At 36.7% G+C, this 57,671-nt stretch carries 34 protein-coding genes and 1 rRNA gene (1 of these 35 running past the window's edge); 13 read left to right on the top strand and 22 right to left on the bottom strand.

The window, feature by feature from the left end:
• The 3 genes from poxB to AOM43_RS05925 all read right to left on the bottom strand — a co-directional run.
• A protein-coding gene (poxB, locus tag AOM43_RS05935) for a ubiquinone-dependent pyruvate dehydrogenase (protein ID WP_059359440.1) crosses the window boundary here: on the bottom strand, window positions 1-1,377 show its 5' portion. It extends 348 nt beyond the left edge of the window; only the first 1,377 of its 1,725 coding nucleotides appear in the window; the start codon lies at window positions 1,375-1,377; the stop codon falls past the left edge of the window.
• 159 nt (window positions 1,378-1,536) lie between these two features.
• Complete coding sequence (locus tag AOM43_RS05930; protein ID WP_006341782.1) at window positions 1,537-2,535, bottom strand: BON domain-containing protein; 999 nt, start codon at window positions 2,533-2,535, stop codon at window positions 1,537-1,539.
• A 187-nt stretch (window positions 2,536-2,722) separates the two neighbouring features.
• Window positions 2,723-5,095, bottom strand: coding sequence for a glycoside hydrolase family 15 protein (locus AOM43_RS05925; protein ID WP_006341783.1), 2,373 nt, complete (start codon window positions 5,093-5,095; stop codon window positions 2,723-2,725).
• 150 nt (window positions 5,096-5,245) lie between these two features.
• Between AOM43_RS05925 and AOM43_RS05920 the strand changes: the two genes are divergently transcribed.
• Together AOM43_RS05920 and tdh are read left to right on the top strand one after the other, a co-directional pair.
• Complete coding sequence (locus tag AOM43_RS05920) at window positions 5,246-6,433, top strand: glycine C-acetyltransferase (protein WP_006341784.1); 1,188 nt, start codon at window positions 5,246-5,248, stop codon at window positions 6,431-6,433.
• Window positions 6,434-6,546: 113 nt separating this feature from the next.
• On the top strand, window positions 6,547-7,572 hold the full coding sequence (tdh, locus tag AOM43_RS05915; RefSeq protein WP_006341785.1) for an L-threonine 3-dehydrogenase: 1,026 nt from the start codon (window positions 6,547-6,549) through the stop codon (window positions 7,570-7,572).
• Window positions 7,573-7,620: 48 nt separating this feature from the next.
• Here the strand turns inward: tdh and AOM43_RS05910 are convergent, their stop codons facing one another.
• The 7 genes from AOM43_RS05910 to AOM43_RS05880 all read right to left on the bottom strand — a co-directional run bounded on the left by AOM43_RS05910 (window position 7,621) and on the right by AOM43_RS05880 (window position 30,630).
• Window positions 7,621-14,928 (bottom strand): hypothetical protein, encoded by a 7,308-nt coding sequence (locus AOM43_RS05910; protein ID WP_059359438.1) that lies wholly within the window; start codon window positions 14,926-14,928, stop codon window positions 7,621-7,623.
• A 412-nt stretch (window positions 14,929-15,340) separates the two neighbouring features.
• Window positions 15,341-15,571 (bottom strand): hypothetical protein, encoded by a 231-nt coding sequence (locus tag AOM43_RS05905; protein ID WP_059359436.1) that lies wholly within the window; start codon window positions 15,569-15,571, stop codon window positions 15,341-15,343.
• Window positions 15,572-15,648: 77 nt separating this feature from the next.
• The gene (locus AOM43_RS05900) at window positions 15,649-22,560 is read right to left on the bottom strand and encodes a hypothetical protein (RefSeq protein ID WP_059359434.1); all 6,912 of its coding nucleotides are present in this window, start codon (window positions 22,558-22,560) and stop codon (window positions 15,649-15,651) included.
• A gap of 144 nt (window positions 22,561-22,704) precedes the next feature.
• A complete protein-coding gene (locus AOM43_RS05895) occupies window positions 22,705-29,361 on the bottom strand; it encodes a hypothetical protein (protein ID WP_059359432.1) in 6,657 nt (2,218 codons plus the stop codon).
• Between the two features lie 222 nt (window positions 29,362-29,583).
• On the bottom strand, window positions 29,584-29,772 hold the full coding sequence (locus AOM43_RS05890) for a hypothetical protein (protein WP_006341789.1): 189 nt from the start codon (window positions 29,770-29,772) through the stop codon (window positions 29,584-29,586).
• Window positions 29,773-29,890: 118 nt separating this feature from the next.
• Window positions 29,891-30,088, bottom strand: a complete 198-nt coding sequence (locus tag AOM43_RS05885; RefSeq protein ID WP_006341790.1) for a hypothetical protein — start codon at window positions 30,086-30,088, stop codon at window positions 29,891-29,893.
• A complete protein-coding gene (locus tag AOM43_RS05880; RefSeq protein ID WP_006341791.1) occupies window positions 30,085-30,630 on the bottom strand; it encodes a methylated-DNA--[protein]-cysteine S-methyltransferase in 546 nt (181 codons plus the stop codon). The genes AOM43_RS05885 and AOM43_RS05880 overlap by 4 nt, the downstream gene beginning before the upstream one ends.
• A 64-nt stretch (window positions 30,631-30,694) precedes the next feature.
• Here AOM43_RS05880 and AOM43_RS05875 point away from each other — a divergent pair, with 64 nt between their 5' ends.
• Window positions 30,695-31,249, top strand: coding sequence for a hypothetical protein (locus tag AOM43_RS05875; RefSeq protein ID WP_006341792.1), 555 nt, complete (start codon window positions 30,695-30,697; stop codon window positions 31,247-31,249).
• Between the two features lie 31 nt (window positions 31,250-31,280).
• On the opposite strand, the gene AOM43_RS05870 is transcribed toward AOM43_RS05875, so the two are convergent.
• From AOM43_RS05870 to AOM43_RS05850, 5 genes are all read right to left on the bottom strand, one after another.
• Entirely contained in the window at window positions 31,281-32,249 is a 969-nt protein-coding gene (locus AOM43_RS05870; RefSeq protein WP_006341793.1) for a toxin-antitoxin system YwqK family antitoxin, read from the bottom strand.
• Between the two features lie 26 nt (window positions 32,250-32,275).
• The gene (gene pheT, locus AOM43_RS05865) at window positions 32,276-34,678 is read right to left on the bottom strand and encodes a phenylalanine--tRNA ligase subunit beta (protein WP_006341794.1); all 2,403 of its coding nucleotides are present in this window, start codon (window positions 34,676-34,678) and stop codon (window positions 32,276-32,278) included.
• A gap of 129 nt (window positions 34,679-34,807) precedes the next feature.
• On the bottom strand, window positions 34,808-35,338 hold the full coding sequence (locus AOM43_RS05860) for a hypothetical protein (protein WP_006341795.1): 531 nt from the start codon (window positions 35,336-35,338) through the stop codon (window positions 34,808-34,810).
• Between the two features lie 157 nt (window positions 35,339-35,495).
• On the bottom strand, window positions 35,496-35,696 hold the full coding sequence (locus tag AOM43_RS05855) for a dodecin family protein (protein WP_006341796.1): 201 nt from the start codon (window positions 35,694-35,696) through the stop codon (window positions 35,496-35,498).
• A 56-nt stretch (window positions 35,697-35,752) separates the two neighbouring features.
• The gene (locus AOM43_RS05850; protein WP_059359430.1) at window positions 35,753-36,259 is read right to left on the bottom strand and encodes a Dps family protein; all 507 of its coding nucleotides are present in this window, start codon (window positions 36,257-36,259) and stop codon (window positions 35,753-35,755) included.
• A gap of 140 nt (window positions 36,260-36,399) precedes the next feature.
• Here AOM43_RS05850 and AOM43_RS05845 point away from each other — a divergent pair, with 140 nt between their 5' ends.
• The 10 genes from AOM43_RS05845 (at window position 36,400) to AOM43_RS05800 (ending at window position 50,095) form a co-directional block, all read left to right on the top strand.
• Window positions 36,400-37,398 carry a hypothetical protein gene (locus AOM43_RS05845; RefSeq protein ID WP_006341798.1) on the top strand — a complete coding sequence of 333 codons (999 nt, stop codon included), beginning with the start codon at window positions 36,400-36,402 and terminating at the stop codon, window positions 37,396-37,398.
• A gap of 93 nt (window positions 37,399-37,491) precedes the next feature.
• Window positions 37,492-39,093: a malate synthase A gene (gene aceB / locus AOM43_RS05840; RefSeq protein ID WP_059359428.1), complete on the top strand. Its 1,602-nt coding sequence runs from the start codon at window positions 37,492-37,494 to the stop codon at window positions 39,091-39,093.
• 9 nt (window positions 39,094-39,102) lie between these two features.
• On the top strand, window positions 39,103-40,386 hold the full coding sequence (gene aceA / locus AOM43_RS05835; protein ID WP_006341800.1) for an isocitrate lyase: 1,284 nt from the start codon (window positions 39,103-39,105) through the stop codon (window positions 40,384-40,386).
• Between the two features lie 339 nt (window positions 40,387-40,725).
• Window positions 40,726-41,157, top strand: a complete 432-nt coding sequence (gene ndk, locus AOM43_RS05830; RefSeq protein WP_006341801.1) for a nucleoside-diphosphate kinase — start codon at window positions 40,726-40,728, stop codon at window positions 41,155-41,157.
• A 12-nt stretch (window positions 41,158-41,169) separates the two neighbouring features.
• Complete coding sequence (locus tag AOM43_RS05825; protein ID WP_059359426.1) at window positions 41,170-41,736, top strand: anthranilate synthase component II; 567 nt, start codon at window positions 41,170-41,172, stop codon at window positions 41,734-41,736.
• Between the two features lie 9 nt (window positions 41,737-41,745).
• Window positions 41,746-42,231, top strand: coding sequence for a nucleoside-diphosphate kinase (ndk, locus tag AOM43_RS05820; protein WP_006341803.1), 486 nt, complete (start codon window positions 41,746-41,748; stop codon window positions 42,229-42,231).
• Window positions 42,232-42,556: 325 nt separating this feature from the next.
• The gene (locus tag AOM43_RS05815) at window positions 42,557-44,104 is read left to right on the top strand and encodes a hypothetical protein (protein WP_059359424.1); all 1,548 of its coding nucleotides are present in this window, start codon (window positions 42,557-42,559) and stop codon (window positions 44,102-44,104) included.
• Between the two features lie 205 nt (window positions 44,105-44,309).
• A complete protein-coding gene (locus AOM43_RS05810; RefSeq protein WP_059359422.1) occupies window positions 44,310-46,364 on the top strand; it encodes a methyl-accepting chemotaxis protein in 2,055 nt (684 codons plus the stop codon).
• A complete protein-coding gene (locus AOM43_RS05805; RefSeq protein WP_226987419.1) occupies window positions 46,351-48,387 on the top strand; it encodes a methyl-accepting chemotaxis protein in 2,037 nt (678 codons plus the stop codon). The genes AOM43_RS05810 and AOM43_RS05805 overlap by 14 nt, the downstream gene beginning before the upstream one ends.
• Before the next feature lie 388 nt (window positions 48,388-48,775).
• Window positions 48,776-50,095 carry a coiled-coil domain-containing protein gene (locus AOM43_RS05800; RefSeq protein WP_226987418.1) on the top strand — a complete coding sequence of 440 codons (1,320 nt, stop codon included), beginning with the start codon at window positions 48,776-48,778 and terminating at the stop codon, window positions 50,093-50,095.
• 38 nt (window positions 50,096-50,133) lie between these two features.
• Here the strand turns inward: AOM43_RS05800 and AOM43_RS05795 are convergent, their stop codons facing one another.
• The 7 genes from AOM43_RS05795 to rrf all read right to left on the bottom strand — a co-directional run bounded on the left by AOM43_RS05795 (window position 50,134) and on the right by rrf (window position 57,260).
• Entirely contained in the window at window positions 50,134-51,555 is a 1,422-nt protein-coding gene (locus tag AOM43_RS05795) for a protein-tyrosine phosphatase family protein (protein WP_013924792.1), read from the bottom strand.
• A 97-nt stretch (window positions 51,556-51,652) separates the two neighbouring features.
• Entirely contained in the window at window positions 51,653-52,078 is a 426-nt protein-coding gene (locus AOM43_RS05790; RefSeq protein WP_006341810.1) for a SufE family protein, read from the bottom strand.
• Window positions 52,079-52,156: 78 nt separating this feature from the next.
• The gene (locus AOM43_RS05785; RefSeq protein WP_006341811.1) at window positions 52,157-53,623 is read right to left on the bottom strand and encodes a S10 family peptidase; all 1,467 of its coding nucleotides are present in this window, start codon (window positions 53,621-53,623) and stop codon (window positions 52,157-52,159) included.
• Window positions 53,624-53,690: 67 nt separating this feature from the next.
• On the bottom strand, window positions 53,691-54,827 hold the full coding sequence (locus tag AOM43_RS05780; protein ID WP_059359414.1) for a hypothetical protein: 1,137 nt from the start codon (window positions 54,825-54,827) through the stop codon (window positions 53,691-53,693).
• A 246-nt stretch (window positions 54,828-55,073) separates the two neighbouring features.
• Complete coding sequence (locus AOM43_RS05775; RefSeq protein ID WP_006341813.1) at window positions 55,074-55,355, bottom strand: DUF167 domain-containing protein; 282 nt, start codon at window positions 55,353-55,355, stop codon at window positions 55,074-55,076.
• 115 nt (window positions 55,356-55,470) lie between these two features.
• Window positions 55,471-57,015 (bottom strand): hypothetical protein, encoded by a 1,545-nt coding sequence (locus AOM43_RS05770; RefSeq protein ID WP_059359412.1) that lies wholly within the window; start codon window positions 57,013-57,015, stop codon window positions 55,471-55,473.
• A 130-nt stretch (window positions 57,016-57,145) separates the two neighbouring features.
• Window positions 57,146-57,260, bottom strand: a 5S ribosomal RNA gene (gene rrf / locus AOM43_RS05765).
• Window positions 57,261-57,671: the final 411 nt, after the last annotated feature.

Raw genomic sequence — 57,671 nt, 5'->3', positions numbered from 1 at the left:
AAAAACGACCACTTTGACGGGAATAGAATGTTGTTTAAGCGTGAGAAGGTCCCCCATCAACATGGAAATACCTCCATCACCTGACAGTGTGACGACTTGCCTGTCGGGATAAAGCAATTGAGCTCCAATGGCTTGTGGCAGAGCATTTGCCATGGAACCATGCTTAAAAGATCCTAAAAGTCTTCTTTTACCATTCATTTTTAAATAGCGTGCAGCCCAAATTGTAGGGGTTCCTACATCACAAGTAAAAATTGCATCCTCCGACGCAAAATCGCTAATTAATTTTGCTACGTATTGTGGATGGATCGGGCTGCCCGCTAGAGAGGGTTTAGCTAATTCATCTAAGTCTAGGCGCGCCTTTTTATAGTTTTCTAGAGATGTATTAAGAAATGTTTGGTCGTGTTTATGGTCTATTTTATCGATTAAATGAGATAGCGTCGTTTTAACATCTCCGATAATCGCATAATCAACATGTGTGCGGCGTCCAATATTTTCCGCACGAATATCGACTTGAATCACGGTGGCATGGATCGGATAAAACTGCCTGTAGGGAAAGTCTGTTCCCAGCAAAATCAAGGTATCGCAATCCATAAGCGCATGATAGCCTGAAGAAAATCCCAGGAGACCCGTGAGACCCACATCAAACGGATTATCATATTCGATGTGATCTTTTCCCCTTAAAGTAAAGGCTATGGGAGCCTTTAGACGCTCTGCCAGATGTAAGAGCTCCGCATGGGCTCCGGCACAACCAATGCCTCCAAAAATTGTGACTTTTTGGGATTTATTTAAAACTTTTGCAATTTCATCCAAATTTCTATCTAAATGTTTCGCTTCTACAAGATCAGAAGGAAAAAATTTGCGCAGTTTTGGCGTTTGAACTTTTTTCCAAGAAATATCTCCTGGGATAATTAAAACGGCCACGTCATTTGTTGCAATGGCAGTTTGGATAGCAATTTCTAACAACCGAGGAATTTGCTCAGGTTGTGTGACGACTTCACAATATCGACTACATTCGAGAAACAACCTTTCCGGATGTGTCTCTTGGAAGTAATCGCCCCCCATTTCTGACGTGGGAATCTGTGCGGCAATCGCGAGTACAGGGACATTATTGCGATGGCAATCGTATAACCCATTAATTAAATGCATATTTCCTGGCCCACAACTTCCCGCACAAACAGTCAATGCCCCACTAAGCTGAGCTTCTGTACCAGCAGCAAACGCTGCGACCTCTTCGTGACGAGTGGAAATCCATTCAATGTGACCTTTTTTTCTGATGGTATCGGTAAAAGCGTTTAAAGAATCTCCAGTTATTCCGTAGATTCTTTTAACTCCAGTGGCAACTAGAATATCAAGGATGCATTCGGCAACTGTGGGCATAGCTTATCTCCTAAATTAAGTATTGACGATTTCGCCTCCATTGGGGATATAAAAATTGTCCAATTCTGTGTGAACCATACCAAAAAAACACAAGGAGAAATTCATATTTCCCTGACGGGAAAGCCTCGCAAGGCCTTCCCTATGATCGAATTCTGAGGATTAATATCTGCTTTCAATTCTTAAATTGCTCTTTACAGATTTGACTCCTTCCACTTTTTGAACTTCATTAATCAAATCTTGCTTGTCGCTTTCACTTCCGACTGTTCCATCCAATGTCACAACACCATTTGATGTGTTTAAGGAGACATCTTTATAACTATCCCAGAGCCATCCTTTACTCACATTGTCACGAATTTTTTTGTTGAGCTGCTGATCTTCTGATGTAGCGGCTCTATCTTGAAGAAATTGTCTTTCTTCATGTCCTCTTGCATGAGATTCTTCAACATTGACATGGCTTGTTAAACTTTTCACGCCGTCGATATCACGGATTTCTTTTTCCACTTTATCTTTATCAGCTTGTGATTTTACGACACCCTGTATAATCACAGCACCATTATTGACTTGTACACTTACTCGATCATAACCTCTTGAAAACCAACCTGAGCTAATTTTTTCTCTAATTCTTCTAGCTAACTCCTGATCCCCGCTTGTTTCTGAATAAGTTGCACTAGAAGAACCTGAATAAGGATCTTTTGCATTGGAATAAGAAGAACCGCTTGGATTATAGTAAGAAGAACTATTTGGATTTACATCCCTTTGGCTTGAATAATTTGAGAATGAGTCATTGGAACCCGAAGATGATGATCCCGGATTTGAGGAAGATCCTCCTGACGATGATGACCCTGGACTAGAATCCGAATCACGTGAGCTCGACGATCCTGGGTTGGAAGACGAATCACGTGAGCCAGACGATCCAGAATTCGAATCTCTCGAACCCGAAGACCCAGGATTCGAGTATGAATCCTTAGATGAAGACCCTGAGTAAGAATCGCGTGCAGAGCCTGGATTTGAGCTTGGATTTGAATAGTTAGAGCTTGGATTTGAAGAGGAACTGTTATCATAAGAAAAGGCACTCAGAGAAGGGGCAACACTTAAGCCAAGTGCAATTGTTAGATAACTCACATATTTTTTTTTGTTTAAAAATGTTCGTTTAAACATATTTCCTCCTTTTGGATACTTGAGCTAGAAAATTCTAGCAATTTGTAATGGAAATGAAATGAAAAAATGATGAGATATAATTATTGAAAGGCTTAATATCTTTTATATTATAAATCTAATATAATATTCAAATAATTAATTTAATGATAAATGCACAACACTTAGAATTAACGAATTATAAAAACAACTAAATCCTTACTATCTCATAATTCTTTCCTTCCCAACGATTACTATCTTTCCAAAAGAACGTAAAAACAATGTTATTTTTAAAATCGATATCCACATAGGACACCCCTAGGTTACTCATTTGTGAACTCTGCTCTTGATAGCTTACCCATTCATCCTCTGTCCAACGCACAATCATTGGAGCATCTGTCTGGATTCTTAATGTCTTTTCTTGTTGCATAGCTGTGACAGGAAAGTCAAAACGCCAAATGGTATGGGTAGATGCCTGCTTTTGCTCAATATATCGATGAAATGTTTGTGGGGGCATTGTGAAAATTCGATTCTCCTTAATGGATCGCAAGAGAGAAATATATTCTCCATGTGCCCAAACAAGCGGTTTTGCGGCACCAGTTGAGTGGCCATTGAATAAAAATTTTTCCGGAATGGTTTCAACATCCCAGACTTGCTCAGGAAGCATCCCCCCTTCACCTGCAAATGCACGCATCACACGCAATAAACGTATTGCTTCGTCTCGATCCCCTTTGGCCAGTTCATAATGCGCACGCTCACCTACTAATAAGGGCCATCCTCTTCCAATTCCTGTCCCATCATAGGGAGTGCCATCTTCTTTTTCTCCATAGCCATCTTCGTTATACCGATGCCAAACGGGACCTTTAGATGTTTCTGTCCTCAGCAGGGCATCAATCGCCTTTACTGTATTTAAAATCCGTGGATCATTGGCAGATCTTAGCCCAAATCTAACCAAAGCCAACGCATCGACGCCTACAATGTCATCGTAATTTGCAAGACTTTCCTCAACGGGACGATTGCGAATCACCACTTGTTTATTTTCTGGAAGAGATTGTAAATAATAGCTTATGGGAGCCAAGTGTACGTAATAGCCTTCTATCCCAAGTGCTTCTGCCAATGACGTATTTTTGGCATAGAGCCAATCCTCAATTTTATCATTCCAATCATCGGCTGTTTTTCGCAAATAGTCGGCTTCTTCGCTCCTTCCTTTTTGCTCAAAAAAATCGGCTGCAGCCAAAAGAGCTGCAATTGCTGTGGCGATGCTATACGGTGAAAATCCCCCATCCTCCTCCCACCTCCCTTGCTCAGTTCCAGGGCCATTCTTCACAATAAATTTAGCTGCAACTTCCACCATTTCAAATGGATCTATCCCAATAAGAGCGTCGGCTCGTTTTAATTGGTCCGCCAATAAAATAGGTAAAGCTGTTTCATCCAGCTGGAATCCTTTCCAATAAGGCGTACCATCTTCCCACATACATTGTAGCCAATGCCCGTCCCTTTCTTGTGTGCACATCAGAAAAAGCAAGGCTTGCTTTGCACTTTCTAAATCACCTGCCGATAGAAAAGCTAAAGCTGTTTGGACTTGATCGCGCGGCCAAATGAGATGGTAGCCCCCAATGTCGTTATCTCCTCGATAAACACCCCACGGAATAGACAAACTTGCAATGACACTTCCTGAAAAATGCTTACCAGCATGAATCTTCAAAACAGCTGTACTGATTCTGTATAGGCTTCCACCTTCTGTATCAACAGTGCTTAAATCTATAAAGCATTTTTGTACCTGCCTCCATCCATTCATGTACTCTTTTAAAGGAAAATTAAAATCTTGAAATAGAGAAGCTCTGATTTGCAATCCCGCTTCTTCAATTTGATTCGCAAAACCCAAGGCAATCACAAATTTTCCTTGGCAGGCTTGTAAATCGATTTCGCCAACTAAACTAATATTGCCATTTTGAGCCGTGGTGTAGCACTGTGTCAGCCTTTTATTTTCAGAGAGATCTTGCCAAGCATCGCTAATTCCTACAAAACCGCATGACATTTGAATAAAAGGAGAAGAGCTAGCACATGCAAGGACAGTCCCCGCTCTTTCTGCAAATAAAGAGGGTGTGCATTTGTAGTGACCAGTCCGTGCGTAGTTTCCCATTCCTGCATTACGAATATGAGGTGCGATTAAGGCATAAAGATGGTAATCGGCAAATGTCCCTATTAAAGGATAAAACGTGACTTCTTGCAACAAGACATTGCGATGTGGATCTGCGATGATTTTTTTTTCGATTCGATAACGCCCTTCATAGCATGTATTGGTCAATAGATAAGCAGGAATGCCATCTTCCAACAGTTGATATTCATGCACGGCATGTCTTTTTTCTTCAGAGAAAAAAGTGGCACCATCTGTGACGATAAATCCAAAATCTCGGATGTTTGCGACATCGATTCGCGGAAAATAGACTTCATTTAAAATTCCATGCGAAATTGTAAACCAAACATTACTATCCCCCGAGGCTGCTGTTCCTACTCCTATCTTGGCACTTGAAGTCCAACGAGGTAAAATTCCTGGTTCTCCCGGGGCAATTGCATCCATCATCTTCGCTCTCCATGAATAGAATTTATTTTATATCTATCACTTTGGACGAAATTAATCTAGGTGGTTAAAACTTAAAAATAAATTTTGAGTTGCGCTTATAATATTCAAAGGTTTTTAATAAGAGCTTTTAAATCCACATTAGGTATGTAAATGCAAAAAAACTATCTCGATCATTTAGATGCTCAACTTTCTCATTTAAAAACTAACGGACTTTATAAAGAAGAAAGAGAAATCACATCTCCTCAGCAAGCCCATATTACAATTAAGAATGGAGGCGAAGTCCTTAATTTCTGCTCAAATAACTATTTAGGGCTTGCTAATCATCCCGATGTCATTCAAGCAGCTCGACAAAGCTTTGAACATTATGGCTTTGGCCTCTCCTCTGTCCGATTTATTTGCGGAACACAAACCATTCACAAAGAGCTTGAAAAGCAAATTTCTCACTTTTTGGGAATGGAAGATACGATTTTGTATTCCTCTTGCTTCGATGCCAATGGAGGGCTTTTTGAAACGCTTCTAGGCCCGGAAGATGCTGTGATTAGCGATGCTTTAAATCATGCGAGCATTATTGATGGAATCCGTCTTTGTAAAGCACAACGTTATCGTTATCAAAATAATGATATGCAAGACCTTGAAAATAAATTGAAAGAAGCACAGGGAGCACGCTTTCGCTTAATAGCCACCGATGGTGTTTTTTCCATGGATGGAATTATTGCAAACCTTAAGGCCATTTGTGATCTCGCTGATGAATACCAAGCTCTCGTGATGGTGGATGATTCACACGCCGTGGGATTTGTGGGTAAAAATGGTCGTGGATCACATGAGCACTGCGATGTGATGGGACGAGTGGATATTATCACAGGTACTTTAGGCAAAGCACTGGGTGGAGCTTCAGGGGGTTATACTTCCGGCAAAAAACCCATTATTGATTGGCTCCGACAAAGATCGCGCCCTTACTTATTTTCCAACACACTTTCTCCAACCATTACAAGCGCCTCTTTAAAAGTTTTGGAGCTCCTACAATCCGCTTCTCTCTTAATTGATAAAGTGAATAAAAATAGCCGCTACTTTAGAGAAAAAATGACTCAGCTAGGTTTTAATCTTGTGCCTGGTCATCACCCGATTATTCCAGTTATGCTTGGGGACGCCAAGCTGGCGCAAGAATTTGCAAGTCAAATGCTTCAACATGGAATTTATGTGATTGGATTTTGTTATCCTGTGGTTCCGGAAGGAAAAGCGCGCATCCGAACACAAATGTCCGCAGCACATAGCCTGGAGGACTTAGATCGCGCTATTGAAGCTTTTGCGCAAGTAGGAAGGCATTTAAAAGTTATTTGATTGATTATTTTCAATTCGTTACTTGCGTTATTTCTTGTTTTTTAAAAATAATCATTCTATACTTCTTGTTAAAACTAAATGTGTTATGACTAAACAAGGACAATCTACTTATGATGAAAGCCTTAGTTAAAAAAGAGCCAAAAGAAGGCATTTGGCTAGAAAAGGTTCCTATTCCAAAAATAGAACCCAATGAAGTCTTAATTAAAGTTCGCAAAACAGCCATTTGCGGAACAGACGTTCATATTTATAAATGGGACACATGGTCTCAGAATCGCGTACCAGTTCCCTTAGTGATTGGACATGAATTTGTTGGAGACATTGTCGAAGTTGGCAGTCGAGTAAAAGATTTTAAAGTAGGTCAACGCGTCAGTGCCGAAGGGCATTTAACTTGTGGGCATTGCAGAGCATGCAAAAAAGGACAAAAACACCTATGCTTTCACACCGTTGGCCTTGGATATGATTGCCAAGGATGCTTTGCTGAATTTGTTAAAATTCCTGAAGAAAACGTTTTTGTTGTCCCTGCGAGTGTTTCTGATGATATTGCAGCCATTTTTGATCCCTATGGAAATGCGGTTCACACGGCCTTATCTTTTGACTTAGTCGGAGAGGATGTACTCATCACAGGTGCCGGTCCGATTGGAATTATGGGTGCAGCTATTGCGCGAAAAGCTGGAGCTAGACAAGTTGTTGTAACAGATATCAATCCTTTTCGCCTTGAGCTCGCTCAGAAAATGGGGGCGACAGTCGCCGTCAATATCGGGAAGGAATCGTTAACTGACGTCATGAAACGTGAAGGCATCATCGATGGATTTACCGTAGGAATGGAAATGTCTGGAAACACCGCAGCTTTTAATTCGCTAGTGGATTCTATGCAGCATGGCGGAAAAATTGCATTGTTGGGTATTCTACCCCCGGAAACGCATATTAATTGGAACAATGTGATCTTCAAAATGTTGACTCTCAAGGGCATTTATGGAAGAGAGATTTTTTCTACGTGGTTCAAAATGACTGCGTTAATTGAAAGTGGACTTGATCTAAACCCGATCATCACACACCAATTCTCTTATGAAGACTACCAAGCAGGCTTTGACGCCATGATTTCCACCCATTCAGGGAAAGTCATTTTAAATTGGGACTAAGTTCTAGATCATGAGATCCCAAATTGGGATCTCATTTTACTTTTCTGACTATTCTTTTTTCCCATTTATTGATTTCAAATCTTCTTCCCACATATTTCTAAATATACTCACTTTTTTAGAATAAACCTCTTTGTTTTCAATTAAAGAGGTATCAATATCCGTGATGAAGTTCTTAAAAAAATCATAAAACTCCACAATTTTTTTAGTCATCATTTGTGATTTACGAATGTGTAAAATCAAATCAAAAAAATTCATGAACAAAATTTCGTAAGCTTGCCTTCCTTCCGCACTTTTAGACCAAGGAATACCTTTATTGAGAAAAACATTAAATAAGTCAAAATACGCCCCAAAAGCGTCTTTTTCTAGACCATTCTGATAAGCATTCTTGAAAGTTTTGCTGTAGGCTATCACACATTCATATCCCCCATATTGACTCCAAGCATCTTCACCTTCAATGGCAAGCAGTCCGATCATCTTTTTCACTAGGTGTACTTGAATTTTAGGACTAAAAAAAACGATATTTGCAGTCAGAAGAATCCAGTTTTTCAAAAGCTGCATCTGCAAAGGGATAAATGATGACTCCTCTTTTTTAATCTCTTCTTGGCAAGAATTTGTCAAAAAATATTCTCGCAATTCCTCATTTATAAGATAAGTCGAGGCTACCTTCTTTAGCCAAAAGTCTAATTCAACAGTTTTTAATCTTTGATCTTCTCTGGAAAACTCCCCTCCGATGTCATTAAAAAGTAATTTTACGAGAAATTCAACGCGTATAAACATGTCTTCGCTTTTTTCAAAATGCAATACAGGTTCGAAATATTTTTTTAGTTGTTCTTCACATATTTTCTTACTAAAAAATCCTCTAAAAAGATTTAGCAAAATTAAATAGTACATGAAATGGCCATCTATTTTTAAATCTAAATAATCAAAAGTTAATGTAAACACCTTTAAAGCTAAATTTTTCTGTATCGTAATTTTACGAGTATCATTTAGCAATAATTGGAAAATATGCTCTTGTTTATCTGTTTTAATATCTGAAATCAGAAGGGGATTTATCACAAATTTTTCTATTTTCAGAAAACACAAAATGGATTCGAATTGATTCACAAAGATAACAGGGTTTTGATGAAAAAAAACTTTCTGATAGCGTCTAAAAAGAATCAAGCCTTCCTTAATTAATCTTTTGCAAGGACAAGTGACTAAACGCTCAATGGTTTTGAGGACTATTTGCGTGTGTTGTTCTGTATCCACCGATCCAGAAAATGGAAATCGACGCAAAATGTAAAAATACATATCGAGAAACATCTTGGGTTGATTCATAAAAATCCCCTGTCGAAAAGCGGTCTCAAGCACCATTTCAACATCTTTTAGATAGTTTAATGCCTCTTCTGTCCTCTCTAGATTTGTGGAAATTTTTGTGTAGACGATTTTTTCTAAAATTTTTCCATGATCTAAACATAAACCGTGTTCCCCATTTGTCCCTCGAACCGCAGCAATGGATTGAAAATAAAGATCTTGAATCTTCGTAAAATCGTTTAAATCCCAGTGAATGTATTTTTTTATGAGATTTAAGATGATGTCATGGCAAAATGACTTCTCGTGGGCTGGACAATGCTTCTCTAAGGTCAGCAAAAGAATGAGATAATCTCTCAAATGGCTTGAAAGAGTCGTCATATGAAGAGGAAAAATATTTTCCATAAAATAAGATTGCCCCAACGCCTCAACAAATTGGAAAACATATTTAATTCCTTTTGAGGTTTTAAAACATGCAGGAATTTCAGATCTTTTTTCCCCAATAAGTTTTGTAAAAGGTAAATCATCGCTTTTAATCTGAAGTCTTTGCATGAATAAAATGAAAAGCTTATCCATGTAGGGATGATATAGAGGTATGGCTTTTTCATTAGAAAAGCTATTCTCAAGCATCATCCGACTCACTTCAGTTATACAATGACACAATTCCAATAAATGCTTCTCTGAATAGCGATCAAAGGATTTAAAAAATAAATGCAACATATCCAAAGGTTTTTCAGATTTCAGATTTTTGAATTTTGATTTAAAATATCTGAGATAGATAACCCCTTGCTGTTCGTATGTTAAAAATATATCATGTAAACATTCGAAAAAACAGCGAGCTCCTTTTTCATTTGAGGCTTCCATCCATTTTAGGACTGTCTTTTCATTGAATAGTTTCTCATTCTCTAAAAACTTTCTCATGAGATGTAAAGCTTTTTCCTGTATGCGCAGATGTGGATGAGCAAGGCATTCCTCAATTATGATCTCAAGCATTTTAGGAGAAGAAAAGATAGTGTATTGCACTAGCAAATGGTGGAGATTTTCAAAAAAATCATCGGATAAAGAAAAACCATCGATTTTTTGCAATTGATTGGATATCTGCAACGCTGTAATCAGATTTTTTTCATCCTCAATGCTGATAGAATCTGGATCAGCGAACTTGCTGCACATTTTTGTACAGTGCTCAATTAACTTTTCTTTTTCTCTTTTCGCTTCACGATCTATTTCCTTGATCAAGCGTTCAACCTGAGAGATTCCTTTTTGCAAAATAGGATGTGTCGGATTCTTTTCTAACTCAGTAAATAATGTTTCCTTAACATATTTTAAATCCCTTAGGTGCTCAAAATTCAAAGCTTGTTTGATGATTTTAACGTATTTTTCTAAGCCTGCACGCATATGCAAAAATGGGACTAGTAAGTGCACAGCAAATTCTTTCAGCTGGATCATCACTTTAACACCTTTTTGATCCAGTAATTGATAGCAATTCTGATAATTATTTTTCTTAATAGACTCCTCGATAAAGACTTTCCAGGCCAGTTTTTCAGAAGTTTCAATTTTCGTTCTTTTTACATATAAATTTTCTAAAATTGGATAAAACGTGTCTAACATGTCCATCCGCATTAATACGTTCAATAAAGATTGAGGTATCTGGTTCACATGAATGCTTAGATATCTTCCCCAAGCAAGAGCGGCATCATTTTCTGAAACGTTTAATAATTGCGAAATGAGTCGTTCCAAGGTCGGAATTGCAGATGATGAGAGAGCGGGACCTTTTCTCTTTTTCACTTCAATCAATTTATTCCACAAAAGATTAAAGCCTAAAATTTTTTCATGAGTGATCCAGAAGTCATTCAAATGCTTTTCTGAGAGTTTTTCAATATCCCTCCTAGTACTTTCAGGCAAGCCCTGTAAAACATTTGAATGGGCAATCAGTTGAACAAAAGCAAAAAAAGAAGATTCATTCCCAATCAGACTTTCTGTAAGAAACCCACCTAAATGAACTTGAAGGTTTGGTACCAAAGGAGAGGGGATCTTTTGAAATTTTAATAGAACAGCTAGGCAATCCGCTTCGTATGGAGATGGAGTGTCTTTTTTAAAGGCTTCTTTGAGGCACATTTGAAAACTTTTTAAAGTTTCTTCACTCATCTCAAGATTAGCCGTTCTTTTAACAAGATGTAACATCCATTTCAGTTTTTCCTCTTTGTTGAAAATCGTTGAGATCTTTTCATGAAAAAGGACACTTTGTAACTTTTCCAAATGGAGATCGTCTACATGTGTTAAAAGTTCATAGAAAAGAGATTTGAATTTTTCATCACTTATCTTACTTGAAAGCCCTTTTTTCACAATTTCGATGGCATCGCTAAAATTTTTTAGCTTTAGTTCTTTTTCCAGCAAGGCGACTGGAGATATGTGTAAAAGTAACTCTGGTTCATCTGCAATATGTATGAGAACTTCTGCTCCTTTTTGTTTAACTAACTGTTTTAAACAATGGTTCTGCTTTAACTCTTTAATTAAAACAATCCATGCGAATTGTGCAGAATTCTTCATCCTCAACTTGCGGTCATAAAATATTTCAATAATGGTAAACATTTCCTTCGGCAATGGAGCCATTTGCTTAAAGAGAGCCACTTGTCCATACGAGATATGTATCAGCTGGGGAAGAAGGGCATGCATCCAATAAAAAGCGAGTGAAATATGTTTAGGATCCTTAAGTAAGCTCGCAATTAATTTTTCTGTAAGAACGAGAGAAAGCGTATTCTTGCTATTTGTGTAATATGCTTTCCAAATATGGTGAAAAGGAATGATTTGTTTATCAAAGATTTCATTTTCTAATGAAATCTTTTTTAAAAGCTTCCAGGACTTATCTGAAAAAAGATTTAGTTGAATAAATTTTAGTGCTAAATCAACCAATTGCTGCGGATGAATAGCTAAGCAAGCATCCAATAAAACCATTTGGTACTTATTTAGTGTTTCTTCTAAGTGATTTGGCAATGTTTGATATTCCAATAATACATTTATGCAAGTCGTTAAACCTTCCTTGTGTATATTTTCACAGGCAGCTTCTAGCAAAAGTTTGTAAAGATTAAATACTGCGGAAGGATATTTCTCAGGATCCATGCCCTTGGAAACTTTTTCAAAAATCATCAAAATCGCTTGGCTTCGCTCATTTGTGAGTAACAAATTTTTAAAATGAGTTGTTCGAAAAATTTTGATTAAGCCATTCAACCAACATCTCTCAATGGGTAATTCCAGAAGAATTTGAAACACTAATGACGCTTTGTCTTTTAAGTTTAGATCCCCCTCCTCTTCTTGTAGAAGCTGTAGCAGAATATTTAGGGCTCCTTCCCTATTTCTTTCTACTATTTTATTATCCAATATATGCATTAAAACGTGCTTTTTTCTGGCTTGCAAATGATTTTTGATGAACGAAATATGGCTCTCATCTTGGCAAATTTTGATGTATTTCCGACCAACTGCCTGAATCTGATTTTCAATTCCCTCTTCTACCACTCCTTCCCAAGAACAAACGTAGTGAATCGCTTTTTGAAGGATAGGTATTTCTCCTTCTAGGATTTGTTCTGCCAAAACAAGATAGTATTTCAACTTATTTAACCTGTACTCATCCGCTTGCCAGACATGGAATTTTTTTCCTTGTTTTAAGAAAACCATTCCCATCTCTTTTAATTGTTCACTCGACAACATTTTTCTTAAACATGTTGCCCAGATACTTTTTGTGGTAGAGTCATCCAAAATACGATTTTTGCTAAGCTGACACATCAGATTAAGTAACAAGTCATGACGCTGTAAAGAGAGAAGTGTGTGCAAATAATCATTAAAGACGTTTTCATATTGGTATGGTTTTGATAGAGGTTCATAAACTTCTAAAAGAGGACTTGCTTCTTCCAAAAAAGGAATAATAAACTCGGCATAAACGGAGTTTTCAAATAAAATTTTAGATAACTCAATAAATACAAAGTAACTTGTTTCCATCGAGGCAAATTGGCGAAATTCTTTGAACATCCTGAATGCAATGGAGAGATCTGAAGATGCCATTTTGCAAATAAGCTCTTTGGAATACAGCTCATTCTGTTCCAATTGATGCCAAAGTTTTTCAGCTAACTTTTTTAGTTCCGCTTGAGGCAATTCGATGCAGGCATCGATCCAGTTTTTAACTTGCGCATGCATGCCGTCCTGATTTTGTAAAAACTCAAACAAAGGCTTAGCAAGTGCATTCCATGGCTCGATTGCATAAAACGCGCTAATCGTTTGTAAATTAAATAACAAATGTCTCCTTGAAGATTCCTTTGGAACAGCATCTAAAACACTTGGACAATTTTCAAAAAGAATATCGAAATCTGCTTGAGAAGGACTGCATGTCTGACATGTAAGCAATAAATTAAAACTTAAAACACGTATTGTGGGATGCTTTTCAAAACCTTCCTCTATAATCTTTGCTCGCAAAGGCTCTATGAATTGTTTTAAATGGGAAAGATAGGATGACAGCTGAGACCCTTCATGAGAAAAACGGTTTTTTGGCTGATAAATCTTCAAAAGTCGCTCATAATAATCTTTTAAAGAATCATGAAACTTAGCGAGACAAATCAAAAACCCTTTTTCAGGACTAAATGAAAAAAGGATCGATTTTTCATCCTTGATTCTAATCGCGGGTCCGCCATCATGCTTCGTTAAAAAAACCTCTATCCCCTCTTTTAACCGAGCTTCCTTAACACTTAAAGCTAGCAATGCAAAGCATTGATGGATTTCCATCACTTCAGTGAAAGTCAATCCCCGTTTGAAGATACCTTCTATCATCAAAGAAAAAACAGGGCTTTGCGATGCCTGGGGAATCACCTCTCTCGCAAGATGGTTGATCAAGTTAGCTGAGACATGCCCTTTAAGAGCAAGACACGCATTACATGTAATGGCAAAACAAGCTTTTTCATCGTTTTCATAATGCTTATTTAAAAAATTGATCAGCAAGAATTTGACTTGATCTTTTATTTGGAAAGGCGTTGTTACCTTTCTCAGGATCTTTTCTGTTAAGCGACGCATTTCGTGCCCGTAATCTTTGCGACCAGATGCAAGAAGAGCCATTCCTCTAGGCCAAGTAAATGTATTCATCTCTTCTGATGTGTGAATGATCCCTGTAATCATATCTGTAAAAGCTTGGGAAGGATCTGTAAAAAAGATAGATCCCCCCTCATCGAAACTTTCATACATGGGAAAAATAGCCTCTGTTGCGGCTAAAGGCCGTAATTCGCGAAGATATAGGTCTAAAGGTATTCGTATATTGTATTCAGGAAAACAGGGACTTTCTTTGATGATGAACGTGATATCGTAAACGGTTTTTTCTGATCCATTTTCCCAAGAAATGAGCGAAAAAAAAGGACACACCTTATTATTTTTTAAGTGGATATGATTCGTTGAAGACGATTGAGCCAAAAAGCTTCTTGCAAACTCATTGAGAAACTTCAAAACATTTTCATATTGCCCTCCGTGTTTAATTCCATATAAAATAAAAACGATGTCTTCATCTCTAACAGATGTGTCGAGTTCTTTTTTCAAATCATCGCAGATCTCATCCCGATCACTTTCTAACAGGCTATTTAAAAAATGGTTGAGATAAGATTTTCCTAGGATCCCTTTTTTTACACGACTCCCTGTATAGCATGCCTGAACACGGTCAAAATGCTTGCTGGCTTCATTGACAATTGCCGTACAAAATGTGGAGATCGTAAGCTTTGTTTCGGAAAAACCATACACATGCAGGGGCTTTTGCATGGCTTCAGAGAGGCGAGAGACATTATATATAGACAGTTGCTGAGGGTGGTGATATTTCGCATAGAATTCTGTTAATTTACCCATGCAATCTATGACACCTTTTTGCATAAGTTTCGCTGCAATTTGGTCTCTGGATTCTTCGCTAGGTATAAAAGTCTCCTGCAATGGATTAAAAACAACAGGGATTGAGGTAAAATGGTTGAGAACTCTTCCATCAAAAGATATTAAAGGATTAGTCAAAATAAAGTTCGGACAAAAATAGTGATCAGTAGCGTTTGAATGCATATTGAAACCAATGATTTAGAGTTTGTTGCGATCTAAAATTTAATCACAACAAACTCTAAATTTCCAAGTTATATCTCAACATGAAATAATTATTAACTCTTTTGAATTATCACAGTTGCCTTGTTAAGAATTGCTTTCCACGCTCATTTAAAGACTTCATTTTAGAATAAACATTTGAAAACTTTTTTTTCGAAAAAACCTACTTCTTTTTTTAAATCGAATTATTACAAAAAAATATGACTAGAGAAATTAAAATAACTAAATTCTTTTCTATCTTCCCCTTCAACTTTAATACCGTTTAAATCGGTTGCTATTAAAATTAGTAGTTGATCATTTTTTTTTAATGAAAAATTTCAAAACACAATAAATCGATCTGTCGTTAATCCAGGCACTCCGATTGGCTTATAAAAGTTTAGCTGTAGACCTTCCATCGGCACTTATAAAACCGTTCTGCAATAGATAAAGAGCCCCTTAAATTATATGCATCTTCATCCGGAAAAAAAGAAGTATAGTCATGTGCACTTGTAATAGGCTCTTCATCATGCAAATTTATTGGCTCAACCACTTTTTGCATTGCTACTGGTAAGAGATTCGGACAAACAGGAAAAGTCAGATTAGATGTCAAATGAATGATGGGGACCAAACAGCCTTCTAGATCTGTCTAGTCCCCTCGTTATAAGTTAAAAATGCTTATTGCGCTTCAAAGCTTGGACAATCAACTTATTTCTTGTTTATTGTCTCAATTGTGACAAAGCCTACAACCTTCCTTTCAAGCAACTCAGGTTTTAAATTGTCTTTTTTGAGTATGATCAATGCCTTACCAAAAGCTTTTCTATCATAAAAAATATCTGTCCATTTAATCAGTAGACTAACTAATACATCTCTTTCTTCTTTCTCAAGAGGAAGAGTTCGCATCATCAATGTGATTTGACCACTGATTTTTGCCATTAAATTTATGAATGGCTCATCCACAGGAGCATTGTCTTTAATAATAAGAACTAAGGCTCTGTTAAATACTTCACAAAGTTTAAATGCTTCACCTAGATTAGAAAAACCGACGGCTTTGCTAGCGTCTAAAATAGAGTTGAGTATAGCATAAAACTTATTCGAGAATTCGAAAGCTTTATTTTCAAGTGCACTGTATATGAATGCCAATATCTCTTGAAAACGAATATGAGCTGTCTCAACATTCCATACTTTGACTTTCTTGAAAGATTTAATCCAGACCTCTAAGATCTCATTAAACAATATAGAGGCTAGCTCTTGACCTTTTTGAGTCTTTTTAAATATATCTAAAGAATATTCCGGATTACTAGCTAAAACCAAACTAAAATACGCTATTTGCGTTTCTTTTTTATTAGAAAAATCAGAGCCATTATTTTCTAACAAATTCCAAAAAAGACGATAACAATCTAGGATTAAATCAAAATCTCTCTCCCCTCTTTTTAAAAGGATATCCTGAAAATATCTTAATAAGTCTGCTCTACAATAAGGTGTAAATAAATCGGCATGGATTGCAAATTTAATCACATTTTTAATGAGTTGGCTTTCTACATCGTGCAAAGCTTTTTTCTTATCTTTTATTTTTCCAGCCCTCAATCGCTTCAAAATCTCAGGATAATTTCTTTCTTCAGATGGCTTTTCACTCAAAAAAGAAGTCTCAAATTTATTTAACCAATGATCAATCTTGGCTAACCTTAAGATTTGTTCGTCATAAGAGAGCTTTATGATGGGAGAATCTTTCAAATCGCAAAAAAGGAGTGAGAAAAGTGGTGTAAATTGAGAGAGATCTCCAATCAGAGACATTTCAAAAACACTGAGTCCTATTTTATCCACGTAAGAATAAAACTTATTATAATGTCCTTCAAAAATAGAGTCGTCAATTGCTCCAACCAATAGATTAAAGCCTTTTTTCCAAAATTTATTGGAATTCGCATTATTAGATAATGCATCAAAAACTTTATCAAAGGCTCGCAGGCATAATGCTTGACCTTTTTTTGTTCCATCATAAAAAACAAAAAAAGGCCTTGATTCATCAATGGAAACTTCCCCTGTTGGAGAAAGTAAAATACCTTGCGTATACAACAAATCTTCTATCTCTCTGATTAATTCTTCCATGCCCATCTGTGCAAGTATGAAGTCGAGATATTCAAAATAAGTTTCAATATTCTTTTTTACTAAAATGCGACTGTAGTTTTTAAAGATTAGAATACTTAAGCATTTACTTTCAAAATCAGGTTTATTTCCGAGCATCTTTATTGCCCATTCCACTATGCTGGTCACTTTCTCTCTTGCTAATTCTGCACCTTCCGGAAATGACCCATTAACGCATAAGAAAATTTTACAAAACCTTTCGATATCGAAAGGTGCACGATTTTTCATGAGCATTGTATGTAAAATCTTATTCAAAGTGTGTGGAAAATCGCGATAATCAAAATGAATGAGCTTTTCGATTAAATCTAACATCACATTGTGAAAATACGAGGCTCGATTTGGCACTGGAGAATAGGGATACAGATCCCAGAGTAGAGCAGAGAAACGGTTCAGATAATACGAAAATGTGCCATAATACATTCTCGGTAAATCTTCTGGACATAGTGAACAGAAGAAGACTTCGGTAAATTCAAAAATACGTTCATAAATAATAGGTGTTAAAAAGTGTGGAAATGGCTGTGGAAAAATTCTTTCAATCTTAGCCAATTGATCTGGATTACTCTGAATCCCAGGTTCGTGGCAGTCAAATAAAACATCTAAAAGAAAACGATCACGCTCCTCTTTTGGCAAATGTTTTCGTTTTTCTAAATAACTATCTTCGGGGCTTTGTTTAAGCCATAAGTACAGCATCGCATTGAAGTATTTAATATGCACAAATTTAGTGGCATTCTCCTCATTATATTGAAGAATGATTTTTGCAGCTTCTGCTACACATTCAGCCTTTTCCTTTGGAGATTTTTCAAATTTCAAGAAATACTGATAGAAGAGATCGATCGCAAATAATTTTTTATTTTTTAAGCAAACATAAATCCATCGAATTACAGTCTGATCAATTTGATCTTGGCTTAGAAATTGAAGAGCTTGTGGACTTTCCAATATCTCAAATATCACTTTAATAAAATTTTCATCTTGGGAAGGTAATTCCATCCAACGGCAGAAGATCTCAAAGCAATCGCTACCTTTCACTGGGAGAAGGCGATGCTTTAAAATAGAAAATTTTCCTCGAATGACCAAATTTGGATGCAGAATGCAGGCTTCCATAACCAAATCGACCCATTGTGTATCCGTTTTGGTGGCATAGACATCCAAAACTTTTAGCATCTCTTGAATCACCTGGCGCTGGCCTGCATTTTGAGGATTGTAAGAACGTTTTAATAAGGTGAGAAGAAATTGTTCTTTTTTCAAACACATCGGTTCATTTTCGAATGCAACGACCAATGCTTTGCATCCCTCTAAAATATTTTTTAATTTATTATGCTGAATCAGTTTCTCAATGGGATGAATAAAATTTTTATGCTCAGATAAATGTAAATAAAAAGCCTTTCGCTGGGCAATTAATCTTTCGTCTTTGAAAAAATGTGTAATTGAAGAATCTTGATACCACTGATTGGGATCAAAAGAAGGGAGGCTTTCAAATAGAGGTATACAGTTTAATAAACACGCAGCCTTTTCGTCGGGATCATTTTTTAAAATGTCTTCTTCAATGATTTTCTGCTTAAAAATTCCTAAAAAATTTTCCTTCAAACGTTGCGATTTATTTCGTTGTATTTTTTCAATAAGATCTAGCCAATAGAGTGGTTCATTGAGTTTTCCGACTTGAACAAGGCTGAAAAATAGATCGAGATCCTCCTCACTTTGGCAAGGAGAAGTTAAAAATGGCTCCACAAGGACGGCTGCATATTCTACCAAATCAGCGATCACGTTTTTCCCTTGTTTCTCAATTAAAATAAAGATAGGGTCAAGGTGTTTTTTTGTTATGCAATCCTCTGCAAGTACTTTCCACGCAGCTTTTTTACTTTGTGGATCTTTCCATTTTTTTTCATAGAAAAGTGCGAGGAGATGATAAAGCTCAGCCGGGAATGACTGATTAAGACTAACGCCCAAGCGCAACAACATTTTTATGGAAGAATTCCCTGAAAAATATTTTAAAATTTGCTCAGTCCAAAAATGTGCAAACGCAATTTGAGAGATATCGATTAGGCGGGAAATCAATATTTCAAGCACCTCTGGATTTAACTTTGCAACGTCTTTTTTATGGGCATAGTCTTTCCAGAGATGGTGAAAACCGAGAATCTCTTCCGAAACTTGAGAGGATTTTAAATAATTGAGAGATAATCGATTCATCCTTTTTAGAAAAATCTCAGCATGCGTTGGCAAACATTGATGATTAATCAAAAATTGAACCAGTTCAGCAAACATTGTTTTAATGGGTAGGCTTAGACTAAATTCTAAGAGATTTAAATTAATTAATTTAAGACACTTTCGTAAATTCGCGGGGATCTCTTTAAAAAGCAAAAGAGTTTGTAAGCATGCTATTGCCTGATTGGGATAACCGTTCATGTGGCCATTGCTAAAGACATCTCTTAACAAAAGCTCAAATAGTCTCTGCTGATTCCTCGAAAATTGACCTGTCGTTGTTTCGCCAGTCAATATTTGAAAAAACCGAAGAATCCACGTCACTTTTTCGTTTTTATCATCTTTGAAAAGCGTATTAAATTCATTCTCTAAAAGAATCTTGAATACCACATCCATTAAATTGGAATCTTTTAAATGCTCTGGATTTTCAACGATCTGTGAAAAAAACCTCCTAAATATCTTGATCGTTATTTTTTGGGGATATTGAAATATTTTTAATAATCCTTCAGCTGCTTGCACATAATGCCCTTGATCTATTTCGAATTTCAAAGCATTCAAAACGATTTTCATTTGATCTATTTTAGAGATGAAGGCTAGGTAAGATTCAGGAACCTCTTTTGCAATGACATGCTTTCCTCCATCTTTAATGACAGAATCCACCAAAGACGTAATGCGAGGATTCGCTTTGGAATGTGAACAAATGAAATTTAAAATTTCTTTTTTTTCGATATTCCAATTTGAATCGTTAGCGTGAAATAAATTCTCGGCTAAAGAAATCACCAAAGATAAATTTGTCCGCGTCCATGCGCAATGTCTTTTTCCTTCTTCCCACAGGGAGATCGCTTTTGGCATATCTTTTATTTGGATCATTTTGTTAAAAATTGTGTCCCATACAGGATCTTCCGATGGTTCCACAATTTTTTGTTCAGTCAAAATAAATAAAAGGCTACACGCCATTGTGTAATATTTTTTTTCAATAAGACACGTAAAAATGCGAGAAAATACGTGATCGCTTTTTATTCTAAAGGGCGTTAGATGAAAAACTAAATCTTTTTCTTTAAGAAATGGAAAAGAGGCTTTTAGATATTCCACAAAAGAGAAAGTATTCGCATTAAGAAAGACTTCGGCTAAGTCCAAAAATAGCTTGTACCGACATTCCGCATTCGCAACAGGTAAAGCACAAAGTGACTTATACAAATCCAAAGAAAGCTTTAAGTCAATCTGTATAAATTTATACAGCATATCGATGTGGTAAGCTTCATTTTGATTTAAAGAAGGAGGACTTTTTTTCCAAATATCCATAACAAGCTGGTAAGCCTTGGGACTTTGAATACCAGCAAGCGCCCACACCCATGCAACTAACGGAAGGCTTCTTGGGGAATAATTTTGAAAATGACGATACATAATCAACGCAGAGCTTGCCCATGGTTCAAATCGTGAATAAATAAGCAAATTCACCATTTGATAACCCAAATTGATTTTTTTCAAAGGATCTTGCACCATCTCTAAAAGATTCACATGCTTTTTAAGAAGAAGCTCTAGAGAAACAATTGTGGGATTACAAGTCTGGCATGCCGCTAAAAGATAATAGCTCAAAATATAGCTAAAAGGTTCATTTCCAAATCCTTTAAATCGGATTGTCTCTTCAAGAGATTTTAAAAAAAAATGTAAGTAATGAGCGTTATCGGAAAGTTGTGAGCGCTCATTGAGATCAAAGGAATTTATAGGTAGATAGGCATCCAAAACTTTTTCTAGATATTCAACTGTAGAGGGACGATTAGACATCAGTTCTAAACACAAATTAAAGCCTGAACAGGGTTCCAACGGCAAAAAAATAGATTTTCCTTCTTCTTGGATTTTAATTGCAGGAGCCCCTTCATGCTTAGTCATAATGACATGCAATCTCTTTTTTTTTAAAGATGGGCGTCTAACTCCCAAAGCCACAATGGCAAAGCACTGCTGGATTTGCATCACTTCCTCAAACGACATTCCCCATTCACTAATCCCCTCTTGAATCAATGAAAAAATGGAATGGGGATTTTCAATCTTTGTTCGGGCGGTCAGAACTTCATAAATTTGATCTAATTCATGTGTTTTGACATGTGGTTTAATGCTTAAACATGCATTGCAAGCCATCGTCAAGCACATTTTAGCAGACTTTTCACCTTCTTTGTCTTGAAAATTTAAAATGGCTGAAGTCATCATTTCAACGCGTTTGCTCTTTTCTGAACGACTAAAAAAGTGATTCACAAACTGCCAAATTAAACTTTTGTGCGCTCGAGCATCTGACGCCTTCTGAAAGCCACCTCCGTAATCTCGGTATCCATCTGAAATAAGGGCAATCAATTTTGCAAAAGACTCAGCATTCACATCTTCGAAGTGATTCACATGTAAAATTTTTGTCAAAAAATCTGCCAATCCCTGCATGCCATCATTTTGCGATTCAGCTTCAAGATCCTCATTCTTTTCGCCAATAGGCAGAATGGGCCAATAAATATTCGGAATAATAGGCAAGTGGATCTTGCAATTAGAAAAGCTTTCGAGGGGAAGACGGGTTTGCATTTCCAAAAAGCAATCATTTTGCGCAAGTGTGAAAATAAAATGCCATCTTGTTCCATCTAGCTTGCTGATCCATGTGACATGACGTCTCCCCACTGGCTCACTATCTTGGAATAGCTCCCCTGGAAGTTTGACTAGAAGTTGGAGAAAAGATGTGTAAGTTTTTGCTAAAAGATTTTCTGACAGGAAATATAGCTCAACAAATTCTTGTGTGATGACATGCGATAATTCGGTATTCATTTCCGAACTTAAGGTTTTAACCTTTCCGTTGGTTAATACATCTACAATGCGAGTAAAATAACCTTTTCCCAGAAATGCTTGCTTTAATCCCTTTCCTGAAAAGGCAATGCTGATTTCAGGATTTTGAAAATAGGCATGCAGAAGGTGATGTAATGTCACGACTTCACCTTTTTCTAGAATTCCTAAGACATGATATAACGCCTGACAAAGGCGATCGAATTCCCCCTTATCTAAAGCAAAAAAGCCTCGTTTTACATTGTTTTTTATCTGATCCGTTAATCTTCCATATCGATCCGCATTTCCCTCTCTAATCATCTCCAACAAAATTTGGTCGAAAGGATCTATAGCGGGAAAAAATTCGTTTAAACCGATCGGAGATCTTGCACTGCCTGCATAGGACTCATGCGGCTCAAAGGTCGGACTTACTAAGGGAGAAGGAGTTACTCGTGATTGGCAGTCAAAATTTAAGAATGGGATGTTCATGTGTCGTTTTTCCTGTAATAATTATACTAATGGTGGATGAATTGAGTTCGCCCGAATTCCGTGAATGGATTAACCATTAACACGTGATATTTTGAATAAATATGACTCGAAGCCTATACAAACGATAGGCTTCCAAGGGATGATTTAATTCTCATATTTACTTAAGAATCTTATCCCCATTTTTAACTTATTGTTTTTTTCATAAATGATTAACCATTTTTTTCGTAGTTCATTAATTTTCGAATTCAATTCTTCGGTTACTTCATTTTTCTTCAGCTGAGGAATAAAAATTTTAGAAAGGAGGAATTCCATAAATTCCTGATCTTCTTTTTCCTTGAATTTTATAAATTTTACATCTCTTATTAAACCACTTAAAATGTAGTCTAAGATGTCGCAATAAACATTTAAACAATTTAGAGAACCTAATTTTGAAATTTCATCAAAAAATTTCATAATACTGTGATAAAAATTACGGAACGCGATTCGATCGTATAATTTCTGATAAGTTCCATTAAACAAAGATTTAATCATTTCAGCACATAGATCAAAATCCTCTATGAGCTCTATTTCCTTTGAAGAGCCATTTTTTCTCAATTCAATGAAATAGCTTAAAAAAAGGACATAAACTTTATTCGTTTCGTACACTTCGAACGAGCTATGTTCTAATAATTCCATCAAATTTTTATATGAAAATAGAATTAATTCTCTTCCGAGTTGCTCTATTTTTTTATTCGGATGTTTAATGAAGTATCTTTGGATGGCCTTTAAAACATATAATCCTCTTTTCTGCATGTTTTCAGGGCAAGAAGCAAATAATTCAATAAACTCCTTTAACAATTCAGCTTCTACGACGAACTGACCTTCCACAGTATCTGGAATTATAGATTCTATTTCCCGACTTAAAATTTTTTGTCTCAATTTTTGATTGGAAGAAGGCAAGACTTTAATTAATTCTTTTAAATAAAAATCGACTTCTCTCAATTTAATCTTAAATGCTCTCGGAAGGAAAACATCTGTCGATTGATAATTTTGAAATAGGCAATCAAAAAAATTATCTACATATAAATGTGGTGAATTTTTCATATCCCTAATCATTACTTTTCCAATTTTTTTCAATAAAATATAGAACTGGCCCATCGCATTATCGAAAAAATGCCTTTGAGAAAAAGTACTTAAATAATAGAGACCAATTTGGATAAAATTGTTTCCATTTAACCTTTCTTCTAGAGAATCAATGATTGTATGGCTTAGTTTAATAAAAAAATCTTTTCTCTCTTCGTGCCCATTTAAGCATAAAAATATTGTTTGTATTTTTAATGTATAATAATTAATCAGATCCATATAAGAATTTTCATGGCGTACATTCAACATAGAAGTTAAAGATTCAAAATATATATTTCGATCTTTTAAGAAAGTCTTGTGGTGAGTATCAAAAAATCTCAGTCCATCCACACCATAATCATTGATCATTCGATTTAAGATTTTCTTTGCGATGCAAGCTTGTTGCCATTCAGAAATCTTCGAACATTTTGGCCATTTATCGTATACCCACAGAAACAATTCGTGGTAGAGATTCTCATCATCGACAAAAAGGCCCGCCATGACGGCATCACCAAGAATAACATCCATTCCATCAGAATGAACCTGTTTATTTATGATACATGCTTTTGAATAGATAAATTTTGTGAGATGCCTAATGAATTGCTTACAATGCGATCTCTTTTTTTCTTCCTTAGGAATCAGATAATATATTTTGGTGAATTCGCTTAAACAGATTTTGAAAGTCTTTAAAAAATCGGGATTTTCGCACTTTTCGGAAAAATTAAAATCAAACATCACTTCCATAAAAGCAAGATATCTCTCAATAAAAATAGGATCTTTTGTGGAAGGGGCCTCATTTCCCAGTATGGGAAACAACTGCTGATAAATTAAACGAGGAGACGTGAATGTCGAGTTTTCGGGAATTTTCCCCCAAATTTTAGGGATAGGCTTCTCTGTTAGGTATAGGGTTAAAAAGGCATGAAAAAGAATGTAATTTTTATTATTCAAATCCATGCTAAAGATCATTTCTGAAATTTTTAGCAAACAAAGTTGGCGCTCTTGTGGAAAAGATTGATACCTCTCAAAATTGTCATAAAAAAGACGCGCTGCATTAAGCTTCGCTCCCCCGGTATCACTAGCCAAAAGCTTTGTACTAAGCCATTTCACATAAAGCAAATTTATTTCAGCTCGAGTCAAAAAATGTTCCAAATTTTTTTCTTCGAGAATTTCCAGATTTTTTTTAAGTACTTCAGATTCCTTAACAGACATCTGTTGAATAAGCAAAAGATAAAAGTCTTGAGGGATTTCATTACTTTGACCGCTAATGAATCTTAGGATTAAGCAGCTTAATTCATATTCTACGTGGATATTTTGATTCGAGGCCATTGTCTCAATGACTCGATTCAATAAATGTGGACTTGTGAGCTTTTGATACACATTCAACAATTTGATAATTTCTTGTCTCAGATTGTTTTCTTCGGGCTGACATCGTTTGATCAATGCGATGAAAAATTTTTCTGCAATCTGATTTTCTCCATCCAAAAGACGTTCCTTAAGGGCTTTGCATCCAAGCAAAGCCATGTTTTGCGAAATGTGGTGCACTAAAAATTCTATTATCTTGGAATCTGCTAATTCAAACGACAGACGATCTTCTTTTTTTATTTTTCGATATAACTTTTGATATCCTTGTATTAGGTTGTGTGCAATCTCTGCATCCATCTGGTCTAGCAAAGAAATCACCCCATTAAAGATTTGGTTGTAAAAAGCAATTCTCTCAACACGAAGCTGCACATTTTCAAAAAAAGTAAAAATCGCGACATTTTCCATCCACTGTTCATAGGTAAAAAATGGAAGCATCCTCATCAAACACTCAGCCTTCTCCTGAAGAGTTGCCGGAAATTGTTTGTTGTTGATCACTTTTTTTACAAAAAGATGATAAAAAGACTCGTTGGCATCTTTCGATTTGAATTGCAGAATTTTTTCAGAAAAAACGATCCAATCTTTAATTTCTTCTATTTTGCCATGTTCAACAATGGATAAAAATGAAGCAAAATTTACATTTAAAGGAAAATTAAGCAACAATGCCTTTGCAACATCTTTAAGCTCAATACTCACTTTTTTCCCATGCTGCTGGATCAGATGAAATATGGAATGATATCTTCCCTGTGCGATCAATGCTTTGGCAAAAGCAAGCCAGTCAACATTTTTTTGATACAAGTTTTCCAAAAGTTCATTTTCCTGTGAAGACTCAATGAAACCACTTAATCGCACGCATAATTCAAGCTGAGAAGGGGATAAATGGGATAGTGTAGAGGTTAATTTTTGGGCCCAATAAAAAGCTGCAGGCTTTGAGAAAAAGGCCCAAATGAGTTTTTCAAATAGTACAATAGTCTTTTCATTGTGAATGCGATCTACTTTAAAATAGGCTTTACATAGATCATGAATCCCCTGAATAACTTGTAAATGAGGGGCATCCTTCAAGACTTCCAAAGCAAAAAGTTCGAGTTCCTCTTGAGATACTTCTAAACAGTTGTTGTGGAGACACAATTGGATTAACGCAAAGAAGGTTTCAGGTTGTGCCTTTACATAGCTACAGCGCAATAACTGGATAAGATCGTTCTCTATATACCTTTTTAAAGCCGGAGGAAGCTTTGTAAATTTTTGTAATAAATTTAAACAAAAGGAGGCGGATTCAGCATAAGAAGGATCATCTAACGTTTCTTTCATCAAAGTGATCAATAAATTTTGCAAAGGTAAGGAGAACTGCTCGAGCATTAAATCGGCCGAAAAACTTTTTACCAAATCCAGCAAGCAATTGACTTTGAAATCCTTCTCAAAATGATTGACAAAAGTTTCATGCGCAATCATTTTCTGAATCCCCTCAAGATACCTGAATCCATGTGTAGAAATGATTTCCTGAATTAAAGCATTTGTTAAATCTTGGAAAAAGTCTTGGCCATCGCACGGATTACCATTTAAAATCTGATTCACAATCACTAGACTTTCATCAATATTTTTAATCTTAATCTCATAGGCTAGAGCATTCAATAAAATCTGTATCTTCTCGTTTGGTAATAAATGAGGCAAGTATGCCGATGGAACTTTTCGAACGATCCCAATCCCACCTTGTTGTTGAATATGCACAAGTACAAGCTGATGAATTCTTTCATCCTTCGCATGAGATGTGCAGACATAGTTGAGAATTTTTGGAAATTCTTCAGAAGATGGGGTTTCCTTTTCAGCAAGATATTCTGCAAGTAATAGCGCATTTTTTAGATTGCTTTCTTTGTCTTGCCAAACCTTATATTGCTTGCCATCGTTCCAAAAAGCGAGTCCAAGCTCTTTAAATTGTTCTTGGGATAGGATATGTCCTAAACAATCTCTCCATAGTGCCATTACATCGGGATGATCTTTTTCGAGAATATTTTTCTCTGTCAGATTTAATAACAATTCACGTGCATAGGCCAGATTTTTAGACGAAATTAGACGCTGCATCACCTTCATAAATAGTTCGACACATTGCCTTCTGAGTTCGAGATTTTCACTCGTGTAATGTGCTTTTCCAGATTCCAGAAATTTCATCAAATCTTTTATTTCACACTGCTTATCTTGTAAAACTTTAAGCCCTAACTTAATAAAAAAAAGGGTGCGCTTTTCTTGATTTTTGACAGGCGTCTCCATCAATTGGCTGAACATGTGCAGTGTCGTTTGAAGACTTATCGATGATAGATGATAGATCAACTTCATCGAAAAATTTTCGTTCTCCATTAGTTTGGGAGCTTTTTCCCAAATATTCCTCGTCAATTCAGCTGCAATGGTAGATTTTGTCCCTATGAGAGCTTGGATCCAGGCTGGAATCGTTTTACGACCTTCTGTTTTTAACGCTTTAAAGTTCCCAAACATTTTTGCGCTCCATGCATTCCAAGGCGAAACCTGATTTAATAAGGCTTCTAAGTGTTCGATAAGGAGATCGTTGTGCTCATCAGTATCAAATACAAAAGGAAAATACTTCAAGAGTTTAAGAACATTAACCTGAGAGACTTGGCTTGTTTGCATAGCCACTAAAAGCTTATAGCTGAGTTTGCTGACAAATGGATTATGACCAAATCCATTTTTTCGAATCTCACTTTGCAACGGATCTAAAAATTCAATAAGCTGCCTTGGATAGGGAGAAAGCTGCGATCCAACGTTTTCTGAATAAGCATTCAGGGGTGAATAAGCACGTAGCAATTGATTAAAATACTCCTGCAACTGTTCATTTTTGGATAAATCTAAACAGATGCGATATCCGACAAGAGGGTCAAAAGGAATGAAAACCGAAAGACTATCTTCTAGAATTTTGACAGAAGGTTTTTCTTCAAACTTTGTTAAAAAAATGCAGAGATTATCATGTCGCAGTGTTGGATTTTTTACTCCAAAACTCAAGGTGGCAAAGCATGCCTGGATATGCATGACATCTAGGAACGATAATTGGTATTGGAGGACTCCTTCTTTTATCAGTGCGAATGGGGAATAGGGATTATTGAAAGCAATGCTATCGACTAAAGATAGAAAAAGAGCATGAATTTTTGTCGCAGGAAAAAATTTTCTCAGACACAGGCAGGCATTGCATGCCATGGTGAAAGTCATTTTTTGGTCATTCGGGTGATGCTCTTTCAAATAATTGATGAGCTTCGTTCTTACCCCATCCAAAACTGTTTCAGTGCCATGCTCCATTAATTTTAAACTTAATGCATCGATGAGGCTTTCAGCTTTCCCTTCCTCCAACTCATAAAAACGTCTTTCTTGCGATATGAGTGCGATGAGCATGGGCCACATTTGTTCATTTAAATCTTCCGCTTTGCCATGTACGATGCGAGTGATGAAATCGACAATTCCTTGCGAAGCATTTTCATAACCATTGCCACTCTCTAATGGTGCTCCCACAGGATAAAAGATCTTTTCTTGTGAGGAGGAAAGATGTGGATTGAGCACAATGCAAAGCTCTTTTTCAGGAACGCATCGATCTCTTTTAAAGGAAAAAACCAGATCACAGACTTGAGCTTTCTTAGTTGAATTTTGAAATTGATTTTTCCATGAAACGAGAGAAAAGTTTGGCTGAATTTTTCTATTTTCTAAACCAGCGTGCCGAATTGTTGCATAGTCGGATGCTTCAATCTTCGCCAAAAGGTGAATGGTTTCATCCACCATGCATTTTAAAGAACCTTCTTGCGGATTTTCCAATAAAATGAAGTAATCTTCATCTCTTGTTTCACGAGATAATTCCTTGAGAATTCCTACATCTAATTCTTCCAGCTGACCATCTGAAATCATTCTCAGAAAAAGTGCAAAATACTCTTTTCCAAGAACCATTTTTTTTACCCCACTTCCGACATAGCAAGCCATGGCTGATTGTGCATAATGCTGAGCATTGCTACACAAAGTTTTAAGCAATTCCCCCATTTGAAATGGACCGCATCTAAACATCCGATTTTCTATTAAACTTCGACGTATTTCCTGTACCTTCTTTTCTTCCAACGCAGGTGGGTTCTCAAACGTTTCATAGAACTTTGGAGTTAAAACACCTCTGGTATCCATGTATCCCAATTCAATAAAAACCTTTACGCGTTGATCAAGTGGATCTTCTGAAGGAATAAAAGGTGGAATTTCTATTGAAAAACGAGATGAAATAGCGAAATGCGCAGGCTCTGATGCCTCACTTTGCTCCACAGAATCCACATTTGAAATAGTTCGAATATTAAATGAAGTAGGAGAAAACATAAAAAAATACCTTTTGCAAATCGGCTTCTCAATGGGCACAAGACTATCTGTTTAAACTTTTATTTCTCGGCAGTAAAAAACTTTTCAAGTTTAAACAATATATACTAAAACCTATTTTCAACAAAAAGGATAATAAAAAAATTAAACAATAAAAAACCCTGAACCTGTGCTAATCAAGTTCAGGGTAAAAATATAGTTATTATTTATTATTATATAATTAAGTTATTTTTTTTCTTTCTTAAGGTATTTTTTATCTTGTAATATTGCTCGTGCTGTTAGCTTAACAGTTTCGAGTCCTCCACTAAATCCCAATTGACGCATCATAACATCCAGATGAAGAACTTCTTGATGGAGAGCTTCATTGACAGCTTCAAGATAGGCGATTTTTTTCAAAATCTCTGATATAGTCATCAATTCCTCCCGCTAAAGAGCTTTAAGATTGTACATAGATGTTATGAACAGCTTCGATATAATCATCCAATTATTAATACGACATAAAGAATGAATGAGAATTTGATTAATTTTATGCTTAAGGACTTTCCTTTTCTTTGTTTTCGTCATTTGGGTGAGCAAGCATCTCCCCCCCTATCCATTTAGCGGATTCCACACCTTTTGGAAATCCCACTTTACGGAGCAATTCATCTAAATCGCACACCTCGGTTGTTAGTTGATCATTAACAAATTCGAGATAGGCAAGTCTTTTTAATAATTCTTCTTTAGTCTTCATGATGCCTCCGTACGAGATTCAATTTTATAATTGCGAATATGATGCCAACATTTCTCAAATTCAAGTAAACGTCTTTTTATTTCTAGCCCACATGAAAACCCTCCTAAAGCTGCTTTCGAAGCGATTACTCGGTGACAAGGAATCAAAAGAGGAAAATTATTCCTCGCGCACGCTGTGCCTACAGCCCTTGCAGCTCCTTTAGAACCAACAGCTTCGGCAACATCCCCGTAGGATGCTAATTGTCCTATAGAAAGAGTGGTTAAATATTCCCAGACTTTGCGATGAAAAGCAGAAATCTTTGGAGAAAAGTATAATGCGGGTAACGTGCCCGGGAGACGATCTAAATAATTTTTCATCCATGCATGGATTTGCTTTTGAACTTGTTTATTTCGAGCAGAATCACCATAAAGATACCACTCCAAGCCTTCACCGTTACCTAAGGTCATGTATATGTGGTGGATGCGGTTTTCGACGAGCTCGAAATGAACCCCAATAGCAGGTCCATGTGACTTTTTAGTGGTTTCAAAGAGAGGCATTTTCATACTTGACCTCAGAAGATAAATTAGGAATGATGGATGTTTATAAAATCCTAACAAGCGAGAAGCCATGATCAAGCAATTTTCAGACTACTTCTGGGACCAGGGAATTCCTATAGGACGTTATCCGATTGGGGAAGCTGAATCGACGAGAATAAGCTATAAAATTGTGATGGATCCTTACCGAAAGCATATTTCTGTGGAAAAGTATAAGGGGGTTCAATTTATTTCCACAATCTATGATTCTTTGTTTTTAGATTTTCGGCATTTAAAACGGGGAGAGCAACACTCCTGGCAAAAAATTCCGATCGAAGAAACACCTACTCAAACAACATGCTTGATTCGGAACCAAGACGATCGAATCGTTTACAAAGAAGTGCATTCTTTTGTTGGACACCGCTGCAAACAGTGTGAAGTGTTTTCTGCTCAGGACATTAAACTTTCAACCCAACAAGTATTATATACGGAACTCGGTGATGCTTTTAATGGAGTGATTTTATTTGATACTGAAGGAAAGGCTGTTTTGCTAAAAAAATATGCAATCAATGAAGAGAATGGCGAATTTAGTGAAATGCTACAAGAAGAATGGGACATGGAAAATTTTTCATTTGCAAAGAAAAAATAAGAGCACACATAGCGTGTGCTCTTGCCAGCAACTAGCGGATTTTTGGATTCGCTAGTAAGTCATAACTGATTTTACTGACTGGCTTGCCTTGGTAATACCATTCTGTCTTCGAGTTATCTCCCAAATAGAGCGCACATGGCCCGTGTTTGAGATCTTCTTGCCAAGAAATTTCTTCGACAATTTCTTTACCATTACGATAGTGTCGTTCTAAACCATTCTTTTTTCCTTCGACATAGACTATCTCAGAAACTTTTTCCCCATTTTGGTAAGTGGTCATTACACCATGTAGATTCCCATTTGACCAATCCTCTACAGTATGCGGTTCCCCACCAGGGTAAAATGTTTTGCGCACCCCTTGAATTTGATCATTGACATATGGAATCACTTCTTTTGGTGCTCCATTTGGATAAGCCGTTGTTCTAAGAACGAGGCGTCCATGATCAATAGTATCTGTAGCTGTCAGTATTCCATAAGGATCACGTGAAATACGTGTTCCATTTCCATTATCCACCACAGATTCGACTTGATTAGAAGGTGTAAAGTATTCAGCTTCAATGAGAAGGGCATCTACATACTTTTCACGGAATCGCGGGGATCCACTTTCATACCAAACAGTGACATTTTCTGTTGTAGCAGAGGGATATTGCACTTCACGCATTGGGATACCTGAAGAGTAATAGGTTAAGTCAGATTTTAGCTGACCGTGCTCATAGCTTTCCATTTTTTCAACGGTATCACCATAAGGAAACGTATAAGTTGTTTCGCCATGTAATTCCCCATCCACATAATTCTTTGCAACTACGACACCATTTTTAAGTGTGGAAACAACTTTACCATTTTCCCCTCGTGAAGTCCAGTCTTGCTGAGGAACAGTTACCCCGTATTTATGGACATATTTACAATCTACAATTTCTTCCCCATTAATACAGGCTGGTTTCTTTGCACATCCCGTAGCAAGCACTGTCGCTCCTATTAATCCTACAATCCATACAAACCGCATAGTCAAACTCCGTCAATTATCTCATTTTATAATGCTTTGGCAGAACTGATTTGTTCTGTTACATATCCCATAATCCGCGCATGATCCGCATCTACTTTCTCCTGTGCAACAGTTCTTTTTGCATCGCGGTAAGTAAATCGAAACGTGACGTTTTTACAATCTTTGCCCAATTTATCGCTGGTGTATACGTCGAGCAGGACAACCTCCTCCAAAAGATTCGAACGTACAGCGTGGATCCAATCAAAAACGTTTTGAATAGGTATACTATTTTTTAAAGTTAATGTCCAGTCTCGTTCTGAAGATGGGTAGATTGGAACCTCACGCATACGCGGCTCTTCTTGGCGAACACCCATTAGATCGAGCAAATTAAACTCTGCGAAAAAAATACGTTGGCCCACATCTAATTTCCGACAGATCGCAGGATGCACTTCACCAAGTGATCCAATTTTTAACGCTCCGACTTGCACAGAAGCACGCCTACCCGGATGAAAAATCTCAAGGTCACTTTTTTCAAATGTGCATGCTGGAATACGCAATTCGTGTAAAAACGTTTCGATGATGCCTTTCAGATCAAAAAAGTCGACGTCTTCAGGCTTCTGATTCCAATGGTGCGGTCGGCTTTTTCCAGTCAAAACAATGGCAACAACAGGATCTTCGATGTATCTGCTACCCTCTTTAAAATGCACACGACCGACTTCAAATCCACTGATATGTCGATTTTGCCTATCCCAATTGTGTTTAATGAGCTGTAGAATCCCTGGCAATAGAGATGTTCGCAAAACTGACTGTTCAATGGAAGTTGGATTAACGACCTTCACCTGCGTAGCTTCATCCATCAGGGAATCTCCAACCAATTGCAGCAAGCTAGGCCCAATTAAATCGCATGTCAAAAATTCTTGCAGTCCTGCCGCGATTAATTGCCCTCTAACTTCTCGTTCAAAATGAAAAATGGGGGCATCTGGGATAGTGGAGCCATGATAACGGGGAGCCCGTTTTTCAATATTATCATATCCATAAATCCGAGCCACTTCTTCAATCAAATCCACTTCTAACGAAATGTCATTCCGATAAGTGGGGACTTGCACGGAAAAAAGATCCTGACCATCGTATTGAACAGAGAATCCCAATTTTTGAAAGATCGATTCCACTTCACTAGCACTGATATGAATTCCTAAAAGACTATTGATGCGAGAGAGTCTACATGTCACCGTTTTAGGAAAAAATTCATGGGATTTCACATCCAAAATTCCCTGTGCAATCACACCACCTGCTAGCTGCTGGATGAGTTCCGCAGCTCGATCTAAAGAAGCCAATACTTGAGTAGGATCCACGCCTCTTTCAAATCGTTTAGAAGCATCTGTCAGCAGACCCAAAGATTTGCTCGTTTTTCGGATATTGCGTGAATCAAAGTAAGCCGCTTCAAGCAAAATTGTGTGTGTTTGATCGCTCACTTCGGAGTTTTGCCCCCCCATAATGCCTGCAATTGCAATGGGCTTCTCTCGATCGCAAATTAAAAGAGCTTGTTTGGGAAGCTCTCGTTCTTTTCCATCCAGCGTCACCATTTTTTCTTGCTCATGCGCCGTTCTAACGATGATTTCAGCTCCTTTTACCAAACTAAAATCAAAGGCATGCAAAGGATGTCCCATTTCTAATAAAACATAATTTGTCACATCCACAACATTATTGATAGGTCGGATGCCACATTGCAACAGCCTCTTTTGCATCCAATCTGGAGATGGCCCAATCTTCACCCCTTCAATAAAGCGGCAAGCATAGCGTGAGCAAAGCAAAGGTTCTGTGACTGTCACTTTCACTTGGTCTTGAATGGGTTTTTCCGTTTCTTTAAGTTGTACATTGGGATAGATAACGGGAAATCCGGTTGTCGCAGAAAGCTCACGAGAAACACCTAATACGCTAGAACAATGGGACAGGTTGGGTGTCAAAGAAATTTCAAAAATGGTATCTCCATAAATGGAAGCAAGATCAGCCCCTTCTTGAAAATGATCCGCAAATTCTAAAATTCCATCATGTTCATCGGATAAATTTAATTCAGACGCCGAGCATAACATTCCAAAAGATTCCACACCGCGAATCTTGGATGCCTTAATTTTAAAAGTCTTTCCCTCTTTGTCTTCAATGGTTGCCCCTACCATTGCAAAAGCTGTTTTGATTCCTGGACGGCAGTTAGGTGCACCACAGACGACTTGATACTCTTCGAGACCATCTGTTACAACAGCTACGCAAAGTTTATCTGCATTTGGATGTTTTTCTGTTTTTAGCACACGCCCGACAACAACTTTTTGAAATCCAGCCGAAATAGGTGTTACAGCATCGACTTCAAGCCCTGCGCTCGTGAGTTTTTTTTCAATTTGATGAGGAAGAAGGGTTAAATTAATCCATTCTTTTAGCCAAGATAAAGGAATTTTCATATTCTTCGAATAGTTATAATTGTGAGTAAAATTGATTACATATGTAGGATAATTAGCATACAGGATTTTGAATAGAATTCAAGAAAAGGAAAAACGAGCCTTCCGTAAAAAACTCGCTTTAGGGAGGGGTTATTGACAATCCCCTTCACGCACTAGTGTCGCAGAATTTAAAATTTTCTCCCAAATAGGGCGCTGCTTTTCAACATCTTGTAACTTTTTTGTCGTATAGCGCAATACCCAGGTGGATTGAGGGGTTTTGATCAATCGAAACCATTCATGCTGGGACAAACCATCACGGCCCGAAATGCTCCATTCAAACAAAATATCATCTTCACTTTGCTTGAGCACCTGGCTTCTGACTTCCAAAGGGTTCACTTCTTTTTTTAACCCTTTCACAAATTCTAAATAATAATCATATGCCGAAACCTTTATGGGAATCAATTTTTGGACAGTGACAAGTTCGCTCCAATCAGTGACAGTTTCATTTTTAAGCGTATATTCCGTAATCGAACCAATTTGATCATTGCTTTGAAAATCTTCTTTCCATTCTCGATCATCAAATGAAAACTTTAGTTGTTCACGACACTCTTTTGATTCAATAACAGAAGACGATATTAAAGTGAGGGCGATGAAAAAGGACAAAATCTTTAATGTGTGCATAAAATTTCCTTTATTTATGACAAGTTTAAGCAGGAATTTGCAAAATGATTATATGAATGCTAGAATTTAGTAGAAGAATATGTCAACTGATTAAAAAAAGAAATTTGATGCGAAGAGCAACGAAAAGCTATCCATCGCTCCTGCCTAGAGCCATTGCTTAATGTTGTACAACAAAACTAATTTTCGCATTCACGCGAAAATTAACCACTTTGTTATCTTTAACAATGCCCTCAATGTGCTGCACATTCACTTGCTTAATGTCCTCTACTGTTTTAGCTGCTTCTGCCACTGCAGATTTTACTGCATCATCAATTGATTTTCCTTCCGAGATAACCTCGATTACTTTGACAATAGACATACGACCTCCAAAAATTTAATGGATATTTTTCTCATTATTTACCGAACAAAAAACTGTTACTTTGAATCCACGGTATTTTCAAAAAGAAACCAAGTTCGACGCTCCGTTTCATCAATGAATACCTCTAGAATGCTCGAAGTGGCGACGTCGCCATTGTCTTCACAAACCTGATGGGCATCGCGCATTCTTTGAGCAAAATTTTTATTGTCATTGCATAGCTTTTGAAGCATGGATTGTGGCTCCACATATGCTTGATTATCGTCTTGAATCGTTTGCAATTGAGCAATGTGGCCAATAGAATGAATCGTCATTCCACCCAATTTGCGTACCCGCTCTGCTAAAACGTCTATCATGGCAAAAATCTGATCTGCTTGCTCATCAAATAGCAGGTGGTAATCACGAAAATGAGGCCCTGATAGATGCCAGTGAAAATTCTTGGTTTTGACATATAAGGCAAAAGAATCGGCGATTAACGGATTAATAACGAATGTAATAGCTGAGGCTGCTTTTGGTCCTAAAGTATTGGGAGTGGCAAGTTTAGCAGAAGCTTTGCTATTTTTCATAAAACCTCCTGATTGTTTTAAACCTTCTATATACAAAAAATATTTTAACGTGTGCAAAAAAAATCATTTCCCAAGAGTTTCTTTGCAACTAAGCAGTTTAACGCATATGATGATTTTTTTTATTTAATCGAGAGGAACATATGCGCGCGATTTTAGGACTCATTCTTTTGACATTTTTTCATTCCCCTTTACCTGCTTTTTTTGAAGGGAACGGAACATCTTATTTCATTGAAGATGTTCAAGTTAGTCTCAATGATGAACAGCACCATCATTTAACTTGGCATCCATTTGAAAATGCTACCTATTTTATTTTTGGAGGGAATACGCCTGATTTTTTCCCCGATTTCGACAGTCAAGAATCTGTCTTCATTGCGGAAACTCAAGTACCAGAATTTCTCGTTGAATATCCATTCCCCTTTTACAAGGTGACGGCATACGTCGATGCCCCTTTGGATTTTGAAGAAAAATTTGCACCCAGAAGCTTATCTGAAGAAGACCTAAAAAGCTTTGAATTACCTGAAGACCATAAGCTTAGAAAAAAATTAGATAAAATTTTCTCCAAAAATGGTGTACTTGCCTCTAACAACGCGTTAAAAAAAGCGGGATTTAGAAGGATGATCAAATGCAAAGCCGGTATGGTTGTTGCTAAACATCCAAAATTAGAGGGATATCGAATTAAAGCTTATACAGATAGCTATAATGGAGAAGAATGGCAGGCTTTTACACGCAGGATTAAGGGATCAAGACTTATCAGAAAAAGTATCGATGCCCACCAATTAAATCACTTATTAAATGTGCCTAAAAAATGGCTTTATGCGGTCCCTAAAGAGGCCGGATCTCCAAGAAAATATATTTTGATCGTCCAAGATATGGACACGCTTGGTTGGACACTTAATGCAAATTGGTTTGCACTTCACATGACAAAAGCTAAACTCAAAGCGTTGTATACGATCATTAAAGAAAATAAATTAATTGATTCTGTTTATCCTGATAATATTCCTTTTTCTTGGGACAAACGTTTAAATTTTGTTGATATTGAGCATTTTAATTCAACTAACCATCCTATCCAATATCGAAAGCTTCTTCCCTATTTGTCTCCAGAAATGCAAACTTATTGGAAAAGTTTAATTTCGCAGTAAACAAAGCTTGAATGAAAACGCTCTCTGTTTTAAAAAAACTTATATACCTGATTATAGGATTTCACCTCATTCATCAGGTTATAAGGGGGAGCTATGAAATTAGAGAAACCATCTGTTGTCACCACTTTGCAAATCGGGAAAATTCAAGATCGCATTCTTATTCCTGAAGCCATTCAATTTTTAACGGAATTACATAAGGAATTTAATGGGCGACGGAAACAACTTTTGCAAAAAAGAGTCGAAAGACAGAAGCAACTCAATCAGGGGATTCTGCCAACTTTTCTTCCGGAAACAGCGGCTATTCGAGATGATCTAACTTGGAACATTCCCCCACCACCTTCAGATTTGCAAAAAAGAGCCGTTGAAATCACAGGTCCTGTTGAACGCAAAATGATGATTAACGCCCTCAATTCTGGGGCTAATGTTTTCATGGCAGACTTTGAGGATGCTCTCTCTCCCACTTGGAAAAATGTGATCGAAGGGCAAAGCAACTTGATTGATGCTGTGAACCGTACCATTTCATTTATTTCACCTGAAAATAAATCATACGCTTTAAAAGATGAAATTGCCACCTTAATGGTTCGTCCCAGGGGATGGCATCTTAATGAAAAGCATTTTCAAATTGACGGAGAAGAAATTTCAGGCAGCTTATTTGATTTTGGTCTGTATTTCTTCCACAATGCGAGAAGACTCATTAGACAGGGATCCGGCCCCTACTTTTATCTTCCGAAACTTGAAAACCACGAAGAAGCACGCTTATGGAACGACGTTTTTCTCTTTGCTCAAGATTTCTTGAGTATCCCTCAGGGAACGATTCGTGCAACCGTATTAATCGAAAGCATTTTGGCTATTTTTGAGGCAGAAGAAATTTTATACGAACTCAGAGAACACTCTGCCGGTTTGAACGCGGGTCGTTGGGATTACATTTTTAGCATTATCAAAAAATTTCAAAAAAAAGAAGACCCCTTACTTCCGGATCGTTCCCAAATTACAATGGAAGTTCCTTTTATGCAGGCTTACACAAAAAGAATTGTGCAAATCTGCCATAAAAGAGACGCACATGCAATTGGAGGAATGGCTGCTTTTATTCCCAGCCGTGATAATCCTGAAGTTACTCACCAGGCTCTCGAAAAAATTAAAGAAGATAAATTGCGCGAATGCCATGGGGGATTTGATGGAACATGGGTCGCACATCCAGCTCTAGTTGCAATTGCTAAAGGAATTTTTGAGAAAATCTTAAAAGATCAGCCTCACCAAATTCAAAAAAAATTCCAGAGTTCAGAAGTCTCTGCCCATGATCTCTTAGATTTCAAAGTTCCTAACGGAAAAATTACAGAAAAAGGGGTTCGTCAAAACGTACGCATTTCCCTACTGTATATGGAATCTTGGTTAAACGGAGTCGGTGCCGCTGCACTTGACCATTTGATGGAAGATGCTGCCACAGCAGAAATTTCACGTGCACAGCTATGGCAATGGATCCATCACCATCCCGCGGCTCAACTTCCCGATGGGCGCACAGTTTCGGCTGAACTTTTGAAACAGTTTTTTGAGGAAGAGCAACAAAAAATCATTGCGGAAGCCAAAGATAAAAATCGACCGCATTTGACTGAGGCTAAAAAGATCTTGGAATCGATTGTGATGAAAAAAGCTTTTGTGGAATTTTTAACTTTAATTTCTTATGAACATCTCACTTGAGAAAAAAATATGCACCCACATCAAAATGCTGAAGATTTAGAACGTGATTGGAAGACCAATCCCCGCTGGAAAAATATTCAACGTCCCTATACCGCTCAAGAAGTCATCAAACTAAGAGGCTCCATTCATATTGATCGCCCTTTAGCAAGAATGGGAGCAGAAAAGCTTTGGAATCTCTTAGAAAAAGAACCGTTTGTCAGAGCTCTAGGGGCTTTAACGGGCAATCAAGCTCTACAACAAGTCCAGGCGGGATTAAAAGCAATATATGTGAGCGGTTGGCAAGTCGCGGCGGATGCCAATGATGCTGCTCAGGTTTATCCAGATTTAAGCCTCTATCCCCTTTTGAGTGTTCCGCATCTAATTAATCGCATTAACAATGCTTTTATTCGAGCCGATCAAATTCAGCACCTCGAAAATAATGGAAATCCAATCGATTGGTTTATTCCAATTGTCGCGGATGCCGAAGCGGGATTTGGAGGGCCGTTAAATGCATTTGAGCTAATTAAAGCCATGATCGAAGCCGGAGCTGCCGCTATTCACTTAGAAGATCAGTTGTCCTCTTTAAAAAAATGTGGCCATATGGGAGGAAAAGTCCTTGTCCCCGCTTCAATTGCCATTCAAAAACTTGTAACAGCCCGTTTTGCTGCAGATCTTTTAGGGATTCCCACTTTGATTATCGCCCGAACAGATGCAGAATCAGCTACGATGATTCGCTCCGATGCTGATGCCGTTGACCAACCGTTCTTAAAAGGACAGAGATCCAGCGAAGGTTATTATTATTTAAAAGAAGGCATACAATATGCTGTGGCGCGTGGCTGCGCTTTTGCTCCATACGCTGATTTAGTTTGGTGTGAAGTCAGCAAACCCGATCTCGGTGAAGCTCGCGAGTTTGCGGCAGGTATTCATGAAAAATTTCCAGGCAAATGGCTCGCTTATAATTGCTCACCCTCTTTCAACTGGCAAAAACATTTAGATGAGCATGCCGCCCGTGAATTCCAAGAAAAATTAGCGGAGCTTGGTTATAAATTCCAATTTGTGACACTTGCTGGATTCCATACCTTAAATGCAAGTATGTTTGAATTGGCTCATCAGTATAACAAAGAAGGAATGGGTGCATATGCCAAATTCCAAAAACACGAATTTGAAATGGAAAAAGAGCAAGGATATAAAGCCATCAAACACCAAAAATTCGTAGGCGCTGGTTACTTCGATGAAATCCTGCAAACGTTGTCAAGTGGCCAATCGAGTACCAGTTCTTTAAAAAATTCCACTGAAGAGCAGCAGTTTTCATAGGGATTTTTAGAAAAGGATAGAGGTGCAAAGACATCCTATAACGAGAATTTTGAACTTCGACTCATTTCATAAGTCGCATATCCCTCCGCTTAAATAAAGGAAGCTAATATCTCTTGTTTTTGCGGTTCGAAAAAACAAAGGCGAAAGAAAACATAAACAGAAAAAAAATCTGCGTATGTCAATAACCAACTCCTCCAAACATTTACTTAATTGTGATTCCTTCAGGATTTAATAGATAATCCGGAAGGTTTAGGGCTCAAATTGGAGTTCACATAATTTCTTCAGGGTGTTATACTTAATCCTCAATTCACTTTTTTTAAAAACATAACGGAGGTTAATATGGCTACTGAAAGAACTCTTTCTATTATCAAACCTGATGCGGTTGGAAACAATCATATTGGAGATATCATTGCACGTTTTGAAAAAGCGGGCATCCGTATTGTCGCTGCAAAAATGAAACATCTTTCTCAAGCTGATGCAGAAGGCTTTTATGCTGTACACAAAGAACGTCCTTTTTTCCGTGACCTAGTTTCTTTTATGACAACAGGTCCTGTATTGATCATGGTTCTAGAAGGTGATAACGCAATCCTTAAAAACCGTGAAATCATGGGTGCTACAGATCCTTCAAAAGCTGCACCAGGAACAATCCGAGCTGATTTTGCAAAGACAATTGATGAAAACGCTGTTCACGGATCTGATGGATCTGAAACTGCAGCTCAAGAGATTGCTTATTTCTTCAAACCAGAAGAAGTTTGTTCCCGTACACGTTAATTTGTTTTCGGCATGCTCCTCCTAATTGACAACTTGGATTCATTTACATACAACCTTGTTCATATTTTTCAGGAATTAGGAGCATCCGTACATCTTTTGAGAAGCCCTTTTTTTTGCCTGGACACTTGCATCCGCTTAAAGCCCTCTCACATTGTGATTGGGCCAGGTCCAGGCAATCCTCAGAACTATCTTTATTTTGATTCACTCCTCACCCGTTTTTCTGGAAAAGTCCCCATTTTAGGCGTTTGTTTAGGACATCAGGGCATCGCTCAAGTATATGGTGGACAAGTCAAAAAAGCCTTAGAGCCCATTCATGGCAAAGCTAGCCTTATTCAGCATGCGCAAAAAGGTATTTTTCATGGCCTTCCCTCTCCATTCTCGGCTGTTCGCTATCATTCGCTAATTGTAGATCACGAACATTTTCCTACTTGCCTTGAAATTACGGCTCAATCTATTGATGGAGAAATTATGGGATTTAAACATCGCTCTTATCAAATCGAAGGAGTACAATTCCATCCAGAATCTATTCGATCTGAGCATGGAGCTCATCTTTTTCAAAATTTTTTAAACCAAACTTAAAGGAATGTTATGTATTCATATCTTTGTATTTTGCTTACTGTCATCAGTACTTCACTTTTTGCTCATCAACCTAACACAACCGAACAACAAACCCTTTCCATTATTAAACCTGATGCAGTGTCATCTAAACACATTGGCCACATTATTTCCCGCTTTGAAGACAATGGATTGCGCGTGGCAGCCGTAAAAATGACAAAACTCAGCAAAGAACAAGCTGGACAATTTTATGCGGTTCACAAAGAACGGCCTTTCTACACTGATTTGGTTGAATTTATGAGCTCTGGACCTGTCGTTATTCTCGTGCTAAAAGGTGAAGATGCTGTAGCGAAAAATCGTGCGCTTATGGGTGCAACAGATCCTTCTAAAGCAGAAAAAAATACATTGCGCGCAGATTTCGCTCAATCCGTAACAAAAAATGCTGTACACGGTTCTGACAGCGTCGAAAATGCCGAAAAAGAGATCACTTTTTTCTTTAACCCTTCTGAAATTTATTAATGCAAAAAAGGCTTCATGCAAAAGCATGAGGCCTTTTCTTGATCCATTTCACAACAAAACATCTTCTGAAAATAATTGACGATCCAATTGAGACGAAAAACAAATTATTTATTTGACACATGTTAAAATAAAATGCTATATCCCACACCTAGCAAAACATGTCTTACACCTTCTAAAAAGATGCTTTTGTTTTTATATAGCAATTTAAGACATTACGGGGAGCCTAGAACGATTATAAAAATAATCTGAAAGCATGTTTTGAGCGGTTAAATGCAGTCAACATTTTTTGTAACATTAAGAATGCAACTAACAAAAGGAGGTTGCTATGAATGGTGTTAATAACGTTGGATTGAATTTTGGAAGTCTCTTGGATGGGCTCTTTCGTAGAGTCGATGATACGATTCACGAGGCAGTTAGGGAAACTAGAAATGCCGGAGTCGATTTAGAGATAGAAGCAGGAAGAGAAATTGGCATAGCCATTGAAAATACAAAAAATTTTTATCGAGATGAGCTCAATCATACAATCGAAAAAGTTAGCAATGCGGCAAAAAATGCATTTGACCACCTAGATAGTATGGTAGAAAGATTTCAGAAAAAAAATCTCGATGAACTTGATGACCTTAAACGACTTGCTAAACAACTCATGAACAGTTTGCCTTTTTCTTCAAAACAACCGCAGCTATTTAAGGTAAATCCTCGAAATCTCATCATTGATGATATTACCAAAACATCATTGGTCATTTTTAGCGGGAACTTTTATTATTCTTCAACTGAAGGATACACACCTAGCCTAGTTTTTGCAGACAAAAAATGTTATCTTGTCGATTCAAAGACGGACACTTTAACTTTTCAAGTTCCTCATAGGCCTTTTGAAAATCAAAACAAAGAAAATTATTCCTACATCACAGGAGAGTTAAACGTCCCTTGGAATAATGGTTACTGGGGTTGGCCCATTAAGGTAGAATCAAAATACCAAGTAGGGATAGGTGCTTTACCACAGGTCGCAGGAAGTTGCACTGTTGAATATGTGGCGCACGAAATGGAACGCCACATTCAAGGAAAATCTTCTCCAAATATATTTTATGACGGGAATAAATGGTATCCAGAACATTGGCACACAGAACAGTTAGTCATCTACCCCGACACAGATTGGCATATCGATGTTTCTCAACCGCCACACTTAGTTGCTGAGCATGTGCACGGTGATCACAATGAAAGTATTCTGTCTTATTCTCCTGACCAAATCGTTATCCGGGTCAATCTTTACTGCAAGAGTGGAAGCGATATTGGAAAGGTCAATGTTCGTGTTGAATTTAATCAATACCAGGATGTTCTTGTAGAAAAAAAACGTTTAGAAAACTTTGAGGTAAATTGGAAGGATTCCCGCTTACTCGAACCACATGGAAATGAGACAATTTCCAAAGTCATCTTTGAGGACTATAAAGGTATCCATCAAGAATATGGAGCCCCCGATCTTGATCGAGGCATTTTGAAAATTGAAGCTCAAGGAAATGACAAATGGTTAGTATGGGCAGAAGCTCCGAAAGAATTGAGTCTACAATTATCGGAATTATCGACACAGTTGAGTGAACAAATCCAAACAGCCCATAGACTCAAACATTTGCTAACTTTAGGCAACATGTCCAAAGACTCCCATATGACTTTACACGGCTTATCCATGCAAAGTAAAGTAGAAGCGCTTTTAAAAGATGACGCTGCAAAAGTTCAAGGAAATACCGGAAAACGGCTGGAAGAATCGGAAAAAATGGAAGAACCGCAAGCTGATGTAAGTGAAGAAACTGGAACGAGTTTAGAAAACTCAAACACGACGATAACCCTCGAAAATCTTGAAGCAGCATACAGTTCATCTTGATCAGATCGATCTCTAACTTCATTCAAGGGGGAAAAGACTTCCCCCTTTTTGTTTTCTATAAACATCCGATTTTTCAGAGATAAAATGATTGACGGAATTAAAAAATAAAGTTTAAGTAAGAATGATCTTCTTTATTCCTTGAGTAGTATCACCCATTTGAAGAAGACCTAAATATTGGAAAACTTTCTTTTTTAATCCGAGACGCATGATGCTTTCTAAGCTTACTGCATGGATGAATAATATCCAGGGAAAATTCACTTATCACCAAAGATTTTGGTTTTTTTTCTTTGTCTATCTTTTTTTTATGCCCATTCCTGCTTATTTGATGATTACAGCCCAAAATTATTTGATTCATGGAACAAAAAAACAAATTATCGGATATCAGTACGTTCCTGTGATGCAAACCTTGCTCAACAACATTGCGGAAACATGGATCTTTTATCTAGCCTCTTCAAATAGCGAAACACAAGAAAAACATTTTAAAGAAGATCTTTTAGAAGTAACATCCAAGGCGATTGCACAATTAAAAAATGTTCAAAAAGCTCACCCTTCTTCCAATTTTTTAGATCATTTAGGAAAAGGATTTTCTGATTCTCGCAAGGTTGAAATGGACTTTGATGCTTGGGAAAAAGCCTGGAAGCAACTCATCGAAATAAAACCAGCACGCACACAGGATGAAAGAAATGCCCTAACAAGTGAATTATTTCAATCACTTCTTAGTCGCTACTCCGACATAAAAGATGCCTACGGGATTAGTAGCGATTCCAATGCCTGGATCAATAAAATGGGTTATCTTCTCTTTGAAACCCTTCCAAAAAATGGAATCTTCATCACGGAATTTTTTGGGGGCCATCTCAAAAAATCAGTTCCGCTAACACTTAATGAGTTGCTTGTCGCACAAAAAATTCAATCCAACATCAAGCAAATTAATCCTTTATTGAACGACCCTACTTTTTTGAAACTTAAAGATGACCAAGTTAAAGATGCGTTGAAAGATTATTTTCAAGCAATTGAAGATTTAGTTTATCAAATAAATACCTCTAAATACGAAAACATTTATTCCAAAGATTTGCGTTCTAAAGTCGTTAACACTTTAGAATCAGCCCTCACACTTGAAAAAATTTCTCATGAAAAAATTATTCAAGCTCTGACCACGCAATTAAATACCTACCAAATGCAGCAATATTTTGCCCTTGCATATTGGTTTATTTGCAGTCTGATTCTCACAATCTTTGCCATCACGCGCTCCTTTACACGACATCTTTTTAAAATTTTGCGCCATTTGCAAAGATTAGCAAAAGGAGATGTCGCGCTCACTCCTGATTCGGATTCCAGAGATGAATTTGGACAAATTGGGCATGCTGTAAATCAAATGGTTGAATCAGTCCAAAGCATTGTCTACAAACTACAAGAATTAGGAAAAAAACTTCAAAGTTTTACAGAAGAGATGACGTGGTCAACTAAAGCACAAGAGCAGACAATTTCGAGCCAAGAGAGAAGTATTAAATCGATTGATTCCAAAGCTCAACAAATTGCTCTAGAATCGAGACATCTTGCGGATACAATGAAAGCCCTCAGTCTGGCATCTAGACAAACTTCTTTAGCAAAAAATGCACACACTGGACTCGAGCGTTTAAAGGATAAAATACCTGTACTCGTGGATGCATCAAGTAAAATCTCGGAGGTCCTTCAAAGTATTGAAGGCAAAGTTAAAGATACGTCTCGCTTACTCTCTTTCATCACAAGTATTAGTGATGAAGCAGATACCTTATTTTTGAATGCAGCGATTGAAACGGAATCTGCTGGCGAACATAAGCAAAGCTTTGCCGAATTCACCAAACAAATCCAAAGATTTGCCAATAATACGCAAGAAGCTACGGCAAATATTTTGCAAATTATCAACAAAGTCTCGCTACATGTTTCCGTTGTTAAACAAGATGTACACTATGGTCTTGATGAAATTTTAAGTGGAGCAAACCGGATCAAAACTGTCAGTTCACAACTTTCCGATATTACACAGCATGTCGAAAAACAAGTTGTCAAATTCGAAAATGTCAGTCAAGTCATGCAACAACAAGCTGGTGATGCAGAAGGCATCATTGGAGCGATTTCTGGTCTTTTAGAATCAACAAAGAAGAATCTACCGATTGTGCATGAATTGGATGAAACAATTTCACAACTTAATTCAGCGGCAGATGAGCTGCAAAAAGCCCTTCATTTCTTCTTTCACAACCCCAAAAAAACTTATGAAATTACTTGATGATACAAGGCTAGCTTATTACCTCGAAAGATATACCTATTCGCAAAAGATCATGATTTCATTTATCCTTTGCATGATTTGCGCTTTCGTTCTAGTTATTTTTTTAATTATTGCCCAAACAAAAATCCTTTCCCATATTAAACCTCAAATCGAAGGTATTCGATTAAGCCTGCAATTAGAAAAGCTTATTAGTCAAATCTATAAACACCAAGATATTGTCCTTAATCCACTTCCTTCAGAGAACAAAACTACACAACTCAAAATGATCTCCGATAAGATTTCTAAATCTTTATTAAACTTAAAAAACAATATTGAAGAGACTTTTGATTCTAATGGCATCAGTTCAAATTCAAAAATTATCTCCGATTTCGAACAAATTTTATTTGTTTGGCAAGATCTTCATCAGGCTAATTTCGATTATCCAGAAGACAAAAGCCGTTTTTTGCATTATGAATTAATCAAAATTATCCAAACAACACTTACAGATATTTATTCGTGGTTTGGTCTTTATAATAACCAAGATCCAGGAACACATTTTTTTATTGAAGGAACGATTGAATATCTTAATAAAAACCAACTAACTTTAAATGAAATAAATCGATTTTCCCGATATCTTTTAAAAAAAAATTCTCCTAATTTAAAGCAGCAAGCCTATTTTTTGGGCTTAATGTACGAACTATCGACAAATCTTCAGAATACACGAGAAAATGCCCAAAAGGCAATGGATCGCAATGGAACGATTCTGCAACAAATTCAGGATCCTAACTGGCAAAAAGAGTGGCTTATTTATCAAAATAACATCACAAATTTAATTGATAAGATGCATGAGGGAAATTCCCCTTTAATCACTGCTATGGCAGAACAAACATTGCGAAAAAGTTGGGAGTTTAGACAAGAGAGCTTGGAGCTTATTCAAAGAGTCTTGCAAATTCAAGTTGATACCATGCAAAATCGCCTTATTTCTGGTATCATGTGGACTTTTTTTGGTTTATCATTAGTCTTAGCCTTTTATATTACTCGAGTGATTAGACGTCCCATTTCTGATTTAAAAAAGGCAGCTAAAGAGCTTGCCGAAGGCAATATCAGTGTGCGCGTCAAAACGTCTAACCAAGATGAGGTTGCGCTGATATGCGATGCCTTTAATGCGATGGCAGACTTTTTTGAAAATGTGATTAATCACGCCAAACAAATCTCTAGCAGAATTGTACACTCAGCACAAGTCGTTAATACAATATCAAAAGATTTGGAAACAAACATTACAAAACAAAAGGATACTATAAGCCTCATTCTTCCCCATGCCAAAAGAATATCAAAAAGTGCGCTAGAGTTTGCTTTATCGCTTAATGAAGTTAACCGTGTGGTTTCTATCACATCAAATTTAGCTATTTCAGGCGTGAAAGACTTAAGCGAGATGAAGAGCATTATGCAGCAAATGGAACAAGAATCTTCTAATATCGTAGGTAAACTTTCCGAGCTGCAACTTTTAGTCGGACAAATTACAGGCATTATTAATACAATTGTCAAAATTGCGGATCAAGCCAATTTGCTTTCTATCAATGCAGCAATCCGTGCTTCAAAAACGGGACCTACAGGCTTAGGATTTTCGATTATAGCCAAAAAAATCCGTGAATTAGCGGATCAAGCGGCTTTTTTTACACTAGATATTGAAAAAAGTATTCACCAAATTGTTTCGGAAATTTCACAAACAGCTCTATATGTAACGGAATTTTCGGAACATATTTTGGCTCAAGTCAATGGGGTGACGGAAACAAGCTACCAACTGACTCAGCTAATTGAAAATACAAGAAATCAGACCCAGGCATTTGATTTGATTAATCAAGGTATGCAACAGCAAGCTGCTAGAGCCGCTCAAATTCATAGCGAAATTTACACTTTAACAAATGCAGCCCAAGCAAGTACTCAAAATGTTAATAGATTTTATAATGAAATTCAATATTTACACCATGCGATCTCACATTTACAGGCAATGACTAACAAATTTATCTCAACTAGAACAAAATAGAATATATCGATGCTTCCTTTAAACTTTCTTAATAATTGATATCTATAATCAATTATTAAAAAATTAGGAGGATGTAAATGTCTATAAACCTCGAAACTATTGACCCATTTCGCAACCTTTATAAAAAAGATAATATTTATCTAACTTTTTCAGGAAAACCAGATAAAGGCTTTAAAAAAGTTTCTTCAAGAAAAGTCGTTAGCTTTTTCGAAAATTACATAAAAAAAATTCTATTTCTAATAAAGATCGTAAAAAAATTAAGGGATTTATTAAACCAATTGCGACTACTGAAAACAAGCAAACAAATAAAGTCCGTCAAGCTGTCATCAATTTCTTTTCAAGATTTAAAAATCTACTTTCCGGCAAATCCTTTCACTCTTCCCAATACTTGCATGAAGTCACTCGAAAAAGTGCTGAAAATCTTTTAAACAATGAACTTCTATCGCCTAAAAAATTATCTGCTAAATTGCAAGAATTGAAAGACAAAATCAGTACCGCTGAGACAAGTTTAAAAAATAAAAAAGATGCAATCAAAGAAAATAAAATAAAATTGGATGGTATAGAATCTAAACTCGCAGACTTAAAATTAAAAAATGACAATGCAGAGGCTCTAGAAGACATCCAATCACAAATAGATGCGTTAAAAATAACCATTCAAAATACAGAGGAAGAGATTCATAACGATGAAAATAATCTTCTTAATTTAAAACAGGAGCAGGCAAGGCTCGAAGAAAAACTAACAAAGCTTACTGGGCAAAAACCCGAAACACCAGAAGCTCCAGAAGAGCCTAATGTAGGTGAGAAACCCGAGACAGAAACCGAAGAACCTAGTCTAAATGAAGACGAGCCTAATGTAGAAACCGAGGAGACCCACGATGAGGATTCTGACGATGAAGAAGAGCTTGTAACGGCACCATCAACACCGCCAGATTCTTTCATAGAAACTCCACCTGCTAATCTTGCAACTATTTTAACTGCATTAAGAGGTGAACAAGCTGATTTGTTTCATTCTTATGTAGCTCTCGCAGAAAAAAAATTACCAGTAGATTCTCAAGAAGATTATTCTAAAATTATTGAAGCTTTAGCCTCTGTTGTTAGCGAAAATAGTGAGGCTGGAAAGGCTTTAACTCTGTCTTTGAAAAATCTTTTAAAACATATGTCCCTTTATCCTGCTGAGCAAGAAAAATTCCTTGAAAAATTCTTTGCGCAGGATTGGAATTCAGAATTTTTGGTTGAATTTCTATTTAACCTGCAAGGGATATTATTAACTGTACTCGAGTATGTGACAGCAGAAAATGAAGCTGACATATCTGACCTTTTGCAAGAACATAAAAAAATGGAAAATGAAGCCACTATCAAAGAAAATGAAAGCAATAGCTCTTGGTATTCATATTTTGCCAATAAAGCGACTGAATTATGGTCCCCACCTAGTCCTCCTGAAACAGGTTTGACTTCAAATCTATTTTCCTTGATGAATGATCATTTCGGAAACTTTCAAGATGGTCCTACAATGATTAATTTCCTTGAGCAGTACCTTCAGAATATGCTAACAAAGCCGCGCAATGATCCAAATAAGGTGAAATTCATCCAAGCTTTTAAAACATATGGTGCAAATCTAGCAAACCATCCAAAGAATAATGCCGATCGACATACTATTGCACAATTTTTCCGTGAAAATATGAAGAACATTGCTAAACAACTACCCTAAAAAACATTTTCCTCTCCCTGTCTAGGGAGAGGTTTTTTTTACTCTTCTTTGATGTCCAAAGGAGGAGCGGCCCATTGTGCAATCACATTCTTAATGAATTGATACTGCTCTTTGGTTTGCACAAGCTTTCCACGGTATGTGCGCATACGAATAACCGTTTCGACGAAATTCAAAAAAATGTCCGAAAGACTCATCCCGTTCTGTATTTTTTCATTCACCTCATCGAACAAACTATGAATGGCAATAAAAGTTCCCGTCCGGCCAACTCCGGCGCTGCAGTGGCACAAAAGCGGACCTTCGTGATGCTTCTCCAAAACCCTTTTAAAAAAATCCTCGAATATTTCGTCATCTGGAGCACCAAAATCGGGCCAATTCATGTAATGCAGCTGAGTCACCCGTCTGATTTCTAGACCATCTCTTGAAATGATAAAAGTTCTTTCAGCAATCTGTTGATCACAATAATCCTTCTGAGTTTCAGCAAGGGAAATTTCGTAGCCATTTTTCAATTTTAAAGCATCTGGCTGTGCTTCCCAATATCTGACACTTTTTTTCGTTTGTTCATTTTTTGATTCTTTTACACAATTAACAAGACAGACTATTGTTTGCACATTTTCCTGAATAATGAGGTTAAAAAAGTCAGATATTGTCTTCTCCAAGGGCTCTTGGGTGGAAATGTATCTTTTATTCCTCAATTCAATGATACTCGCATTGACATAATTCGATCCATCGGACTCCCCTCGAACATTATGATCATAAGGCAGAATGTTTGGATACCGGTTTTTTTCAAGACAATCGGGTTTCTGAGATAGTTTGTGTGTATATCCATTTTCTTCCGTTAATTCCACTTTAGTAAGCTTTTCTAGAGCATTCCATTCTTCATCAGTCTTTTCCTCAGGACGACTAATGGCACGCGCTAAAGTGATGTCGAATTTTGACAACGTTTTTTTGGAAGATTTTTTGAATTTTTCAACTGCTTGCATCCCCTTTTCCCCAAAAAAACTCATCCTCTTGTAAATTAAAAGACTGTCCTGACGAACTTGTAGCAAATCACGATGAAGAGGCGCTGATGGTTTGGTCGTATGAATAGACAAAAAAATTTGAGCAAAATGGGAAATTCGATTTAGATTTGCCGTTTCCTTAGGCGAAAGAAAAGGCTTGGACATTTTGTAATGAGCCCCGGACATAATTTGCTCGATGCGCATTTTATGCTCTTTCATTTGTATTGAAATTGCACCTAGACCCTCCTCGGAAGAGATAAGGACATTAAGCACTTTTTTTTGATTGATCCATCCCTTGCCCCTGCACCAATAAACAAGTCGATAAATACCCTTCACAAGCCATAATGAATGAGGATCCACGCAATGTGCGGCTTGTTTTAAAGTATATTTCTGATTAGCAGGTGTGAATCCTAATAGTTGTCTATGAATAGAATCAAAATGTGAAGAAATCGCTTTGCTCATATGGCAACTCCAATGTAAACGAATTAGAGGTCACCATATACACTTAATAACATCCTCTGCAATAAAAATTTAATCCAATGCACGCGAATTAGAAATGTTATTTTTTTAGCAAAAACTTTAGGGCATCTTGCTTCATTCTCAGGTGAATGCTGTACAAGCCATTTGCGCGATTAGGCGTCAGGCTCGCACTAATCCCAAGCTCTTCCAAGTAATCTGGAGGACATTTCAAAATCGCTTCAGGAGTTTCGCCACTATATGCTTGAATTAAAATGGCTGCCAATCCAGATGAGATCAGAGCATCAGATTCTGCCTCAAAGTAAACTTTTCCTTCTTCCATATAAGAACGCAAATACATGGTGCTTTGGCATCCTTTAACCAGATTTTCAAGAGTTTTATGATTTTCTGAAAGGCGGGGCAATGCTCGCCCTAATTCAATGATTTTTTGATACTTGAGCTCTTCGGTTAAACAAACCTTAAAAATTTCTTTAATTTGATTTTGCTTTTCTAAACACGACAAAAACATGATTTAACCTAATTACTCAACAGAATTGAAAAAGTTTAACGAGGATTATTAATTTGAAATTTTTGCTTAGGAAAAAAGTCATTCTCTTTTAGCGAAGATTTTCTTTATTTGTTCATTTAATTTGATGAGTTCCGTTGTTTCCAAATAAATCATATGCCCCGAATCATATAATTGTGTTTGGATATTATTTTTTAATGCAAGATCCAAGCCTAAATGATTCACGACATATTGAATACTAAAATAAGGAATTGCTAAATCGTAACGTCCAGAAACAATCAAGACCTTTAAGTTACGATTCTGACTGATCATCCTAGCTAAAGTAGAAGACAAGTTCAAATAACGATTCGACGCCCCACTGTACTCCCATGGACGCACATTAGCCAATACCTCATACTTTGTGTCATTTTTCCAATTTAACTCTTGAAAAAAGTATTGGTTCAAGGTGGAGGTAAAAATCCCACTAATGATCTTTTCACAGGGATCTGATTCACAATTTGAATAATATGGCTCTCTTTCTATTCCTGTTAAACGGCTGTCAAAGCGTCCAATTGAACGATAATTTTTTCTAAAAAGCTCTTTTCTAAATTGGTGAGGTGCAACGCGTAAACGATTTAGCAGAATATAGTCACAACTTAATCCGGTATAGAAAGCCATTTTCTCTGCTATATTGGTTTTATTTTTCTCATCTAAACCATCCCCTAACAACAAAGCCTGTGCATAGTCAGTCAAAGCAAATGTTTCCGCCTCCTTCAAAACATCTTGCAAAGGACGCATTAGCAGCGAACTGGAAAGCTTCTGATGGTACCAAGCCGCCGCGGTATAAGAAGGCAGATACAAAAGGCTAGGTAAATCATTACCATCTCCTAATCCTGAAATGGTCTGATAATCGATAACAGGAGAAATTAATACCAATCCATCAAGCTCCATCCCATGTCGACTTGTTAATTCTTCAGACATTCCGATGGCGCGTACAGCACCGTAGCTCTCTCCAATTAAAATTTTTGGTGATCCCCAGCGATTAAAGCGGGTAACATAGAGTCTGATAAATTCAGACATTGCTTTCACATCGCCTTCATAGGAATAAAAAGATTTAGGATTTTCCCCTTCTGCGCAAGAGCTAAATCCACTTGAAACCGGATCCATAAAAACTAAATCCATGTGGTCTAAAAGAGAGTGTGGATTTTGCTCTAAAGCATACCTTGGCGTTTTTGCTAGCCAATCTTCAAAAACGATACGCTTAGGTCCAAGGGCTCCCAAATGTAACCAAATAGAAGAAGAACCGGGTCCACCATTAAAGCAAAAGGCAATCGGACGAGAGGGGTCATCAATAGCGTTTTTTGTATAAGAAATATACGATAAATGAGCTTTTGGATTTTTATCCTCCCCTCCAATAGTGAGCGTGCCAATTTGCGCTGTATAGGAAATCGTTTGATCAGATAAAAGCAAGACATGTGAAGACTCCTGCACAAAATTCTTATTTTCAACTTCAATGCAATTGGCCAATGAAAATGCACAGAACAGCCAAATAAAAAAATATTTTCTCATAATTCTCTTCTTGTAAAGTATATTGAAAATAAGTTTAGAGTCTTAAGCATTTAGCGTCTATCTTTGATTACCCTTGGCGTACAAATATACGTGTATCATGTAGTTGCTTTAAGGCATTCACAAAAGCCTCTCCTTCCTTATCAAGGATAAGGGGGGTATCAAAAACATCGATACATTTCTCAAAAAGCGCATTTAAATCTCTCAATGCTTTATGGGAACTTTTAAGCAGACGCGCATTACATGATTTTCCTTTAGCCTGACGGGTCAGCTGGTCCAATTTTTGAAAAAGATGATGCAGGGTTAAGGATTTATTTCCTTCCAAATACTGTTTTGCTAGTCGATTGATCAAACTTGTGGCTCCGCGGTGCGTTTTTACAGCTGTTTTCAGGGGGGTTTTGCGAATTAAAGAAATAGCACTCCGGTAAGACTTTGAGCTTTGGTTCACCACATTTTGTTTTGTTTGATAGGTTTCCAAACTAGCCACTTCGAACCTTCCTTTTTCTTCATACCAAGAATAACCCTCTTCTGATGTACTAGCTAAAGCTTTCATTTGGCGGATGGGAATTCTAACAATTTTTTTTGAACTTATCTCTATTTCAGAATGGGCGTCATCATAGAGAACCATTTCTTTGACTTTTAGAATATCTGCAAGCATTTGATAAAGATCAAATACTTCATTTCCTGACAACTGAGTGCCACTTTGAATCCATGCCAACTCCCCTTTTGATCCTAAGCAGGAACAAAAGACTTTTAATACTCTATCTTCACTTTCTGTTGCGTACGAATATTCAAATACGCGAAACGTGTGATATATTTGTTGTTGAGAATCTAAATTGGGTTCTTGAAAATATTTTTCGAGCAGCATACAGGATTTAAAAGCTGTCTCTTGCATGGTTAGACGAATCTCTAATTTTTTTTCTTCATCGAGAGCAATATATAGATCATATTCTTTCTCATTTTTAGAAAAATAAGTTTTAATTAATTGAATTCTTTCAACATAAGAAAGTTCATCTTTTAATTTGCTAATAAAATCATTTTTAAATTCATCTAAAGTGACATATTTTGTTTCAGAAGGGTTATCAAAACCATCATTTGAAGAATCTCCTTTTTCAAAATCCGAATCTTTACTTTCAGTTATTTTATAAGTTTGGTTTCCAGCTATTAAAAAAGCATTTGGAATGCTAACTAAATCACTTGTATTCATAAAACTTTCTCTTTGTAATTATAAAGAGAAAATAATAACACTATTTAAATAAACTATCGACAAAATAACTAAACAAGTCTTAATGATATATAATAGATAAATAACTAAAGATAAATTATTGTTAAAGGTAGACAAACGATCTATAAAATACAACACTAGATTTTATGTGAGCGATCCCTTCGAAAATAGCTGAGAAGCCTAGACTACTTTAATGAGATGTTATTAGAACATTTTTTCTAGCATTATCTATCCCATATTTTTATTAATATAGTCTATTAATTTTGTTTTATCTATCCCTTCTATTTGAAGGATTTTATGCCGGTTTGTTTCACCACGGATAATCTGAATCTGCTGTTTTCTGAGACCTAAAAATTTCGCTAAAAATTTAATAACCGCCTCGTTTGCCTTTCCTTTTTCTGGAACAGAGGCAATATACATTTTAAGTTCATCATTTTCCCACCCTAAAATGGCATTTCTTGAGGCATTTGGAATCACTTTAATCGCTAGCGTGGTTTGTGAAAGAGTCATATGTAAAAATCGCTTTATCTGTAGACTTATTTTACGAAATATAAATTTTTATCTCTTTTTTCAAAAGCATTCCTGAAAAAATCAGAGCCTATATCTTTGCTGGATATTAAAAATATTAAATTTTCGTAAATCGATGAAATATCAAAAGGTTATTTGTTCTATTTTTTCTCTTGAAAATCGCAAATTTAGATAAAGGATCATAGAAAGGTTCTTTGTAAAAACTTAAAAGTTTTTGAAACTGCAGAAATGTATGCTTCGCATCGCCACACTGAATTTGAATATTGTTGGGGTCTAACAAATACCCTCTATTTTCATCGATTTTAAAATAAGTAATGGCATGTCTTGTATTTATCTTTAGAGTCTGAAAAATCACTGAATATACACCAGGCTCTAGCTTTGAAAGATTTTGAAGATAAGAAACATTACTCGCATGCAGTGAAGAATCTCCCATAATGGCTTTTAATGACTCCAATTTAAGACCTCGAGCACGGGCGAGCACTTGATAGCGAGACTTCAGACTGTGGTTGAAAAGCATTATTTTCATAACTGATCTAATGGTAGGATCTGATATTTTTTTCAGAACTCGGATATAATTTCTCGAACTTATTAAATATTTGCCATTTTTCTTCGGGATTATGCGCTTAACTTCTTCTTGAAATTCAAGATAAGAGGTCACCCATTTAAGAGTGTTGATTGCATCTTCTCTTTTTTTAATCAAACGAGAATGACTTTCTGAAGGCTTTACTTGAGCCAACGCATTTCTATATTGTCTGTTAATAAAGTCTGAAGCTGCTTTTTGAAAGGCTTCCACATTTTTTACACACCCACTATCTGGGTATTCTTTAGCATGCCCTAGCCAGGCTGATCTTGATTTCCTCTCTTTCTCGCATAATTTTCGTTCTAAAATAAGCAAATCATTGATTGGAGATTCTTTTAAAAGGGTCTTTTTTATAATGGGAGAAACAGGAGCTGCGGAAAATTTTAAATGCGGATCTAACTCCGTTAATAAAAGAGAAATATGAGTAAAGGATTGAAAAAAAAGAGGGTCATCCAATTTGCTTGGCTTCATCTTCATTAAATCTTGAAGTATTTCTAAGAAAACAACTCCGTAGTCTTCTTCATGATCGATACAGGAAAAGACAGTCTGATTTGCAATGGCTTCAGCTGAAGCTCCTTTTTGATTACTTGCAATAATTTCATTTATCGTTTCATGTTTAATTAAATATCTTTCAGCAATATCTAGATTAATACCAGAGCAAATTCCCATTAAAGGAATTTTGACTTTGACTTTAGTCATCATTTTAGCTTGTTTATCGGCACGACATTGTTGAAGTAGATTTTTCGATGCTTGATAAGCAGTCGCCTCTACAATAACGGAATACCGCGCAACATTCCTAGAATTTCCCAAAAAATCATCTCCAAAATGCTTTTTGGTTATATTTTTATATAAATTCCACCTTAAATGAATGGCTTTAGCTTTAAATTTTTTTGAAGTTTTTCCAAAGGTGATCTGATGAGCAAGATTGTAGGCGACTTTTAGAAAAAAAAACTTAAATCTTCTACTTTTTTTTTGGAAATAAATTCGCCATTTTTCAAAATGTTTAGGAGAATTAAGGTTAACATAATTAGGACGAGCATTTTGTATCGGATCTAAATTCATTTTTAATAATCCCCTAAATAATAAAAAGAACTATAATTAATCCATTAAAATTGAATGATCAAACAAAAAAACCCTAACAACGAGAGTTGCTAGGGTTGAAAGATTGTCCATCAAAGATGGAGTAAGAAAGACTTGGCGACGACCTACTCTCCCACACTCGCGTGTGTAGTACCATCGGCGATAAAGAGCTTGACTTCTGAGTTCGGGATGGGATCAGGTATTTCCTCTTCTCCAATGCCACCAAGCAAAATACTATGATAGCAGAAATCCACTTTTCATGCATGTAAAATGTCTTGTTTTTTATTAAGTAAAATGAAAAAAGACAAACTAATCCATTGTTTTTTTTGAATTAACAGTTGCCTCGCTATCATTAAGTTCATATTCAAAATTTTATCTATACTAATTAATGATTGGAACTTAGCTTTAAATGCATTTAGCAAAAAATTGCGTATAGCTAAATTTCTAAAGTATCGTGATAATTTTTTATCCTGAAATTACATAAGAAAATTTTTCTATGACTAAATTTTTGAGTAGAAATGATGATTTTTTTCGAAAAGAAGACACAAAAAAACCCTAACAACGAGAGTTATTAGGGTTTGAAAGATAGTCCATCAAAGGATGGAATAAAAAAAGACTTGGCGGCGACCTACTCTCCC

Source organism: Parachlamydia acanthamoebae, from assembly GCF_000875975.1.
Taxonomy (GTDB): domain Bacteria; phylum Chlamydiota; class Chlamydiia; order Chlamydiales; family Parachlamydiaceae; genus Parachlamydia; species Parachlamydia acanthamoebae.
This window is presented reverse-complemented; position numbering and strand designations above follow the sequence as displayed.

Coding starts and splice junctions, on each gene's coding strand:
- AOM43_RS05815 (WP_059359424.1), top strand. CDS start 42,557: ATGAATGGTGTTAATAACGTTGGATTGAATTTTGGAAGTCTCTTGGAT.
- AOM43_RS05770 (WP_059359412.1), bottom strand. CDS start 57,015: ATGAATTTAGATCCGATACAAAATGCTCGTCCTAATTATGTTAACCTT.
- aceB (WP_059359428.1), top strand. CDS start 37,492: ATGAAATTAGAGAAACCATCTGTTGTCACCACTTTGCAAATCGGGAAA.
- AOM43_RS05875 (WP_006341792.1), top strand. CDS start 30,695: ATGATCAAGCAATTTTCAGACTACTTCTGGGACCAGGGAATTCCTATA.
- AOM43_RS05910 (WP_059359438.1), bottom strand. CDS start 14,928: ATGCATTCAAACGCTACTGATCACTATTTTTGTCCGAACTTTATTTTG.
- AOM43_RS05925 (WP_006341783.1), bottom strand. CDS start 5,095: ATGATGGATGCAATTGCCCCGGGAGAACCAGGAATTTTACCTCGTTGG.
- AOM43_RS05790 (WP_006341810.1), bottom strand. CDS start 52,078: ATGTTTTTGTCGTGTTTAGAAAAGCAAAATCAAATTAAAGAAATTTTT.
- AOM43_RS05850 (WP_059359430.1), bottom strand. CDS start 36,259: ATGAAAAATAGCAAAGCTTCTGCTAAACTTGCCACTCCCAATACTTTA.
- AOM43_RS05870 (WP_006341793.1), bottom strand. CDS start 32,249: ATGCGGTTTGTATGGATTGTAGGATTAATAGGAGCGACAGTGCTTGCT.
- AOM43_RS05810 (WP_059359422.1), top strand. CDS start 44,310: ATGATGCTTTCTAAGCTTACTGCATGGATGAATAATATCCAGGGAAAA.
- AOM43_RS05785 (WP_006341811.1), bottom strand. CDS start 53,623: ATGAGAAAATATTTTTTTATTTGGCTGTTCTGTGCATTTTCATTGGCC.
- AOM43_RS05860 (WP_006341795.1), bottom strand. CDS start 35,338: ATGCACACATTAAAGATTTTGTCCTTTTTCATCGCCCTCACTTTAATA.
- AOM43_RS05845 (WP_006341798.1), top strand. CDS start 36,400: ATGCGCGCGATTTTAGGACTCATTCTTTTGACATTTTTTCATTCCCCT.
- AOM43_RS05880 (WP_006341791.1), bottom strand. CDS start 30,630: ATGAAAATGCCTCTCTTTGAAACCACTAAAAAGTCACATGGACCTGCT.
- AOM43_RS05855 (WP_006341796.1), bottom strand. CDS start 35,696: ATGTCTATTGTCAAAGTAATCGAGGTTATCTCGGAAGGAAAATCAATT.
- aceA (WP_006341800.1), top strand. CDS start 39,103: ATGCACCCACATCAAAATGCTGAAGATTTAGAACGTGATTGGAAGACC.
- AOM43_RS05930 (WP_006341782.1), bottom strand. CDS start 2,535: ATGTTTAAACGAACATTTTTAAACAAAAAAAAATATGTGAGTTATCTA.
- tdh (WP_006341785.1), top strand. CDS start 6,547: ATGAAAGCCTTAGTTAAAAAAGAGCCAAAAGAAGGCATTTGGCTAGAA.
- ndk (WP_006341803.1), top strand. CDS start 41,746: ATGTATTCATATCTTTGTATTTTGCTTACTGTCATCAGTACTTCACTT.
- AOM43_RS05775 (WP_006341813.1), bottom strand. CDS start 55,355: ATGACTCTTTCACAAACCACGCTAGCGATTAAAGTGATTCCAAATGCC.
- AOM43_RS05900 (WP_059359434.1), bottom strand. CDS start 22,560: ATGAACATCCCATTCTTAAATTTTGACTGCCAATCACGAGTAACTCCT.
- AOM43_RS05780 (WP_059359414.1), bottom strand. CDS start 54,827: ATGAATACAAGTGATTTAGTTAGCATTCCAAATGCTTTTTTAATAGCT.
- AOM43_RS05795 (WP_013924792.1), bottom strand. CDS start 51,555: ATGAGCAAAGCGATTTCTTCACATTTTGATTCTATTCATAGACAACTA.
- AOM43_RS05920 (WP_006341784.1), top strand. CDS start 5,246: ATGCAAAAAAACTATCTCGATCATTTAGATGCTCAACTTTCTCATTTA.
- AOM43_RS05890 (WP_006341789.1), bottom strand. CDS start 29,772: ATGACTATATCAGAGATTTTGAAAAAAATCGCCTATCTTGAAGCTGTC.
- AOM43_RS05895 (WP_059359432.1), bottom strand. CDS start 29,361: ATGTTTTCTCCTACTTCATTTAATATTCGAACTATTTCAAATGTGGAT.
- ndk (WP_006341801.1), top strand. CDS start 40,726: ATGGCTACTGAAAGAACTCTTTCTATTATCAAACCTGATGCGGTTGGA.
- AOM43_RS05805 (WP_226987419.1), top strand. CDS start 46,351: ATGAAATTACTTGATGATACAAGGCTAGCTTATTACCTCGAAAGATAT.
- AOM43_RS05885 (WP_006341790.1), bottom strand. CDS start 30,088: ATGAAGACTAAAGAAGAATTATTAAAAAGACTTGCCTATCTCGAATTT.
- pheT (WP_006341794.1), bottom strand. CDS start 34,678: ATGAAAATTCCTTTATCTTGGCTAAAAGAATGGATTAATTTAACCCTT.
- AOM43_RS05825 (WP_059359426.1), top strand. CDS start 41,170: ATGCTCCTCCTAATTGACAACTTGGATTCATTTACATACAACCTTGTT.